Origin of the sequence: Rhizobium sp. CBN3 (assembly GCF_030518245.1) — a bacterium.
In the GTDB taxonomy this organism is placed as follows: Bacteria; Pseudomonadota; Alphaproteobacteria; order Rhizobiales; family Rhizobiaceae; genus Rhizobium; species Rhizobium aethiopicum_A.
Window position 1 is genome coordinate 109,841 of the sequence record NZ_JAULSE010000013.1, and the last position, 57,671, is coordinate 167,511.

The 57,671-nt window shown below is 61.7% G+C and carries 51 protein-coding genes and 1 pseudogene (2 of these 52 running past the window's edge); 32 read left to right on the forward strand and 20 right to left on the reverse strand.

Annotated features, from left to right (window positions below):
• Together QWJ46_RS20265 and QWJ46_RS20270 are read left to right on the forward strand one after the other, a co-directional pair.
• Positions 1-284, forward strand: the 3' portion of a protein-coding gene (locus QWJ46_RS20265) for a hypothetical protein (protein WP_302753266.1). The gene continues 25 nt to the left of window position 1, outside the view; the window shows 284 of its 309 coding nt (coding positions 26-309); its start codon lies off the left edge, out of view; the stop codon is at positions 282-284.
• A 3-nt stretch (positions 285-287) separates the two neighbouring features.
• The gene (locus QWJ46_RS20270; RefSeq protein WP_302753267.1) at positions 288-1,055 is read left to right on the forward strand and encodes a gamma-glutamylcyclotransferase; all 768 of its coding nucleotides are present in this window, start codon (positions 288-290) and stop codon (positions 1,053-1,055) included.
• A gap of 24 nt (positions 1,056-1,079) precedes the next feature.
• Here QWJ46_RS20270 and QWJ46_RS20275 read toward each other — a convergent pair whose 3' ends face one another.
• Genes QWJ46_RS20275 through tauA form a run of 3 tightly spaced genes read right to left on the reverse strand, consistent with a single transcriptional unit; the run spans position 1,080 to position 3,783 of the window.
• Positions 1,080-1,931 (reverse strand): ABC transporter permease subunit, encoded by an 852-nt coding sequence (locus QWJ46_RS20275; protein ID WP_302753269.1) that lies wholly within the window; start codon positions 1,929-1,931, stop codon positions 1,080-1,082.
• Positions 1,928-2,716: a taurine ABC transporter ATP-binding protein gene (locus tag QWJ46_RS20280; protein ID WP_302753271.1), complete on the reverse strand. Its 789-nt coding sequence runs from the start codon at positions 2,714-2,716 to the stop codon at positions 1,928-1,930. Before QWJ46_RS20280 ends, QWJ46_RS20275 begins: the two co-directional genes overlap by 4 nt.
• A gap of 53 nt (positions 2,717-2,769) precedes the next feature.
• Positions 2,770-3,783: a taurine ABC transporter substrate-binding protein gene (tauA, locus tag QWJ46_RS20285; RefSeq protein WP_302753273.1), complete on the reverse strand. Its 1,014-nt coding sequence runs from the start codon at positions 3,781-3,783 to the stop codon at positions 2,770-2,772.
• Between the two features lie 202 nt (positions 3,784-3,985).
• On the opposite strand from tauA, the gene QWJ46_RS20290 reads away from it, so the two are divergent.
• The 14 genes from QWJ46_RS20290 (at position 3,986) to QWJ46_RS20355 (ending at position 18,351) form a co-directional block, all read left to right on the forward strand.
• Positions 3,986-5,356, forward strand: coding sequence for an FAD/NAD(P)-binding protein (locus tag QWJ46_RS20290; protein ID WP_302753275.1), 1,371 nt, complete (start codon positions 3,986-3,988; stop codon positions 5,354-5,356).
• Positions 5,357-5,491: 135 nt separating this feature from the next.
• Positions 5,492-6,187, forward strand: a complete 696-nt coding sequence (locus tag QWJ46_RS20295) for a GntR family transcriptional regulator (RefSeq protein ID WP_302753276.1) — start codon at positions 5,492-5,494, stop codon at positions 6,185-6,187.
• Positions 6,188-6,897: 710 nt separating this feature from the next.
• Positions 6,898-7,500, forward strand: coding sequence for an amino acid synthesis family protein (locus QWJ46_RS20300; protein WP_302753278.1), 603 nt, complete (start codon positions 6,898-6,900; stop codon positions 7,498-7,500).
• Between the two features lie 14 nt (positions 7,501-7,514).
• On the forward strand, positions 7,515-8,360 hold the full coding sequence (locus QWJ46_RS20305) for an alpha/beta fold hydrolase (RefSeq protein ID WP_302753280.1): 846 nt from the start codon (positions 7,515-7,517) through the stop codon (positions 8,358-8,360).
• On the forward strand, positions 8,357-9,292 hold the full coding sequence (locus tag QWJ46_RS20310) for a flavin reductase family protein (protein ID WP_302753282.1): 936 nt from the start codon (positions 8,357-8,359) through the stop codon (positions 9,290-9,292). Before QWJ46_RS20305 ends, QWJ46_RS20310 begins: the two co-directional genes overlap by 4 nt.
• Positions 9,289-10,329 carry an LLM class flavin-dependent oxidoreductase gene (locus QWJ46_RS20315; RefSeq protein WP_302753284.1) on the forward strand — a complete coding sequence of 347 codons (1,041 nt, stop codon included), beginning with the start codon at positions 9,289-9,291 and terminating at the stop codon, positions 10,327-10,329. Before QWJ46_RS20310 ends, QWJ46_RS20315 begins: the two co-directional genes overlap by 4 nt.
• 4 nt (positions 10,330-10,333) lie before the next feature.
• Positions 10,334-11,797 carry an aldehyde dehydrogenase gene (locus QWJ46_RS20320; RefSeq protein WP_302753285.1) on the forward strand — a complete coding sequence of 488 codons (1,464 nt, stop codon included), beginning with the start codon at positions 10,334-10,336 and terminating at the stop codon, positions 11,795-11,797.
• A 5-nt stretch (positions 11,798-11,802) separates the two neighbouring features.
• Positions 11,803-12,126: an NIPSNAP family protein gene (locus QWJ46_RS20325; RefSeq protein ID WP_302753286.1), complete on the forward strand. Its 324-nt coding sequence runs from the start codon at positions 11,803-11,805 to the stop codon at positions 12,124-12,126.
• A gap of 48 nt (positions 12,127-12,174) precedes the next feature.
• Positions 12,175-13,185: an ABC transporter substrate-binding protein gene (locus QWJ46_RS20330; protein ID WP_184458903.1), complete on the forward strand. Its 1,011-nt coding sequence runs from the start codon at positions 12,175-12,177 to the stop codon at positions 13,183-13,185.
• Positions 13,186-13,296: 111 nt separating this feature from the next.
• A complete protein-coding gene (locus QWJ46_RS20335; RefSeq protein WP_302753289.1) occupies positions 13,297-14,169 on the forward strand; it encodes an ABC transporter permease in 873 nt (290 codons plus the stop codon).
• A 1-nt stretch (position 14,170) separates the two neighbouring features.
• Positions 14,171-14,971, forward strand: coding sequence for an ABC transporter permease (locus tag QWJ46_RS20340; RefSeq protein ID WP_302753291.1), 801 nt, complete (start codon positions 14,171-14,173; stop codon positions 14,969-14,971).
• Positions 14,968-16,047, forward strand: a complete 1,080-nt coding sequence (locus tag QWJ46_RS20345) for an ABC transporter ATP-binding protein (RefSeq protein WP_302753292.1) — start codon at positions 14,968-14,970, stop codon at positions 16,045-16,047. Before QWJ46_RS20340 ends, QWJ46_RS20345 begins: the two co-directional genes overlap by 4 nt.
• A 10-nt stretch (positions 16,048-16,057) precedes the next feature.
• Positions 16,058-17,512 (forward strand): NAD-dependent succinate-semialdehyde dehydrogenase, encoded by a 1,455-nt coding sequence (locus QWJ46_RS20350; RefSeq protein ID WP_302753294.1) that lies wholly within the window; start codon positions 16,058-16,060, stop codon positions 17,510-17,512.
• A gap of 8 nt (positions 17,513-17,520) precedes the next feature.
• Positions 17,521-18,351, forward strand: a complete 831-nt coding sequence (locus tag QWJ46_RS20355; RefSeq protein WP_302753296.1) for a phosphate/phosphite/phosphonate ABC transporter substrate-binding protein — start codon at positions 17,521-17,523, stop codon at positions 18,349-18,351.
• Between the two features lie 14 nt (positions 18,352-18,365).
• Here QWJ46_RS20355 and QWJ46_RS20360 read toward each other — a convergent pair whose 3' ends face one another.
• From QWJ46_RS20360 to QWJ46_RS20400, 9 genes are read right to left on the reverse strand one after another with little or no spacing between them, the layout of a single operon-like run.
• Positions 18,366-19,895, reverse strand: a complete 1,530-nt coding sequence (locus QWJ46_RS20360) for an FAD-dependent oxidoreductase (protein WP_302753298.1) — start codon at positions 19,893-19,895, stop codon at positions 18,366-18,368.
• The gene (locus QWJ46_RS20365) at positions 19,892-21,109 is read right to left on the reverse strand and encodes an NAD(P)-dependent oxidoreductase (protein WP_302753300.1); all 1,218 of its coding nucleotides are present in this window, start codon (positions 21,107-21,109) and stop codon (positions 19,892-19,894) included. Before QWJ46_RS20365 ends, QWJ46_RS20360 begins: the two co-directional genes overlap by 4 nt.
• A 9-nt stretch (positions 21,110-21,118) precedes the next feature.
• Complete coding sequence (locus QWJ46_RS20370) at positions 21,119-22,099, reverse strand: GHMP kinase (protein ID WP_302753301.1); 981 nt, start codon at positions 22,097-22,099, stop codon at positions 21,119-21,121.
• Entirely contained in the window at positions 22,096-24,042 is a 1,947-nt protein-coding gene (locus QWJ46_RS20375) for an HAD-IIIA family hydrolase (protein ID WP_302753303.1), read from the reverse strand. The genes QWJ46_RS20370 and QWJ46_RS20375 overlap by 4 nt, the downstream gene beginning before the upstream one ends.
• The gene (locus QWJ46_RS20380) at positions 24,032-24,973 is read right to left on the reverse strand and encodes an NAD-dependent epimerase/dehydratase family protein (protein ID WP_302753305.1); all 942 of its coding nucleotides are present in this window, start codon (positions 24,971-24,973) and stop codon (positions 24,032-24,034) included. The genes QWJ46_RS20375 and QWJ46_RS20380 overlap by 11 nt, the downstream gene beginning before the upstream one ends.
• Before the next feature lie 32 nt (positions 24,974-25,005).
• Entirely contained in the window at positions 25,006-25,965 is a 960-nt protein-coding gene (locus QWJ46_RS20385) for a lysylphosphatidylglycerol synthase transmembrane domain-containing protein (RefSeq protein ID WP_302753307.1), read from the reverse strand.
• Positions 25,962-27,932, reverse strand: coding sequence for a hypothetical protein (locus QWJ46_RS20390; RefSeq protein WP_302753309.1), 1,971 nt, complete (start codon positions 27,930-27,932; stop codon positions 25,962-25,964). The genes QWJ46_RS20385 and QWJ46_RS20390 overlap by 4 nt, the downstream gene beginning before the upstream one ends.
• A gap of 18 nt (positions 27,933-27,950) precedes the next feature.
• Positions 27,951-29,189, reverse strand: coding sequence for a glycosyltransferase family 2 protein (locus tag QWJ46_RS20395; protein WP_302753311.1), 1,239 nt, complete (start codon positions 29,187-29,189; stop codon positions 27,951-27,953).
• A gap of 16 nt (positions 29,190-29,205) precedes the next feature.
• Positions 29,206-29,832 (reverse strand): SIS domain-containing protein, encoded by a 627-nt coding sequence (locus tag QWJ46_RS20400; protein ID WP_302753312.1) that lies wholly within the window; start codon positions 29,830-29,832, stop codon positions 29,206-29,208.
• A gap of 254 nt (positions 29,833-30,086) precedes the next feature.
• On the opposite strand from QWJ46_RS20400, the gene QWJ46_RS20405 reads away from it, so the two are divergent.
• On the forward strand, positions 30,087-30,338 hold the full coding sequence (locus QWJ46_RS20405) for a type II toxin-antitoxin system ParD family antitoxin (RefSeq protein WP_368046098.1): 252 nt from the start codon (positions 30,087-30,089) through the stop codon (positions 30,336-30,338).
• A 2-nt stretch (positions 30,339-30,340) separates the two neighbouring features.
• Positions 30,341-30,691: a type II toxin-antitoxin system RelE/ParE family toxin gene (locus tag QWJ46_RS20410; RefSeq protein ID WP_302753353.1), complete on the forward strand. Its 351-nt coding sequence runs from the start codon at positions 30,341-30,343 to the stop codon at positions 30,689-30,691.
• Positions 30,692-30,747: 56 nt separating this feature from the next.
• On the opposite strand, the gene QWJ46_RS20415 is transcribed toward QWJ46_RS20410, so the two are convergent.
• The 5 genes from QWJ46_RS20415 to QWJ46_RS20435 form a co-directional block, all read right to left on the reverse strand.
• A complete protein-coding gene (locus QWJ46_RS20415) occupies positions 30,748-31,725 on the reverse strand; it encodes an ABC transporter ATP-binding protein (protein ID WP_302753315.1) in 978 nt (325 codons plus the stop codon).
• 4 nt (positions 31,726-31,729) lie between these two features.
• A complete protein-coding gene (locus QWJ46_RS20420; protein ID WP_302753317.1) occupies positions 31,730-32,557 on the reverse strand; it encodes a carbohydrate ABC transporter permease in 828 nt (275 codons plus the stop codon).
• On the reverse strand, positions 32,554-33,432 hold the full coding sequence (locus QWJ46_RS20425; RefSeq protein WP_302753319.1) for a carbohydrate ABC transporter permease: 879 nt from the start codon (positions 33,430-33,432) through the stop codon (positions 32,554-32,556). The genes QWJ46_RS20420 and QWJ46_RS20425 overlap by 4 nt, the downstream gene beginning before the upstream one ends.
• A 65-nt stretch (positions 33,433-33,497) precedes the next feature.
• Positions 33,498-34,781 (reverse strand): ABC transporter substrate-binding protein, encoded by a 1,284-nt coding sequence (locus tag QWJ46_RS20430; protein WP_302753321.1) that lies wholly within the window; start codon positions 34,779-34,781, stop codon positions 33,498-33,500.
• A 37-nt stretch (positions 34,782-34,818) separates the two neighbouring features.
• A complete protein-coding gene (locus tag QWJ46_RS20435) occupies positions 34,819-37,140 on the reverse strand; it encodes an alpha-L-rhamnosidase (protein WP_302753322.1) in 2,322 nt (773 codons plus the stop codon).
• A 142-nt stretch (positions 37,141-37,282) separates the two neighbouring features.
• Between QWJ46_RS20435 and QWJ46_RS20440 the strand changes: the two genes are divergently transcribed.
• On the forward strand, positions 37,283-38,341 hold the full coding sequence (locus tag QWJ46_RS20440) for a LacI family DNA-binding transcriptional regulator (protein ID WP_302753323.1): 1,059 nt from the start codon (positions 37,283-37,285) through the stop codon (positions 38,339-38,341).
• 51 nt (positions 38,342-38,392) lie between these two features.
• On the opposite strand, the gene QWJ46_RS20445 is transcribed toward QWJ46_RS20440, so the two are convergent.
• Entirely contained in the window at positions 38,393-39,304 is a 912-nt protein-coding gene (locus QWJ46_RS20445; RefSeq protein ID WP_184458891.1) for a dihydrodipicolinate synthase family protein, read from the reverse strand.
• 137 nt (positions 39,305-39,441) lie between these two features.
• Between QWJ46_RS20445 and QWJ46_RS20450 the strand changes: the two genes are divergently transcribed.
• A complete protein-coding gene (locus tag QWJ46_RS20450; RefSeq protein WP_302753324.1) occupies positions 39,442-40,146 on the forward strand; it encodes a GntR family transcriptional regulator in 705 nt (234 codons plus the stop codon).
• 50 nt (positions 40,147-40,196) lie between these two features.
• The gene (locus tag QWJ46_RS20455) at positions 40,197-41,354 is read left to right on the forward strand and encodes a Xaa-Pro peptidase family protein (protein ID WP_302753325.1); all 1,158 of its coding nucleotides are present in this window, start codon (positions 40,197-40,199) and stop codon (positions 41,352-41,354) included.
• A 34-nt stretch (positions 41,355-41,388) separates the two neighbouring features.
• Here the strand turns inward: QWJ46_RS20455 and QWJ46_RS20460 are convergent, their stop codons facing one another.
• Both QWJ46_RS20460 and QWJ46_RS20465 read right to left on the reverse strand, forming a co-directional pair.
• Positions 41,389-42,726, reverse strand: a complete 1,338-nt coding sequence (locus QWJ46_RS20460; RefSeq protein ID WP_302753326.1) for an alpha-L-fucosidase — start codon at positions 42,724-42,726, stop codon at positions 41,389-41,391.
• An 83-nt stretch (positions 42,727-42,809) separates the two neighbouring features.
• Positions 42,810-43,817, reverse strand: coding sequence for a LacI family DNA-binding transcriptional regulator (locus tag QWJ46_RS20465; protein ID WP_302753327.1), 1,008 nt, complete (start codon positions 43,815-43,817; stop codon positions 42,810-42,812).
• 188 nt (positions 43,818-44,005) lie between these two features.
• Between QWJ46_RS20465 and QWJ46_RS20470 the strand changes: the two genes are divergently transcribed.
• The 11 genes and pseudogenes from QWJ46_RS20470 to araD all read left to right on the forward strand — a co-directional run.
• Entirely contained in the window at positions 44,006-45,931 is a 1,926-nt protein-coding gene (locus QWJ46_RS20470) for an ABC transporter substrate-binding protein (protein WP_302753328.1), read from the forward strand.
• Positions 45,932-46,024: 93 nt separating this feature from the next.
• Positions 46,025-47,011 (forward strand): ABC transporter permease, encoded by a 987-nt coding sequence (locus QWJ46_RS20475; RefSeq protein WP_302753329.1) that lies wholly within the window; start codon positions 46,025-46,027, stop codon positions 47,009-47,011.
• 12 nt (positions 47,012-47,023) lie between these two features.
• Positions 47,024-48,157, forward strand: a complete 1,134-nt coding sequence (locus QWJ46_RS20480; RefSeq protein WP_302753330.1) for an ABC transporter permease — start codon at positions 47,024-47,026, stop codon at positions 48,155-48,157.
• Positions 48,147-49,199: an ABC transporter ATP-binding protein gene (locus tag QWJ46_RS20485; protein WP_302753331.1), complete on the forward strand. Its 1,053-nt coding sequence runs from the start codon at positions 48,147-48,149 to the stop codon at positions 49,197-49,199. The genes QWJ46_RS20480 and QWJ46_RS20485 overlap by 11 nt, the downstream gene beginning before the upstream one ends.
• Positions 49,196-50,254: an ABC transporter ATP-binding protein gene (locus QWJ46_RS20490; protein ID WP_302753332.1), complete on the forward strand. Its 1,059-nt coding sequence runs from the start codon at positions 49,196-49,198 to the stop codon at positions 50,252-50,254. Before QWJ46_RS20485 ends, QWJ46_RS20490 begins: the two co-directional genes overlap by 4 nt.
• The gene (locus QWJ46_RS20495; protein WP_302753334.1) at positions 50,254-51,087 is read left to right on the forward strand and encodes a 5-deoxy-glucuronate isomerase; all 834 of its coding nucleotides are present in this window, start codon (positions 50,254-50,256) and stop codon (positions 51,085-51,087) included. Before QWJ46_RS20490 ends, QWJ46_RS20495 begins: the two co-directional genes overlap by 1 nt.
• 59 nt (positions 51,088-51,146) lie before the next feature.
• On the forward strand, positions 51,147-53,009 hold the full coding sequence (locus QWJ46_RS20500) for a glycosyl hydrolase (protein WP_302753336.1): 1,863 nt from the start codon (positions 51,147-51,149) through the stop codon (positions 53,007-53,009).
• Positions 53,006-53,838: pseudogene (locus tag QWJ46_RS20505) on the forward strand (sugar phosphate isomerase/epimerase family protein). Before QWJ46_RS20500 ends, QWJ46_RS20505 begins: the two are co-directional and overlap by 4 nt.
• Positions 53,835-54,851: a hydroxyacid dehydrogenase gene (locus tag QWJ46_RS20510; protein WP_302753337.1), complete on the forward strand. Its 1,017-nt coding sequence runs from the start codon at positions 53,835-53,837 to the stop codon at positions 54,849-54,851. Before QWJ46_RS20505 ends, QWJ46_RS20510 begins: the two are co-directional and overlap by 4 nt.
• The gene (locus tag QWJ46_RS20515) at positions 54,848-56,269 is read left to right on the forward strand and encodes a mandelate racemase (protein WP_302753338.1); all 1,422 of its coding nucleotides are present in this window, start codon (positions 54,848-54,850) and stop codon (positions 56,267-56,269) included. Before QWJ46_RS20510 ends, QWJ46_RS20515 begins: the two co-directional genes overlap by 4 nt.
• A gap of 82 nt (positions 56,270-56,351) precedes the next feature.
• On the forward strand, positions 56,352-57,671 hold the 5' portion of the coding sequence (araD, locus tag QWJ46_RS20520) for an L-arabinonate dehydratase (protein ID WP_302753340.1). Its footprint extends 423 nt past the window's final position; only the first 1,320 of its 1,743 coding nucleotides appear in the window; it begins with the start codon at positions 56,352-56,354; its stop codon lies beyond the right edge, outside the window.

Sequence of the window (57,671 nt, forward strand, 5' to 3'; positions counted from 1 at the left end):
TACGCCTGAGCGAAGATCCGAATGCCGATCCGAGAACGCGGCGCCGGCAAACCATGGAGCGGTTGGTGCAGACGCTGCTTGCCATGGCCGACGCCGAAATCGGATCGTCGGATCGGCAGCATCGCCATTCGATCATCCATTTGACGACGATCATCCGGGACATGACCGGAAGGATCGCGGAAGCGGACGATGCGACATTTTCGGCGATCGTGAAGGAAGCCGCGATGCTGATACGCAGCCTGCAGCGACGCCAGGCCGAGGCGGCCAGATTTACGGTGCATTGACACGTGATGGACATCCGCAAACATGCGCAGGCGACGGTGCGGGAAGGCACCGTTTCGTGGCCCGGATCAAGAATGGCTCTGACGGACGAGCTCGTATCGCTGAGCCTTCGTCCGGAGATCGATGTCGGCCCCGAACCCCATCGAAAGCCGCTGACCGCGGCAGAGTTGGAGGTGCTTGCGAAGCGTCTCCTCCATGAGTCCGGCAGCGCGCCGCTTTGGGTTTTCGCCTACGGATCATTGATATGGAAGCCGGATTTTGATGCCGTTGAGGCGCGGCATGGCGCAACGAGAGGGTGGCGTCGCTCCTTCTGCCTCGAGATGACCCGCTGGCGGGGAACGCAGGCTCAGCCGGGTCTGATGATGGCGCTTGATCGAGGCGGTCGTTGTAACGGCATGGTCTTCAGGCTCGCCGACGACGATCGGCTTGGCCAGCTTCGCCGGCTGATCCGCCGCGAGGTCGGCACGATCGAAGACGCTGCGACAGTTCGGTGGATTCCGGTTGTGACCGCACATGGGCTCGTGCGCGCGCTGGTCTTTTGGGCCGGTCCCAAGGGCGAGCGTGTTTCCCGCAAGTTGCCGCTGGAGACGGTGGCGCGGGTGCTGGCGCGCGCCTTCGGACACATGGGCTCCTGCGCCGAATATCTCTATCTGACCGTGAAGCATCTGGAGGAACGCGGCATTCGGGACCGCAATTTATGGCGGCTTCAGCAACTGGTCGCAGCCGAACTCGTCGCCATACACGGGCTGAACGGGCCGGCAGGCAGCCATTGAATATGGCTGCCTGCCGCCATTCGGTCAGAGCTTGCCTTTCCAGGGGACGAGGAATGCCTCGAGGAACCGGATGACGGCCGAGAAGGTGAAGGCGCAGATCGCGATGATGCCGATACCCACGAAGACGACGTCGGTCGCCAGAAACTGCGACGCCGACATGATCATGAAACCGATCCCGCGCGTGGAGGCGATCAGCTCGGCCGCAACCAGCGTGCCCCAGCCGACGCCGAGCGCGATGCGGATGCCGGTGAGGATCTCCGGCAGGGCAGACGGCAGGACGATATCGATGAAAAGCTGCAGCCGGCTCGCGCCGAGAGACCGGGCGGCATTGACGCGCTCGATCGGCAGCGAACGAACACCCGCCTGGGCCGAGAGGCAGATCGGCGCAAACATCGCCAGCACCAGCAGCGTGATCTTCGACGTTTCGCCGATGCCGAGCCAGATGATCATCAGCGGCAGGTAGGAGAGGGGCGGAAGCGGCCAGTAGAATTCGATCGGCGCATCGAACACGCCTTTCGCCCAGCGGTTCAATCCCATGAGCAATCCGAGCGGAATGCCGGCCGAGATGGCGATGAGGGCGGCGACGACGATGCGGAACAGACTTGCAAAGACATGTTCGGACAGCGACGCTCCGGCGTAACCGTCGCGATAGATGGCGCCGATCTGTGTCAGGACTTCATCGGGACGCGGCAGGAACAGGTGCGGGACGACGCCGAGCGCGGATACAGACCACCACAGCAGCAGGATCGCCAGGGCGGTGGCGATGCTGATGGCCACGGTGGATTTCTCGCCGGCGCCGAAGCTTGCCATTTTCACCAGCTTGACCTGACGGTCCTCTCTCTGCGCGCCAATCGGGGCCTGGACGATATCGCTCATGCCGCACTCCTCAAATCTTCGCTGCTGTGGAGAATGGCGCGGATTTCCTCGCGCAGCTCGGCAAATTGCGGCGACGCCTTGATCGAGCGGGCGTCGCCGGATTCGGCAAAGCGGCGGACGAAATCGAGATCGAAGCGCGCAACGACGCGCCCCGGCCGCGGTGACATCACGAGCACCTGCGTCCCCAGGAACAAGGCCTCTTCGATCGAATGCGTGATGAAGAAAACCTTTTTTGCCGTCTTGTTCCAGACGGACACCAGCAGTTCCTGCATCTGCTCGCGTGTCAGGCTGTCGAGCGCGCCGAACGGTTCGTCCATCAGCAGAATGTCGGGATTTGTCGCGAGCGCTCGGGCGATGCCCACACGCTGGCGCATGCCGCCCGACAGTTCATAGGGAAAAGCGCCGGCGAATTCATCGAGGCCGACCAGCCGGAGCAATTCCAGGGCGCGGGCCTGTCGCTCCTTCCGGTTGACGCCGGCGAATTTCAAACCGAGCGCGACATTGTCGGCAACCGTTTTCCACGGCAGCAGCGAGTCCTTCTGAAAAACGACGCCGCGATCGGCGCCCGGCCGTTCAACGGCGCGGCCGTCGAGCGTGATCCGGCCATCGGAAATCGGGAGAAAGCCGGCAATCGCGTTGAGAAGAGTTGATTTGCCGCATCCGGACGCCCCGAGCGCAACCACGAAGCCCCGGTCGGGAATATCGAAGGAGACGCGATCGAGCGCGTGAACGGTGCGTCCGTCGCGGGCTGAGAAGAAAACGCTGGCGTGGTCGACTTTAAGCATGGTGCCGCTCGCAGGTTTGACCCTGGCGCGTACCGCGCCAGGGTCGGGGAGGGTCAGTTGCTGACGCCGGTGAGTGCGTCTGCGGTGACGAAGGCGCCGTAATTTGCCAGCACATCGGAGACCTTGCCCTGTTCCTTCAGGAACGAAGCGGTGTCCTTGAGGATCTTGCCGGCGCCTGCCTTTTCGCCGCCGCCGAGCCAGGCGTCGGATGCCTGCACGTCAGGCGTCAGAAGCGTCAGGTTCTTCAGGGCCGATGCCTGCTGTTCCGGCGTTCCGCCGAGAAGCTTGGAGAGCGACTTTGCATTGTCGCTGTCGGGACCCCAGGCAGCTTTATCAGATGCGAAGGAGGCGTAGTATTTGTTGATGACCGAGGCGAAGCCCTTCAGGAATTGAGGGTTGTCGGCGGCAAATTTCGAGGTCGCAACCCAGGCCGAGAATGTCGGGGCTCCCTTGTCCGCCACATCCTTGGAGGTGACGAGCACCTTTCCGTTCTTCTTCAATTCGGTTAGGGCCGGATCCCAGACGAAACCGCCGTCGATATCGCCGCGGTTATAACTCGCGACGATCTCGGGCTGCGGGATGGCGAAGACCTGAACGTCTTTCTCGGTCAGGCCCAGCGATTTGATCAGCGCCAGGAGCTGATAGTGGTCCGTGGAAACAGGTGCAGCGGCAAGCTTCTTGCCCTTCAAGTCGTTAACGCTTTCGATGCCGGAACCGTTGCGCACGACGAGAGCCTCGTCGATGCCCGAGATGGAGGCGAGGTAGAAGGCCTTGACCTCCAGCCCGCGAGACACCGCAGCCGCAAACGGGCTGGAACCGACATAGCCGACCTGAACATCGCCCGAGGCGATGGCCGCAAAGATCTCAGCGCCCGAATTGAACCTGCGGAAGTCGATCTCATATCCCGTCGTCTTGGCAAATTCGCCATTGGCGATCGCGACCGAAGACGGCAGGGCATCGGTTTGATAGCCGACGACGACCTTTTTATCCGCCGCCTCGGCGACGACAGCCGTTGCAAGAGTGCCGACGCCGACGACGATCGCGGCAATCAAATTTCTGAAATTCATCTTGAGCCCCTTTGTTCAGGGCCACATCCGGCCCTTGATCTCACCCTCAAAAGGGTAATGGTTGAGAATGGGCTAGCGGGAGAAATAACAAACTATATTTATAGACAATAGAGACATTTGTTTTCGTGATTCTACCGCTAACGCGGCCCCGGCGACGGGGTGAGCGGCGGGAGCCAAGGTGTGGACCCTCAGGGAGAATGCATTGATATACGATGTTATCGTGGTCGGTTCCGGTTTTTCGGCGATAGCCGTAACCTGCAATCTCATCGAGCAGCTTCCCGCTTCGGCGACGGTTGCCGTCGTTGGCGACGATCCCGGCTTCGGCCGCGGGACGGCGTACCGGACGGAACTCTATCTCCATCGTCTCAACGTGCCCGCGGGCCGGATGAGCCTGATGCCGCATCAGCCCGACGACTTTGTCGACTGGTTGAAAAATCGCGGACGGAGGCTGCAGGCCGGCGATTTCGCCTCGCGCAGCGATTACGGCCTGTATGTCAGGGATACGCTCGCGCAGCTGCTTCGAAAGCGGGACAGCCGCTGTCGGGTTGATTTCATCCGGGCCAAGGCGGCGGGATGCGTGGAACGTTACAACAGCACCCTGGCCTTTCATCTCGGCAATGGCGACGAGATTGCCGGCAGGAACGTGGTGCTCTGCCTTGGCGTCGGCAACGCCAATCTGCCGATCGATCCGGCTGGCGTGCCGCTGCCGGTGCGTTCGCGGATCGTCGAGAACCCGTGGCGGCTCTCCTGGCTGGGACGCGTCGCATCGTCCGATACGGTCTGCATCCTCGGTTCCGGCCTGACGATGATCGATCAGGTTCTGGCTCTGCGTGCTCACGGCCATAGAGGCAGGATCGACGTGCTTTCGCGCCGCGGGCTTGCGCCGCGCGGGCATGCGAGAAAACCGCCCGCACCTCTGCCGATAGACGTCGAGGCGCTGCCCGGTACAATCAGCGGCATCTTGAAGAGCTTGCGGGAAAAGGCCAGGTCGGTCGACGACTGGCGGAGCGTGATGGACGGTCTGAGGCCCCAAACGCAAGCTCTCTGGCAACGGCTTTCCGGCAAAGAGCGGGCTCGTTTTCTCAGGCATGCGCTTCCCTGGTGGAACATCCACCGACACCGCGTCGCGCCTGACGTGTTCGACAGGTTCGACCAACTTGTCTCGGAGGGAACCGTTCGATTCCACGCCGGCTTCCTGAAATCGCTCGAGGCCGAGGCGGGTAGGCTGGTTGCCGAATACAGGATCAGAGCGACGCGCGATCTCGCCGCAATCAAGGCGGATTGGCTAATCAACTGCACGGGAATGGAGCGCGCCGGGATCAGCCATTCACCGCTTCTGAAGGAAATGAGCCGGTCTCAGCTGATCGCCGCCGATCCTCTCGGCCTCGGCATTCAGGTGGATGCCGCTTCCGAGGTCATAGGGTCATCCCGGATCTCGCCTGTCCGGCTGTTTGCGGTGGGCGCCTTGACGGCGGGACAATTCTGGGAAATTACGGCCGTCCCCGACATTCGGGTGCAAGCCAAGGACGTGGTCGAAGAGATCGTCGCGCAGCGGCCGGCGGCCGAGGCATAGACCGGCTATCCCCAGAGGTCGGTTCGGTGCTTGTTGAATTGCCGGCCGCCGACAGTTACAGTGCGTGGTACGCCATAATACGATTTCGAATTCGGCTGCGACAGCGTGTGAAGCCGGTCAACACTGAGGTGCAGAATGAGCGGCGCTCTGAAGGACGCAGCAATCAGGGTCGAGCGTCCTGCAAAGACATTGCGGGAATTGGCGCTCGACAAGGTCCGCGAAGCCATCGTGAACGGCTATTTTCGTCCAGGAGATCGGCTGGTCGAACGTGATCTCTGCGCCCAGCTCGGCGTCAGCCGGACTGTTGTGCGCGAGGTTCTGAGGCATCTGGAATCGGAAGGGCTCGTCGCCAATCTGCCGAACAAGGGACCGATCGTCGCCCAACTCGACATCGAGGAAGCCAAGCAGATCTACGAGATCCGCGGGGCTCTCGAGGGCATGGCGGCGCGGCTCTGCGCGGAGCACAGCAGCCCCGAGATCGTTGCCGCGCTGGAAGAATCCCTGAACGAAATACGCAACAGCTATCGCGACAACGATATGGCGGGCGTGCTGGCGAACACCTCCTCGTTCTACCAGACGCTATTCACGATGGTCGACAGGCACGTCGCCTGGGGCGTCGTCAACCTTCTCACCGTGCGCATAAACCACTTGCGCTCGATGACGATCAAGACCGAAAGACGCGGCATCGAGGGACCGGCGCAGATGTCGAAGATCGTTGACGCCATCCGCCGCGGCGACGGCGAGGGTGCCCGTCAGGCGGCGATGGATCACGTCGCTGCCGCCAGCGCGATCGCCGAAGCCGTGCTGTCGGCCAAGCAGCCTGCCGAATAGGCGGAGACTGCTGCGGATAGAGAGAGATGTCATCCCGAGCGAGGAGCGGCTCGATCTTTTCCCACTCTCGCTCGATATGGCGTCGATGCACTAACCGTTTCAGCCATGACACAAGGGGAATGAATCGCCGTGCCAGCGATTTGAGAATTATGGTTTGGACATCGTTCTCGTTCCAACCCGCCCATTCTCCTGCCACGGACCGGGGGCCATCTCGTCCTTCAGGATGGATCGGAGCTCCGCAAGGGAGTATCCGGAGATGGGGAGCACCTCGGCGATCCGGCGATAATCCCTTGCCTGCAAGCCGGTGTCGACGAACAGGTCCGACATCGCGTGCCAAACCGGCGACCTTCTCTGGATGTCGAAAATGGCAACGTGCTTCAAAGGTTGCGCGCCCCTTGTGAAGCTGCAAGGCGTGCGAGCAGGTCGGCTTTGACGTTCTCCGGCAAGAATCCAGATTACCGGCTTGACACTCAAGTTTGCTCAATGTGATGGTATGCCATAATAAATAATACATCAGGCTGAATTCCGGGCTGATCGCGAACCTGCGGAGATTGTCTTCAAGTCCGTATTCGTTGGAAGATTCCTATAAGTATCTGTTATTTAAGCGATATTCTTAACGTCTCGCGTAAATCCATATCAATCGCGGGAACGAACTTGACAGCCGTATATTATGGTATACCATAATACGAAACTAAGAAATGAGGTTTTCGATGGCTATTCAAATTCGCAAGACGGGACTGCAGATCGAAACGACGCTGATCGAAGGCGGCAAGGCTGTGGCCGTGCCATTGAAGCTGTTCTCCGCCTACGCTGTCGTGAAAAACCCCTGGGCAGGGCAGGGCTTCGTTGAAGACCTCAAGCCCGAGATTCACGCGGGCGCGCCGGTGCTCGGCGAATTGCTGACCAAGATGATCATCGATGCCGTCGGATCGGGCGATGCTGTCGAAGCTTATGGAAAGTCCGCCGTCGTCGGCCTGGACGGCGAGATCGAACATGCGTCCGCGCTCATCCACACGCTACGCTTCGGCAACTTCTATCGCCAGGCCGTCGGCGCCAAATCCTATCTCGCCTTCTGCAACACACGCGGTCCTGCCAATGCGCCGATCATGATCCCGCTGATGGACAAGAATGACGAAGGCCGCCGCTCGCACTATCTGACCATCCAGACTTCGATTCCAGACGCGCCTGCCGCCGACGAGATTGTCGTGGCTCTCGGTGCTTCGGTCGGCGGACGTCCGCATCACCGCATTGGCGACCGCTACCAGGATCTGAAAGACCTGGGGCAGGACGTTGCCAATCCTGCGGGCGTTTGAGGGAGCGCTCTGAGATGCTGACAGCCGGATCGAGCAAAGACGCCGCTGCAGCAACGAGCGCCGCCGGTGCCTTGCCCCGAAAGAGGACGGCAAGCGGAACGGCCTATCACGAGGCCGGTAGCGGCGAACCACTGGTTCTGATCCATGGCGTCGGCATGCGGCTCGAGGCCTGGGCTCCGCAGATCGCCTTTCTGTCGGCCGGCCATCGCGTCATCGCCGTCGATATGCCGGGACACGGCGCGAGCGCGAAGCTGCCGGCGGGCAGCCGCCTAGAGGAGTTCGTCGCCTGGTTCGGGCGCTTTCTCGACGAGATGGCGATCGAAACAACGAATGTCGCCGGACATTCCATGGGGGCGCTGGTCTCCGGCGGGGCGGCGGCGACCTTCGGCGAACGGATCAGCCGTGTCGCATATCTCAACGGCGTCTACCGGCGCGATCCGGAAGCAAAGGCTGCCGTCCTTGCGCGGGCTGCCGCCATTCCGGCGACGGGCGTCGACAAGGAAGGCCCTCTGGCTCGCTGGTTCGGCGACGACCCGGACAGCCTCGTTGCGCGTGAATTGACACGGGAATGGCTGAACCTCGTCGATCCGGAAGGCTATGCCGTCGCTTACGCCGCCTTCGCCGGAGGCGACGAAACCTACGCCGATCGCTGGAAGGACGTCCGCGGCCCGGCCCTGTTCCTGACGGGATCGGATGATCCCAACTCGACGCCGCTGATGGCAACGCAGATGGCGGCGCTCGCGCCGAAGGGCTGGGCCCGCATCGTCGAAGGTCATCGTCACATGGTGAACCTGACCGCGCCTGACATCGTCAATTCGCTGCTCGTCGAGTGGCTGTCGTTCGGGGAGGATGAACGATGACAATCCAGACAGTCGATCCAAGGGCATTGCGCGACGCATTCGGCGCTTTTCCCACAGGCGTAACCGTCGTCACCGCTTGCGACGGGGAGGGGAACCCGATCGGCTTCACCGCGAATTCCTTCACCTCGGTCTCCCTCAACCCGCCGCTGCTCCTCGTTTGCCTTGCCAAGACCTCGCGCAATTTCGCGACTATGACCGGCGCGCAGCATTTCGCGATCAACGTGCTGTCGGAAACGCAGAAGGACGTGTCGAATACCTTCGCGCGCCCCGTTGAAGACCGATTTGCGGCAGTCGAATGGGCCAAGGGGTCGGCAGGCTGCCCCGTATTCTCGAACGTCGCCGCCTGGTTCGAATGCGCCATGGAAGAGGTCATCGAGGCCGGCGACCACGTCATCCTGATGGGACGCATCGAATCCTTCGACAATAGCGGCCGCAATGGTCTCGGCTATGCGCGTGGCGGCTATTTTACGCCGACGCTCGCAAGCAAGGCGGTTTCGGCGGCGGCCGAAGGCAATATCGAACTTGCGGCGGTCGTCGAACGCCGCGGCGAGGTTCTGCTGCTCGGTGACGAGGTGCTCGCTCTCCCGAGCATCGACGCCCATGACGGCAACCCGACCGAGGCGCTGGAAAAATATCTGGAGGCGCTCACCGGGCTGAAGGTCAGCATCGGCTTTCTCTACTCGGTTTACGAGGGCAAGAGCGATGGCAAGCAGCACATCGTCTACCACGCTGTCGCAGGCGATGGGGAGCCGGCGAGCGGCCGGTTCGTGAAACCCGACGCTCTATCGGGCGCGCAATTCAAGACCAGTTCGACCGCCGATATCGTCAACCGTTTCGCGATGGAAAGCTCGATCGGCAATTTCGGCGTCTATTTCGGCGACGAGACCGGCGGCAAAGTTCATCCCATTCCAGCCAAGGGCGCAAAAGCATGAAGTTCTCCCTCTTCGTCCATATGGAACGGCTCGACGCCAGCCAGAGCCATAAGAGCCTCTACGACGAATTCGTCGCGCTCTGCGAGATCGCCGATAAGGGCGGCATGCATGCGATCTGGACGGGCGAACACCATGGCATGGATTTCACCATCGCACCCAACCCCTTCGTGACCATCGCCGATCTTGCCCGCCGCACGTCACGGGCAAGGCTCGGCACTGGGACGGTGATCGCCCCCTTCTGGCATCCGATCAAGCTTGCCGGCGAAGCTGCCATGACCGACATCATCTGCGACGGCAGGCTCGATATCGGGATTGCGCGCGGCGCCTATTCCTTCGAATATGAACGGCTGCTGCCGGGTCTCGACGCCTGGGGCGCCGGCCAGCGCATGCGCGAGCTCATCCCGGCAGTCAAGGGCATCTGGAAGGGCGACTACGCCCATGACGGGGAGTTCTTCAAGTTTCCCGCGACCACCTCTGCGCCGAAGCCGCTGCAGCAGCCGAACCCGCCCATCTGGGTGGCGGCGCGCGATCCGAATTCGCACGAATTTGCCGTCGCCAACGGCTGCAACGTTCAGGTTACGCCGCTCTGGCAGGGCGACGACGAGGTCCAGTCACTGATGGACCGCTTCAACGATGCCTGCGCCAAGAACCCTGATGTCGAGCGGCCGAAGATCATGCTGCTGCGCCACACCTATGTCGGCTCGTCGGAAGAAGACGTCGCCCGGGCGGCCCATGAGCTCAGCGTTTATTACAACTACTTCTTCGCCTGGTTCAAGAATGAGAAGCCGGTGACCCAAGGCCTGATCGAACGGATCCCGGACGAGCAGATCCGAGCGAACGCCATGCTGTCGGATCAGGTCATGCGCACCAACAATGTCGTCGGCGACGCCGAGACCGTCATCAGCAGGCTCAAGGCCTATGAAGCCCTCGGCTACGACGAATATTCCTTCTGGATCGACACCGGCATGAGTTTCGAGCGCAAGAAGGCGTCGCTCGAACGCTTCATCGCCGAGGTCATGCCGGCATTTCAGGAGTAGGACCATGCGGCGTTTCCAGCATTACATCGACGGCGAATTCTCGGATGGCGAAGCCTCCTATCCGAGCATCGATCCGGCCACCGGCGCGGTCTGGGCTGAAATGCCCGAAGCGCGCGAGGGTGATGTCGATCGGGCCGTGAACGCTGCTGAGAGGGCGCTCTACGAAGGCCCCTGGTCGAAGATGACGGCCACGCAGCGCGGCAAGTTGCTCTATAAACTCGCCGACCTCGTTGCCGCCAACGCGCAGGTCCTTGCCGGATTGGAGACCCGCGACACCGGCAAGATCATCCGCGAAACATCGGCGCAGATCGCCTATGTCGCCGAATATTACCGCTACTATGCCGGCATATCGGACAAGATCGAAGGCTCCTACCTGCCGATCGACAAGCCTGACATGGATGTCTGGCTTCGCCGTGAGCCGATCGGCGTCGTCGCCATGGTCGTGCCATGGAACAGCCAGCTCTTCCTGTCGGCGGTCAAGATCGGCCCGGCGCTCGCGGCTGGCTGCACGATGGTGGTGAAGGCTTCGGAAGACGGGCCGGCGCCGCTTCTCGAATTTGCGCGTCTCGTGCACGAAGCTGGCTTTCCCGCCGGCGTCGTCAACATCATCACCGGTTTCGGCGCCTCCTGCGGTGCGGCGCTCGGCCGTCATCCGAAGGTCGCTCACGTCGCCTTCACCGGCGGTCCCGAGACCGCGAGGCACGTCGTTCGCAATTCGGCCGAAAATCTCGCTTCCACCTCGCTCGAACTCGGCGGTAAGTCGCCCTTCATCGTCTTTGCCGATGCGGACCTCGAAAGTGCCGCCAACGCTCAGGTCGCCGGCATCTTCGCAGCAACGGGTCAAAGCTGCGTTGCCGGATCGCGCCTGATCGTCGAACGCAGCGTCAAGGACAAATTCGTCGCCCTGCTGCGGGAAAAGGCCGAAGTGATCCGGATCGGCGCGCCGCTCGACATGACAACCGAGGTCGGCCCGCTTGCCACCAAGCGCCAGCAGGACAATATCGGTGCGCTCGTTACCAAGTCGATCGAAAGCGGCGCCCGTCTCGTTACCGGCGGACGCAAGATCGATGGTGAAGGCTTTTACTTCCTGCCGACGATCCTCGATTGCGATGATGTCGCTTCGCCCTCGCTGATCGAGGAATTCTTCGGCCCGGTTCTGTCGGTCGTCTCGTTCGACACCGAGGCCGAGGCGCTGCGGCTTGCCAACGACACCCGCTACGGCCTGGCCTCAGGCCTCTTCACCCAGAACCTGACCCGGGCGCACCGGCTGATGAAGGGCATCCGCGCGGGCATCGTCTGGGTCAACACCTACCGCGCCGTATCGCCGATCGCACCCTTCGGCGGCTTCGGCCTGTCCGGCCATGGTAGGGAAGGCGGCATGGCCGCAGCGCTCGACTATACCCGCACCAAGACGATCTGGCTCAGGACGTCGGACGATCCGATCCCCGATCCTTTCGTGATGAGGTAGCGCCGATGTTTTACGAAATCCGCACTTATCGGCTGAAGAACGGCGCGATCCCGCACTACCTCAATGTCGTCGAGGAAGAGGGGATCGAGATCCAGAAGAGCCATCTCGGCACGCTGGTCGGCTACTTCTTTTCGGAGATCGGGACGATCAACGAAATCGTTCACATCTGGGCCTTTGCGAGCCTGGACGACCGGGAGGCGAGACGCCAACGGCTTCTGGCCGATCCCCGCTGGCAGGCCTTCCTGCCCAAGATCCGCGATCTCATCGAGGTGGCGGAAAACAAGATTATGAAGCCAGCAAGCTTTTCTCCCAGGGGCGAGGCGCACTGACGGCATAAGGCATACCCGTAGGACAAACCAGAACAAGGATAAGGGAACATGAAAACAGCATTTGCTTTCGCGGCGGTTGCCGCATTCGTGGCGGTCTCCGCCCCGGCCAGGGCCGACAGCCTGGTCTTCTCGAGCTGGGGAGGAACAACCCAGGATGCGCAGAAGGCTGCATGGGCAAGTCCCTTCACCGAGAAGACGGGCATCACCGTCGTGCAGGACGGGCCGACGGATTACGGCAAGCTCAAGGCGATGGTCGAGGCCGGCGAAGTCAACTGGGATGTCGTCGACGTCGAAGGTGATTACGCCGCTCAGGCCGGCAAGAACGGCCAGCTCGAGAAGCTCGACTTCTCCGTCATCGACAAGTCCAAGCTCGATCCGCGTTTCGTCACCGATTATTCGGTCGGCAGCTTCTACTATTCCTTCGTGATCGGCTGCAATGCCGACGCCGTCAAAGCTTGCCCAAAGACATGGGCCGACCTGTTCGACACGGCGAAGTTTCCGGGAAAACGCACATTCTACAAATGGTCGGCTCCCGGTGTGATCGAGGCGGCGCTGCTTGCCGACGGCGTGCCTGCGGACAAGCTTTATCCGCTCGATCTCGACCGCGCCTTCAAGAAGCTGGATACGATCAAGTCCGATATCATCTGGTGGTCGGGCGGCGCGCAGTCGCAGCAGCTCCTGGCCTCCGCGGAGGCGCCCTTCGGCAGCGTCTGGAACGGCCGCATGACGGCGCTTGCGGCGACCGGCATCAAGGTGGAGACCTCCTGGGAGCAGAACATCACCGCTGCGGATGCGCTCGTCGTGCCGAAGGGCGCGCCGAATGCCGAGGCTGCGATGAAATTCATCGCGCTGGCGACCTCCGCCGAACCGCAGGCTGCCCTTGCAAAGGCCACGGGATATGCGCCGATCAATGTCGAGTCGGCCAAGCTGATGGATCCGGAAACCGCCAAGACCCTGCCGGACCAACAGACGGCAAGCCAGGTCAATGCCGATATGAATTACTGGGCCGACAATCGCGATGCCATCGGCGAGAAGTGGTACGCCTGGCAGGCGAAATAAGCTGGAATGGCATAGCAAAGGGCACGGCGATTGTTCGCCGTGCTCCCGCAGCGTCGGCGCCGGTCATCGGACCTCGCCGCCAGCGGAAACTGACGGGTGGGAAGGACTGTCATGACGACGTATAGCGATGCCTCTGGCGCAATCACGCCTCTGCCGAAGGCGCGCAGGGCAACAGGTTTTGGCGGGGTCGTTCCGGCTCTGGCCTTCGTGGGAATCTTTTTCGTCGTTCCGGTGGTGGTCCTGCTGCTGCGAAGCGTATTGGAACCCGTCCCGGGTCTTGGCAATTATGCGCAACTGATCGGGTCGGCGACCTATCTCAAGATTTTCGCAAATACGTTCATCGTCTCCGGTTTCGTCACGGTGATTTCGCTTTTGATCGGTTTTCCCGTCGCCTGGGCGCTGGCGATCATGCCCGGTCGGCTGACGTCGGTGATCTTTGCGATCCTGCTCTTGTCGATGTGGACCAATCTGCTGGCCCGCACCTATGCCTGGATGGTTCTGTTGCAGCGGACGGGGCTGATTAACAAGATGCTGATGGGAATGGGCCTGATCGACCAGCCGCTCGCGCTCGTCAACAATCTCACAGGCGTCACGATCGGCATGACCTATATCATGCTGCCTTTCATTATCCTGCCGCTCTACGGGGTGATCAAGAAAATCGATCCGTCGACCCTGCAGGCAGCCGCCCTTTGCGGCGCCAACCGCTGGCAGTGCCTGACCCGCGTTCTCTTGCCCCTCGCCATGCCCGGCATGGCGGCCGGCGCCCTCATGGTTTTCGTGATGTCGCTCGGCTATTTCGTTACGCCTTCGCTTCTCGGCGGTACCGCCAACATGATGCTCGCAGAACTGATCGCGCAGTTCGTGCAGTCGCTGGTCAACTGGGGAATGGGCGGTGCGGCGGCGCTGGTGCTCCTCGTGGTGACACTGTCGCTCTATGCCGTGCAGCTGCGGTTCTTCGGCAGCCAGAACCCGGGAGGGCGTTGATATGTTGCTCAATTTCGACCGCCTCGGCTGGTGGAAATATCTCCTCCTGGCGATCACGCTTCTGACTGCAGCCTTCCTGCTGTTGCCGATCGTCTTTATCGCCGCCCTGTCCTTCGGCTCCTCGCAATGGTTGATCTTTCCGCCGCCGGGCTGGACATTTCAGTGGTATAGCGAACTCTTCGCCGATCCGCGCTGGCTGGAATCGGCTTTGACAAGCTTCAAGATCGCGGTCATCGTCACGATCCTGTCGGTGCTGCTCGGGCTGGTGACGTCCTTCGGGCTGGTGCGTGGTTCATTCCTGTTCCGCGATGCGCTGAAGGCGCTGTTCCTCACGCCGATGATCCTTCCGGTCGTGGTTCTCGCTGTTGCTCTCTACGCCTTCTTCTTGAGGATCGGCCTTGGCGGCACCTTGACGGGCTTTGTCATTTCGCACCTCGTGCTGGCGCTACCCTTCTCGATCCTGTCGATATCGAGTGCGCTCGAGGGTTTTGACAAGTCGATCGAGGATGCGGCGGTACTCTGCGGCGCTTCGCCTCTGGAGGCAAAAATCAGGGTCACGCTTCCGGCCATCAGCCACGGGCTGTTTTCGGCGGCCGTCTTCTCGTTCCTGACATCCTGGGACGAGGTGGTGGTGGCGATCTTCATGTCCAGTCCGACCCTGCAGACACTGCCTGTGAAGGTCTGGGCGACGCTGCGGCAGGATCTGACACCCGTCGTCGCAGCAGCCTCGACCCTTCTCATCCTCTTGACGATCATCTTGATGGCACTGGTTGCCGTCGTGCGTAAGGTACTGAAACAATGAACGAACCATTCCTTCAGATCCGCGGCATACGCAAGGAATACGGCCCCGTCGTCGCCGTGCACAACGTCAATCTCGATGTCCGGCGTGGCGAGTTCCTGACCTTTCTCGGACCGTCCGGATCCGGCAAGAGCACGACGCTCTACATCCTGGCGGGCTTCGAAAACCCGACCAAGGGCGACATTACGCTCGAGGGCAAGACCCTGCTCGCCACGCCGTCGCACAAGCGCAACATCGGCATGGTGTTCCAGCGCTACACCCTGTTTCCGCATCTGACGGTGGGTGAGAACATCGCATTTCCGCTGAAAGTCCGGCGCAGGTCGAAGGGCGAGATCGATAGCAAGGTAAAGGAGATGCTGCGTCTCGTCAGGCTCGAAGGTTTCGAGGATCGCAAGCCCGCGCAAATGTCCGGCGGCCAGCAGCAGCGTGTCGCCCTTGCCAGGGCACTTGCCTATGATCCGCCAGTGCTGCTGATGGACGAGCCGCTGTCGGCGCTCGACAAGAAGCTGCGCGAGGAAATCCAGCACGAGATCCGCCGCATCCACCAGCAGACCGAAGTGACGATCCTCTATGTCACGCACGACCAGGAAGAGGCGCTGCGGCTTTCTGACCGCATCGCGGTCTTTTCGAAGGGCGTCATCGACCAGATCGGGACTGGCCCCGAACTTTACGCCAATCCCAAGACCCGCTTCGTCGCCGAATTCATCGGCGATAGCGACTTCATTTCATGCGACCTGGTGTCCTCCTCCGATGGACAGGCCACCATCGCGCTCGGAGGCGGAAGCATCTTCAATCAAATCCCGGTGCATGGCAAAGGCACCTCCGGCGCAAGGGCGGCGCTGATGCTGAGACCGGAGCGCATTCGGCTGTCGCGCGCAAGAGCCGCCGGCGCAGGTCTTGCCGCAACCATCAGCGACATTACCTTTCTCGGCAACAATATCCACGTCTCCACAGAGACGGCGACAGGCGAGGCGCTTTCGGTTCGTTTGCCGTTCGGTCATGAGGCTATTGCCGGGCTCAATCGTGGAGATATAGTCCATCTGGATTTCGATCCCGGCGCCGCTCACGTATTCTGCTGAAAGTTGTTCCATGAAGCTCAATGATCCCTCGCTGTTCCGTCAGGCCTGCCCCATCGCCGATCGCTGGATCGAAGCAGAAGGGCGCCGGGCGGCCATGGTCCGCAATCCGGCGACAGGTGAGGTGCTGGGCGCGGTCCCTGATCTCGGTGCGGCGGAAACGGAAGACGCCATCGCCGCCGCCGTCGTCGCCCAGAAGCTCTGGGCGAAGAAGACCGCCGGCGAACGCGCCGCTGTCCTCAAGGCCTGGCATCGTCTGATGATCGAAAACCGCGACGATTTGGCGATGATCCTGACGATGGAGCAGGGAAAGCCGCTCACTGAGGCCAAAGGGGAAATCACCTATGGTGCGAGTTTCATCGAATGGTTTGCCGAAGAGGCAAGACGCATCAACGGCGAGACCATACCGGGGCATCAGCCGGACAAACGCATCCTCGTCCTGCGCCAGCCGGCCGGCGTCGTGGCGGCGATCACGCCCTGGAATTTCCCGAACGCGATGATCACCCGCAAGATCGGCCCTGCGCTTGCCGCCGGCTGCGCCGTCGTCCTCAAACCGGCGCTGCAGACACCATTCTCCGCAATCGCGATTGCCGTTCTCGCAGAGCGCGCCGGCCTGCCGGCGGGGCTGCTCAACATCGTCACGGGAGATGCCGCCGCAATCGGCGGAGCGCTGACCGCGAGCCGCGACGTCCGTGTCCTGACATTCACCGGCTCCACTCGGACGGGCGAGCTGCTTTACCGGCAATGCGCGCCGACGATCAAGAAACTCGGTCTCGAACTCGGCGGCAATGCCCCCTTCATCGTCTTCGATGATGCCGATCTCGATGCTGCGGTCGAAGGCGCGATCATAGCCAAGTTCCGCAACAACGGCCAGACCTGCGTCTGCGCCAACCGGCTTTACGTCCAGGACGGCGTTTATGAGGCATTTGCCACTAAGCTGGCTGCGGCCGTTTCGGCATTGAAGGTCGGTAACGGTCTGGAACGTGACGTCGTGCTTGGCCCCCTCATCGACGACAACGCCGTCGCAAAGGTCGAAAGCCATATTCAGGACGCCGTTGCAAAGGGTGCCGGCATCGTTTCGGGAGGCAAGCGCCACGCGCTCGGCGGTCACTTCTTCGAACCGACGATCCTGCGCGATGTCGATGCCGGCATGCAGGTCGCGCGCGAGGAAACCTTCGGGCCGCTTGCCCCGCTTTTCCGTTTCCGCGACGAGCAGGATGTCATCGCGCAGGCGAACGATACCGAGTTCGGCTTGGCTTCCTATTTTTACGCGCGTGACCTGTCGCGGGTGTTTCGCGTCGCCGAAGCGCTGGAATATGGGATGGTCGGCGTCAATACCGGTCTCGTCTCGACGGCGGAAGCGCCGTTCGGCGGCGTCAAGATGTCGGGTCTCGGCCGCGAAGGGTCGAGCCACGGTTTGGACGAATATACCGAACTCAAATATGTGTGCCTCGGCGGCATTGCCTGAGCGGGTCGATGCTTGCGCTTCCCGCGGAAAGCACCGGAACGGGGCTCGTCAGCATCGCCATGTATGTCACATCAGAGCCGCTCGCGTATGCGACGGCCGACCTGTGGTCGTTCCTCCGAAACTATCTCTCGAAGGCCGGCCTTCAGGATGTGCCGGAAAAGCTTGACCGGACGGTTGGCTATGACGAGGCCTGGCTGCGGCCGGATCTGCTCCTGTCCCAGACATGCGGTTATCCCTTTGCCACGCGCCTGCGTGGCAGGGTACGCCTGGTGGCGACGCCCATATACGGTCATCCGGGCTGCGACGGCGCGCTGATGCGAAGCTTCATCATAGTCCGCAAGGATTCGGCGCTTCGGTCGCTGGAGGATTTGCGCGGTACCACCGCCGCGATCAACAGCCCCGACAGCAATTCCGGCAGCAATCTGTTTCGCGCCGCCGTCGCTCCGCTTGCCCGGGGCGGCCGCTTCATTGGCCGGATCATCGAAACCGGCAGCCACGGCGGCAGCATTGCCGCCGTGGCTGCAGGCCGGGCAGACAGCGCGGCCATCGATTGCATCACCTATGCCAATATCGGCCGTTTCGACCCCGGCGATCTGAAGCGGGTTCGCATCATCGCCGAAACTCCCAAAGGCCCCGGCCTGCCGTTCATCACTTCGGGCAATGCACCGGACGAAAGGGTCCAGCTCCTGCGAAACGCACTGCGTGCCGCCATCGAGGAGCCGTCGCTGGCCGCCATGCGTGCGGCTCTGGGTCTCGTTGATATTTCGGTGCTTTCCGAAGCCGATTACGAGCCGCTTCTATCATTGGCCGGAGATACGTTGCCACAGCTGAGAGCCTGAAGAGCCGAATGGATTCAGAGTGCCGGCTTTGCGTCTGTTTCGGCAAGTCGATGGGCGATGCGATCGGCATTGGCCATGATCGTCATCGTGATATATTTCGATGACAGATCCGGAATGATCGAGCCGTCGACGATGTGGAGACCGGGATGGAGGTTCAATTCGCCGTCTGCGGAGGTGCCGAACGGACCTGCCGCGCCCATAGGCAAGGTGCCGGCGAAATGCGCGTCGACACCCGGCTCCGCCAGCGATGCGCCCGGCAGCTGAATGAGTCCCAACCGTTTCCATTCACGACGAAGCGCCTTTTTCAAAGCTTCGGCACTGACATCAAAGCCTTCCGCGAAGCCGCCTCGGATGGTCAAACCCTTCCCCATCGTTGCGTCTCGGTGGATATGGCTGCGGCTTTGATCGCCAGGATAATAGATCGTGGCGACGAGGAGGCTTCCGGCGATCGTCTCGAAGGCGGCGCGACCGGCCTTCCGACCGAGCGGCATCCTGTTGATGAAGCTTTGTGCCGGCAAGGAGCCGACTTCATAGATCGCTCCCGTCACATAATCGGAAGTGCCGCCGCCGTAACGCAGAGATAATCCGAGCTGCGCCAGACTGTGCGTCGGCGTCGACGAACGCAGCAACCTCGCGGGGGAGAGCAGAGGAATGGCCAGCGTGGGACTGTTCAGGAGGCGCAGTCCCTGTTCCTCGATCGGAAGATGGTCCGCCAGCAGGGCGGCCGTTCCAAGTACCCCTGCGGCAAGAATGATCCTCGGCGCGAAAAATGACGAGCCATCGGCCGTTCCGACCGTCCAGCCCGCATTGCGTGTCAGCGAGACGGCCCGCTTGTTGTCGAGCAAGCGAAAATGCGGGGATTTCCGCAACAGAAGCAGGTCCTGCCTGCTGTTATAGATGGCGCCGCCCGGACAACCATAGAGACAGTCACCGCGCAGGTCGCATGCCGCCCGTCCTGTCCTCGCCTCGGAAAGTATGGCGTTGACGGCGGGGAAAAGCCGAAACGAGCCGTCCGCCGGCTTCGCGACCTCGTGTCTACGAAGAACATGGGCAGCTGTCGCCCCGAGCGGCAGGACAGGCTCGCCGCCGGCGCTTGTCTTGTAATCAGAATTCCTGCTGAGCCCGATGCGCTCGGATATGCGCTCGTAGGACTTTTGCAGGGCAGCGATGTCTATCGGCCAATCGGCAATGTCCTCGGCATCGAGATAGCTGATTTGCGCGCCCCAGATATTGGAGAGGCCGCCGCGGGCGAGGCTGCCAATGGGCAGGAATCCAGCGCCACCGATGCCGGAATCGCGGCGAAACCGTTCGAGAATCCCGCGCGACACCGGCGTCTGCAGTTTTGGCGAGCTGCCATCGTCCGCACGCATGGATTCGAGATCGCTTCCGAGGATGCGCACACTGCGGCTTTCCTCCTGCGACCCGACGTCATTGCCCGCGTCCAGCATCAGAACGCGGCGGCCGGCCGCTATAAGCGGAAACGCGGCGGAAACACCTGCAGGGCCGCTGCCGATGATGATGAAGTCGGCATCGGGCTCTTTCATCGATATCTCCCGGCCAAAAGGGCGCGGAGCGGAAGGAGCAAGACATCGCTTGATATCGTCAGGATCGCCTTGAAGAAACCGGCCCTTTTGCCCCGCTGCCGTTCCGGCTCGCTCGCGAGATCGGCGAGGTAAAGGGCTCTTGCGAGGCGATGCTGCGTCCGATTGGCGGGTGGTTCAAAGAGCGCCAGCAGACGCGGATGCCTGATCAGCGTCGGGGAGAGACCGAGCGGCGCCAGTCCTTCGCGCCGAAGCCCTTCGCAGAGGCGCTCCACCTGCGCTTCGGTGGGTGGGGAGCCGAGATAGTGCAGCAGCGCCTTGGCCTCGCTTTGCGACGGCTCTCCACTTTTCTGGCCGAGCTCCGCCGAGAGCACCACCAGTGGATCAGCCAAGGTCAATTTCAGCAGCCTGAGACTGTCCCCACTTTCCATAGGGGCGGCTCCCGCAAGCCCCAGGACGCGCTCCGGATCGACCGTCGGGATCAGCGGCAGAAGCTTCGTCATACGACAGGCAAGCAGGGCCGCAGCGAGGGGGATCGGGATGAAATGCAGCTTCCCTTTGCCCTGGCTGAGGCGAAGAATTCGCAGCCAGGCGGCAAAGCTTATCGGCCTCTCCTGGGCGAGCACGAATGTTTGCGGCAGCTGGCTTTCGTCTGTCGCCAGCGCCAACAGGCCCGCGGCGACTTCATCGAGATGAATGGGTTGAACCTTTCGGCTAAGCCCAATCATCGGCAGAAGCGGACTTAAGGCCGATAGTTTCGCCATCAGACCGTACATCGCGGTGCGCGGGCCGCCGTAAACAAGCCCAATTCGCGCGATCCGAACGATCGGCGCCGCGAAGCTGGCCGCCAGATGCTGCTCAATTCTGTACTTGGTGCGGCCGTAAACGTTCAGCGCTTCCTGCCTGGACGAGGTGGAGGAGGCAAAGACGAAGCGTGGTACTCCGGCTACCTTTGCCGCTTCCGCCAATTTTATGGTGCCCGAAATATTGATGTTGTTTTCCTCGGCCGTCTCCGGCCCGGTGGCCCAGGAATGCGCGAGATGAACGACGGCAGCAGCCCCCTTCAGATCGGACGCGGCGGGCTCATCTCCGATGCGCCACTTGGCTCTAGATCGCCGGCCGAGCTCGACCACCTCGAAGCCACGCTCACGCGCCAGCGTTGCAAGTCTCGCACCGATATAGCCGGTTGATCCCGTGATGATGAGACGCGGTGCCATTCACGTCCTCTATTGTGCAAAGGCGATGCGCGCGCCGCTCCAGTCAAAACGAAACTCGATTTCCTTGAGCTTCGATAGCGCTTGCCGGACTTTTGCCTGGCGATCTCTGGGGCAATAGAGAACGAGGAAACCGCCGCCGCCGGCACCTGCGAGCTTGCCGCCGATCGCGCCGGCTGCGCGTGCCGCCTCATAAAACTCGTCAATGGCGCTATTGGTGATCTGCGACGTCAGCGATCGCTTCATCATCCATCCGCGGTGCAGCGCTTCGCCGAAGGCGCCGAGATCCCCGGCCATCAGGATGTCGCGCATTTCGTAGGCCAACTGTACCATGCGCTCGACCGTCCGGAACTTTTCTTCGTTCGTCTCCATGGCCTGCACCTGCGTCGATAGCACAGAGCGCGTGTCGCGCTGGCTTCCGGTGAAAAACAGAAGGATATTGCTCTCGAGCTCAGCCATCTTTTCGGCGCTGAGCACGACGGGCTGCACATTGACGCTGCCGTTGGAATTGAATTCGATGAAATTCAAGCCGCCATGCGCGGCTGCGTACTGGTCCTGTTTGCCGATCGGCTCCTTCAGGATATCGATTTCGAGCCTGCACGCTTCTTCCGCCAACTGATCCTTGGAGGCGAAACGCGACCTGTGGGCGTAGAGCGCGTTGATCAGCGCCACGGAAAAGGAGCTGGATGATCCCAGCCCGGTTCCGGAGGGAATATCGGCGACGGAAGCGACTTCGATGCCCGGCTCGACCCGATGCATGCGCAAGGCCTCGCGCAGCAGCGGATGCGCGATCTCCTCAAGGGTGTCGGCAAGCTCTGTCCGCGTATATTTCAGATGGTATTTGTTTTCGTTGAAATAGTTATGCACGATGACGAAGCTGTACTTGGCTATCGCGCAGGACAAGACCGCTCCGGCTTGCCGGCGGTAATAGGACGCGATGTCCGAGCCGCCGCCGGCGAAGCTAACCCGAAAAGGTGCGGATGAAACGATCAAAGGGTTGTCTCCTCGAGATTGATGACGATATCGGCCGATGTGCGCTGCAGATCGATCCTCGGCCACTCTTCCTGAATTCGCGACTGCCAGAGCCCTTCGGCGGCAACCGGCGTGAGGCCTTTCCAGGCATAGAATGTGTGAAAGCGGTTCAGCAGGGTCTGCTGCGACGCTTCGACGAACACGGCCATATCGACCTGCTGGCGGATCGACGCATGCCCGGCAAAGATGCCATCCAGCAGGATGACCTCGGCATCTCGCGCGTCATAGGTGGTGCCTCTGAACTGGCCACGGCTTGCCGCGTCATAGCCGGGCGCTTCGACCCGTCCGGACCGGCGCAGAGTGCTGACGATTTCGGGATAGAGTTCAACCCTGCTGCGCTCTTCCGCATTCATATCAGGGCTACGATGTTCGACCGGCAGTATCCAGCGGTCGAGTTCCAGCCTCAGCACCCCGCGCCCTGCTTCCGAGAGGATGCGTTGAACGGCATGCGCAAAGGTACTTTTCCCGGAGCGGGAACGGCCGCATATGCTGACGAGCAGCGGACCCGCTGTATCTGAAAGCCGCTCCTCAATCGCTCTGGACAGAGCTTTCCCGATCTCCTCGTAGCCGCATTGAAAGCGAACGGCGTCGTAGACCGTGTCGAAAACAAGATCGGCGCGTGGGATTTCGGTTTCCGCGGCAGGATAGCTCTTCACATCCCGCAGGCCATAACCGGTCCGCACGCCATAGGCCCAGATGCCCGCCTTACGGCCCGCACCAATGTCGCGCAAACTGTCGCCAATGATGACGGATTTCGATTTTTCGATCGGCAGTTCCGCCATCGCCTGGCGGATCATCAGATCCCCCGGTTTGCGGCAAGCGCAATCGATCTTGAGCGCGGTGACTTCGTTTGGAAATCCTTTGTCCGGGTGGTGCGGGCAAAAATAGATTCGGTCCAGAACGCCGCCGTCTTCGGCAAGCTCGGCCTCGAGGCGACCAAGAACATGATCCAGGCCGGTCTCATCAAGCAAGCCTTTGGCGACCTGCGGCCGGTTGGTCACGGCAACCGCAAGGAAGCCGGCCTCACGCGCGAGCCGCACCGCTTCGCCGGCTTGACTGATCAGCTTCACCTGGTCTGGATGTATGACTCCGTGGCCGCCGACATCTTCGTTGAGCACGCCGTCGCAATCGAAAAACACTGCAGGTCTTCGAACCGACAGATGGACGGCATGAACCCGATCATGGCGAATATCCTCGGCGGCGGCGGCGTGTCGGCTCGGAGATCCGGTATCTTTCATATATTCGGGCGTATCATAAATTGCGACCGGTATGGATCGCTCGAGGAGACCGGGGATCACATCATGGATCATGTCGGCCGGCTGCCCCGACTGGAGAGTGTCGAAGAACTGGCCGCAAGCCACGTACAAACCGGCCGGCACGAGATTGCGCCAATCCGCATCGCGCGGCGCCTTGCGGGGCAACAGGCGCTGGAGGTAGCCGTTCTTCTGAACGACGATATCGGATGTGCGGGGATGATCGTTGGGATGGGCGATGATCGTCAGCGCGGCGGGAAACTGCCGGCGATGACGGGCAAGTGCCGACAGGTCGATATCAAAAAGCATATCGCCGTAGACGATAAGGACGTCATCGGCGATCGTGTCCAAAGTCGTTAAGCAACCGGCTGTACCGAGCGGAGACTTCTCAACGAAGATTTCGATCGTAACGCCAAGCTTTTCGGCTTCCGGGCCAAGGGCAGGCTCGAGCTGGTTGCCGAGATGGCCGCCAAGCACGCGCACATGCTGAACGCCTTCGCGGGCGAGGACACGAATTTGCCGGACAATAATCGGCACGCCGGCAAGCGGCAGAAGAGCCTTCGGAATGACATCGCCCGTCATGCTGCGCGCGCGCGTTCCGAGGCCTCCGGCGATAATGATAGCTTCGCGGATAGCGTTCTCAGAACCCATTCGCCAAGATCCGCTCGACGGCGAGTTCAACAGCCTCGGTCGACTTCCGCTTCGGCGTCCAGCCGAGCGCGACAAGCCTGCTTATGTCGTAGCTGAAGCGCGGCACGTCGCCCAGCCAGCCACGGTCTTCGCTGCCATATTCGATGGCGGCGCCGGAAGCGACCTTCGAGACCACGATCTCGGCGATATCCCGGACCGACGTTTCGCCGATGCCGCTGGCATGAAATACCTCATAGGCACCGGGCGCCTTTTCCCAGGCAAGGAGAATCGCGTCCACCAGGTCGCCGACATAGAGATAGGGCTTCGTCTGCATGCCATTCCCGAGCACCTGGAGCCGCCTCGGATCAGCCTTCAACCTGTTGATGAAGTCATAGATGGCTCCATGAGTGGAGCGTTCCCCGACGACATTGGGAAAGCGCAGCACGAGCGTCTTGATGCCGAACGACAGCGCATAGACGGACAAATAGGCTTCGGCGGCAAGCTTGCTGGCGCCATAGAGCGAAATCGGCCGCAGCGGGCCATGATTTTCGTGAATGTTTCCTTCGGCTTCACCGAATACGGCGGAGGTGCTGGCGAAGAAAAGCTTGCTGATTTCATGCTTGCGCATGATGGCGAGCAGCGTCGTCGTCGTCAGCTGGTTCAGCTGGAGGTCGAGCTCGACATTGGCATTGCCGGCGGCAATATCGGAATTGGCGGCGAGATGGAAAACGGCGTCGGGACGGTCCGCGCCAATGAGCCGATCCATGCCTTCCCGATCGAGCATATCCAGCTCATGGAAACGAAAATCCGATCGCTGCAGCAGATGATCGATGTTGCGCATGCGGCCAAGATGAAGGTTGTCGATCGCGGTTACCCGATAACCCGAATCCAAAAGGCGATCGCAGAGATGGCTGCCGATAAAACCGGCCCCTCCTGTTACCAAGGCATGCATGTCGGCAGCTCCATATGATCTGTTAAGGCTCTTCAGAGCGCTTTGATCTTTCCCGAATGAGGACGCGATAGGACGAATACACCACCGGCCAAGCCGACCACAAGCTGCAGCAGGCCGAAAACCACCGACAGCGTCGCGGCGTCCGTGGTGCCGATGCCGAACACGGCAAGTGAAAGGATCATGCCGCCTTCGCGCAGCCCCCATCCTCCAACGGAAATCGGAACCATAGCGATCAACAGGACCGGCGGGAAAGCGGCTGCGGCCTGACCCCAATCGAGCGGGAGACCAAGACCGACAACGAGGATTTCAAGCGAGACGACACTCAATCCGTGAATGACGAGGGTCAACAGGAATATCCCCAGCATTCTTCGGTGGCTGAGAAAAGCTGCCAGCGCCTCGTTCAGCGCGTGCAGCTTTGCCGGAAGAAACCGGACGAAAAAATGCCGGCGCCAGGTGAAGAGCAGGGCCGATGCGATTGTTCCCGCAACCCCGAGAGCCGTGAGTTCGACCAGATAGGGGATTGGGAAGTCGTGTCCATAAAAGCCGCGCATGATGATCAGTCCGAGCAGCGCGACGACGGCCAGCCCGAAAAGAGTGAGGATTCGGTCGATTACAACACCCAGTGTCGCTTCCGTTATCGTCAGGCCATATTTGATGGCGCCGAATATGCGGGCGGCATCGCCTGGAATGGGACTTGGAAGAGCCTGATTGTAAAACAGGCTCTGCATGAAGAGGTTTATGGCGCCGGCCATTTTCAGCCTTTGCCCTATCATTTCCGATAGCAGGCACCACCGCCAGGCCGAAAGCAGGGCCTGAAAGAGAAGCAGGAAGACGCTGACCCAGATGGTCGTCGCCGGTAGGGTGCGGACCGCAGCCCACCCTTCCGCGAAATCGACCTTGCGCGCGGTCCATATGACGAGGCCAAGCGCGACGGCCACCTTCACGGCCGGTATGCCGATACGAAACAATGCGCGTGAGGACGGCGTGGTCACGATTGCCGATCCGCATCAAAGCGATAGAGCTTCCAGCCGAACCGATCCGTCAATATCAGCGAGGAGCGAGGCATCATATGGGCTATGACGCTGTTGGCCATCGCTATTTTGTCTTCTCCGATGCGTTCGGCGAGGAACGCGCTACCGGCATCGGGTGGAACGATGAAGTAAGCTATCTTATTGTCCTTGATGAAAGCACCGATATCCGAACCCGGTGCCGGCAGAACGTAGCGCGGCAGTTGCCAGCCGCCATCGCGGCCGCCGTTGTAAGCCGTGGACAATAAGGTATTGGCCGTATCGAAAGGCTGAAAAACGGTTCGCAGGTCGTGAGCTGCGATATAGCGGTACATGAAATAAGCTTCGCGATGGCTCTCCATATATTGGTCGACGCTTATCATCCCCAGCACGACGTCAATGTCTTTCGCCTTGACCGGGTCGATGTCGCTGCCGCCCATTTGATGCCAATGGGAAATCCAGAGCCCGCCGGCCAGCAAGACTATTATCATCGGGCTGGCGACCATGCCTGCTGGCGAAGAGGCCACTTTTGTCAGTGGAGCCATCCGCGGCAGGACCCGTCGGTCGAGCCATTCATCCAATCTTTCCCGAACCAGGGAGGCGCCGATAAACCCGGTCGAAAAGAAAAGCAGATAGGCTGGCGTCGCCCACCGTATGTGATTGAACATAACGGTGTACCATATCACGAACATAGCAAGGACCATCGCTGCGAGAAAGGCGATGCGCCGGAAAGCCACCGCCAGACCGGCCAGGATCAAAGCGAGGGCGACGAATGCATTTGGCTTATTTTCGAGAAACCAGTCGTAAAGGATAAAGAGGAAGTCGTGCCAACCCTGCAGAGTAGCGAGGTTGGTAACAAAGTGCCGGTTCGCGGGATCGAAGGCCCTGCCCAATTCGAGCATGTAATCCGCCATCCAGGCATCGCTGAGGCCCTGATGGCCGAACATGAAGGGATAGATCGGATTGCCGAGGACAATCAGGTTTTTCGCATACCAGTAGCCGGCGACCGCGAGGAATGCGCAAAGGCATGACAGAAGGAGCGGCAGGGATATCCTTCCCTTGAGCAGCATCGGTATCAATACCAGCCCTATGAGGCCGACCATTTGCAGTTCCGTATATTTCCCTCCGACCGCTCCTCCCAATACGAGCGCACAATGAAAGAGCTCCGCCGGCCGCCGGGTCTCCAGATAACGCCACAGGAAAAGCACGGCTGCGACCGAGAAACACGACCGGGCAAGATCCGTCATCGGTTCGCCGACACTCCCCCTGAAGAAGGGGATGCTGAGGATCAGCGCTGCCACCAGGAAAAAACCGCATGCTCGCCAACGACTGGCGCAACTTGAAAGCAGGAACAGAAATCCGAAGAAAATTGCGATGTTCATGGCGGCCGCGCCGGTCCAGTGACCGCTGACCATCATGACGAGCGCAAACAGCAGATTGAAGAAGAGGGGAATATTGCCGTAGAAGGGATGATCGATCTGCGGCGACACAAAGCCGGCATGATCGATGATGCTGTTGGCGAGAGGGATATGGAAAACCCACACGTCGGCAACGGCTGGCGGAAAGAGCGACAGCACGCTCCACACATAGCAAAGCATGATGCATGTGAAGGCCGCAAGCGCCGGAATGGGATTTCCGTTTTTCGATTCAATTGCGATTTTACGAAGCAGCGAAGCCAGATCGCAAAGAACGGCAACGAGATCGCGCCGGCGCCAGATCAACGAGATAACTACTATGGGAAGAATGATTTCCCATCTCAATCCATGAAATGCGCCAAAAATGGTGGCCGCGCCGCCGGCAATCGCCAGAGCCGGTAGGATACCGCTGAACAGAAAATCGGTGCCGTCTCGAAAGGGCTGATCGCAACGTCGGTTGAGCCGGACAACGATGCCCCTGTCGATCACGAGGCCCCATAATATTATGGAAAGAACCGTGCACCAGCCTACGATCATGATAGCCCTTTCGTGGCTTTATCCCGCGAGAGGCGGCGCAGGCTTCTTGACTGGCAGCATGACCCCGAGTGCTCGTATCATGAGCCCTGATATGAAGATTTGGAACGCCGTGATGATGAGCCACAGCCCGAAGACGGCCCAGTTGGTCTCGATGCCGATCTCGGGCAGCACGTAGCCGTTCCCGACATAGGAATCGAAGAGCGGAACCGCCAGCAAAACGCCTGTCAGAACGGCGATAACTGATCCCCATATCGTTGCATTGTAAGGAAGGCGCCGCTCGAGGCGAGGCTGCACATGTCCCGAATAGTCAAAAATCACCCGACCGATCGCTGCCGAAATCAGCATTGATTGACCAAGGACGGCCAGAGCCATCGCAAACAGCATGGCATTCGACGAGAACCGCACGCCTGCTATCGACATAGGTCCGGCGAGCAGCGGCAACATTATGATCAAGCCGAGGGCCAGCAGCAGGAAGCCCGGCCAAATCAAAAAGAAATCGAACCCGTAGACAAACATCGCCTGCAGATTGCGCCAGCCGGCGCGCCAGGGCTCCATCCAGCCTCGGCGCTTCATGTGGCTCAGCCGTCCTTCCGGATCCTTCAGGAAGTGAATCGGCACCTCGGTCGTCGCAAGCTCCATATGGACTGATTTCAGCACCATTTCCGAAGCGTATTCCCAGCCTTGCGAGCGGAGATCCATGCGAAGCAGCGCATCGACACTGATGCCCCGCATGCCGCAATGGATGTCGGAAAAGCGGCTGCCGAACATCCGATTGAGAATCCACGTCGTCAGCGGCGTTCCGAAATAACGATGCAGCGGCGGCATCGCATTGTCTTCGATCGAGCCCTTGAATCGCGAGCCCATGACAAATTCGGATCCCTTCCGGAATGCCTCGATGAAGGGCGCTATCTGGCGAAAATCATAGGTGCAGTCCGCATCGCCCATGATGATGAACTTGCCGCGGACGAAGGGAATGGCATCGATGTAAGCTCTGCCCAAGCCGCGCTTCGGCGTCCGCAATACGCGCGCGCCCCGCTCACGGGCGATTTCCGGCGTGCGATCGGTCGAACTGTCGACGATGAGGATTTCTACCGCCGCACCACTTGCCGCGATGCCTTGACGGCACCAGTCGACGAAGGTTCCGATCGTCAATTCCTCGTTGAGCGAGGGGACGAGGATGGTGACTTCCGGGTCGGTGACGTCGTCGTCCGGCGTAAGGAGCGACAGTTCCGGATCGTGGATGTGGGGGAAATTCATGCGCGTGATAAGGCTCTTAGGAAAGGACGGGCGGGACGAGGCCGCAGGAAAAATCCAATATGGCGTGGCAGATCGCGAGATGGGCAATCTCCACATAGCCATATTGATCGGAAGCGACGTAGAAGTTCAGATCGCCGAGCGCACGCAACGGGTTGCCCGGAGCGAAGCCGCTCAAGGTGATAACGGCGCCGCCTTTTTCGCGGGCAGTGCGGACGGCCTTGGTGATGCTTTCCGATCTGCCTGAACTGCTGATCGCGACCAGCAGATCCCCTTCATTCGCATGCATTTCGATCTGCTTTGCGAAGACGTTCTCATAGCCGAGGTCGTTCGAGAGGCATGTCAGCGTCGCGCCGTCGTTCATCGCCATGGCGCGGAGTCCGCCATTTTTGGAATAGTCCGTCGCCATATGGCTGGCAATCGCGGCGCTGCCGCCGTTACCGATGAAGATGATCTTCCGGCCGGCGTCATGGGTAGCACGGGCGAGTTGCATAGCCTCACTCATCGCAGTTGCATAATCGAGGCTTTCGTCACCTCGCCGCGACGCGGCTGCATTCACGAGAACATGGCGGAGAAATGTAAAATAGCGATCGAGATCGCCGGCCGTCACGCCGAGGTCCGAGGATATGGTCTGGTTATGTGACATGCTGGTTCAACCCTACGCCTTGGAAATTGGGGCGTCCTTAAAGACTAAATGATACAAAGGCAAGTTGCGCCCGGCATCCCTTCGGATGGTTGTTAACGAGTGTCACGGCTTTGCAACTGAGGGTCTTCCGTCAAGCATCCGGCCCCGACGTGAGGGTTGCTGCTCGCCTTAGCGCTGCTACGGAGGCGCGCGTGATGAATATTGACAAAATGTGCTACGCTACCCATCATAAAACGAAACTAAAGGATATGCCGATGGCATCGGGCAGCATTCATGTGAAGGTCAGTGGGCAGTTGCAGGATCATATCCAGCAGCAGGTCGGCGATGACGGCCTTTATGAAAACGCCAGCGAGTATATCCGCGCTCTCATTCGCCGCGACTTGCAGACTCGTAATGAAGCCTGGGACATGCTGCAGAGGGAGCTCGCGCCGGCGATGCGGGCCGACGACAGCGAATTCGTCGCGGTTTCGGCTGAAGACGTCATCCGCCGTAACAAGCGTCGATAAGTCTGGTGGCCTATCGATTTTATCCGCGCGCCGATGCCGCGCAGGACAAGATCTGGCGTGATATGGTCGAGGCGTGGGGCGAGAAGCAGGCGGAGGCCTATTTTCTCGGACTGCACGCCTATTTGCAGCGTTTGTGCGAGGATCGGTCGATCTGGCGGCAGCTTCCGCAGCGTCTGGCGGTTCCGGCAGACATCAAGCGGTCAGCCTATTTCGGCCGTTATGAGCATCACTATGTGTTCTTTCGCGCGCTTAAGAACGGCGATCTTGGTGTCATGAGCATTCTTCACGAACGAATGAGTCTGCCGGTCCGGCTCAAAGAGGACCTGGTGGCTCTCTCAAACAAACAGCCGTGAGGGGCGGGACTTTCGGTCAGTAGGATTGCTCCTCGAGGTGGGGCTTTAACCCGGTCTCAGAACCGGTGTTCCGCTCCCTCCACCGGATTTGCCCAGACCGTCATGCCTGATGCAAACGGCGTCTCGCCTTCGGCGCGCACGACCATTTCGCCGAGTTCGGGGACATCGAGATAGAGGATCGCGTCGGCGCCGAGCCGTTCCACGTGTCGGATTCTGCCTTGCCACTGGCCGGTGCCTTCCGAAAGCCTGACATGTTCCGGGCGGATGCCGTAGGTCGTGCAGTTCATTCGCCGTGCCGTCTCGCCGCCATAGAGGTTCATCTTCGGGCTGCCGATGAAGCCGGCGACGAAGGGTGTGGCGGGATTGCGGTAGAGCTCCATCGGGCTGCCGATCTGCTCGACGGCGCCACCGTTCAAAACGACGATCTTGTCGGCCATCGTCATCGCCTCGACCTGGTCGTGGGTGACATAGATCATCGTCGAGTTCAGACGGGCGTGGAGTTCCGAGATCTCCAGGCGCATCTGTGCCCGCAGCGAAGCATCGAGATTGGAGAGCGGCTCGTCGAACAGGAACACCCTGGGATCGCGCACGATCGCCCGGCCGATGGCGACGCGCTGCCGCTGGCCGCCGGAAAGCGCTTTCGGCTTTCTCTGCAGCAGATGAGTGAGCTGCAGCGTTTCGGCCGCCGCCGCGACCTTCTCGGCGATTTCAGCCTTCGGGCGGCGGGCGAGCGAAAGCCCGAAGCCGATATTCTCGGCAACCGTCATATGCGGATAGAGCGCATAGCTCTGGAACACCATGGCGATGCCCCGCTCGGAAGGTTCCGCATAGGTCACGTCCTTGCCGCCGATGGTCAGCCTGCCCGAGGTCGTCTCTTCCAGGCCGGCGATGATGCGCAGCAGCGTCGACTTCCCACATCCCGACGGGCCGACGAAGACGACGAACTCGCCGGAGGCAACCTCCAGATCGACGCCCTTGATGACCTCGAGAGCGCCAAAGCTCTTGCGAACCTGTTTGAGAGCGAGCTCAGCCATTCTGCTACCCTTTGACTCCGCCTGCTGTCATGCCTGCGACGATCTGGCGGTTGAAGAAGATGAAGACGATCAGCGGCGGGATCGTTACGAGGAGGATGTTCATGAAGAGCAGATTATACTGGCTCGAATACATGCTCTGGAAATTATAGAGCGTCAGCTGCACCGTCACATTCTCCTTGCCCGGCAGGTAGTAGAGCGGATTGGTGAAATCGTTGAAGATCGCGATCGACTGGACGACGATATTGGTCACGGTCACCGGCTTCAGTAGCGGCAGGACCACCCTGAAGAAGATCTGCCGGGGCTTGGCGCCGTCGATCAGCGCCGCCTCGTCGAGATCGCGCGGGATGGTCGAGATGAACGACCGATAGAGCAGGACCGAAAAGGAGAGATTATAGGCCACCTGGATCAGGATCATCCCGGTCATGGTCTTGAAGAGGCCGATATCCTGCAAAAGGCCGATGGTGGGCACAACGGCCGGCGGCATCATCAGACCCATGAACAGCGCAGCGAAAGCCACGCGGTTCCACGCCGTCTTACGGCGCTGCATCACATATCCGACCATCGCCGACAGCAGGATCAGGATCGTGACGGAAACGACCGTAATCAGAGTCGAATTGAAATAGGCGAGCACGAGCTGATAGTCGCGCGCCTTGAAGACGGCGACGAGATTGTCCCAGAACAGCCAATGCTCAGGAGGTTCGAAATCGAGGCGGGAGGCCTCCGATTTGGATTTCACCGCCTGCAGAGCGACGAAAACGAAAGGCATGACGAAGATCACGGCCGCGACGGCAAGGGCTATCGCGCCCGTCACATAGGGGCGGACGCTTCTCATTCCTCGACCTCGCGCCGGTTAAACCACAGGGTGAAGGGCAGGATGATCACGGCGATCAGTGCGAACAGAATGACGTTTCCGGCCGTCGACAGCCCATAGAAACCAGCCTGGTACTGCTTGTAGATGACCGAGGCGATCACATCGGAAGAGAAACCGGGTCCGCCGCGGGTCATGGCCCATATGAGATCGAAGGAACGGAGCCCGCCGATCAGCGACAATGTCACGACGATGACGGTGGCCGGGCGCACGAGCGGCAGGGTGATCCGAAAGAATTGCTGGAGCCGCGTGGCGCCGTCGATCCTGGCGGCCTCATAATAGTCGGGACTGATCGCGGCAAGACCGGCGATGAAGATCAGGGTGGCAAGGCCGACACCCTTCCAGACGTCGACGAGGGCCACCGAAAAAAGCGCGAGCGCCGGATTGGTCAGCCATCCCGGCCCAGGAATGCCGAGCGTCTCGAGCGTAACATTGATGATGCCCTTGGTCGGATGCATCATGACCGTGAAGGTGATGCCGATGCCGATGGTCGAGACCAGCACGGGAAAGAAGACCAGCGTGCGCAGGAAGCCGCGGGCGAAGATATTGCTGGTGAGCAGCACGGCCAGCAGCAGTCCGCAGACCGTTTTCAGGCCTGAGGTCGTCACCGCGTAGATCAGCGTGTTGATCAGCCCCTTGACCAAGAACGGTTCGGAAAAGAACTGCTGGAAATTTTCGAGCCCGATGAATTGGGCCGTCGAGAGATCCCAGCGCGTCAGGCTGTACCAGAGAGACGATATAGTCGGAAAAAGGAACAGCACACCGTAAATGATGGCGGCGGGAATGAAAAACCACAGCGGGTAGGGCGATTTGCGCGAGTGCGGGCGTGTCTCGGTCATGACTACCTCTTCGATCGGGGAAACCTCGCCCCGTCAGGAGCGAGGTTAGCTGGCCCGAACGACCACTACCAGTTGGGCAGGCCGAGCTGCTTAGCCTGTTTGCGCACATCCTCGTCATAGAGCTTCGCTGCCTCGGCGGGCTGGCGAATGCCGGAACCGACTTCGACGGTGATCTGCTCGAGAGCCGGGCCCTTCACCGGCGATACGAATTCCAATGCCGGGGTCGTCTTTCCCTTGGCGTCGAAATAGGGGAGCATGTCCTTTACGGCGGGCGGTACGTCGGCAGGCAGATCGCAGCCGTTGATCAGCGGAGGCCCTTGCACGGTGTTCGTTTCCACCATGATCTTGCAGCCTTCGACGCTGCCGGCGAAATCCACGAATTTCTTCGCTTCCTCTGCGTGCTGGCTGGTCAGGGGAATATAGAGGGCGGGCGGCATCCAGACGGTCAGGCCGTTCGTCGCCGCATCGTCGCTCGGTTGCGCGAAGAAACCGACATCTGCAAGATTCTCGGGATAATTCTGCTTGATGGCGCCGATGGCGAAGCTCAGCATCGGATAATGCGCCGCTTCGCCGGTCGCCACCATTCTCAGGCCGTCGTCATAACTTGCCGCGCCGAAATCCTCGTTCATCAGGCCGGCGTCGTGAACGTCCTTCAGCCGTTCGAAGCCTTTTGTGGCGGCGGGCGTCTCTGCATATTTCGCCTTGTTGGCGGTATAGTCGGCGGCGAAGTTCGGCACGGCGGCATGCAGATTGTAATAGTCGGCCAGAACGAACAGCTGCGAGGTCCAGGTATCGCGATAGGTCTGCGCCACGGCGACCTTGCCCGAAGCCTTGACCTTGGCATTGTTGGCCATGAAATCCGCCCATGTCTTCGGAACGGTGAGGCCGAGATCCTGATAGATCTTCCTGTTGTAGAGGATGCCACCCGCCATCGCCGTGCCGAAAGGAACGCCGTAGAGTTTGCCGCCGGCGCTGACCACCGATTTGAAGCCTTCATCCACCTTCGCCTGCGAGGCAAGACCGCTCAGATCGACAAGCGTCTGCGCCGGCTTCAGCGCCTGCAAGAGCGAACCGGAATTATAGAGGAACACATCGGACATCTCGCCCGTTGCCAGGCGCGTCTTGATGATGTTGTCACCCTCGCCGCCGCCTGCCCGCGGCTCGATTTCGATCGTCACGTCGGGCGCCTTGGCCTGGTAGGCCGCAACCAGTGCTTCGGCTGCCGCGACCGTGTCGGGGTTGTTGTCGATCAGGAAAGACAGCGTGGTTTCTGCATGCGACGGGCTGGCCGCGGCCAAGGCCAGAAGCGCGGATGCGCCGGCAAGAATGAGCTTTATCCGATGTGTCATGACGTTCCTCCTCTGAACGGTGTGACCTGTATGCTCCTCAGTAATCGGGTAGGGAAAAGACCAGCTGATGCGTGCCCGGGGGAAGAACCGCCTCCTCAATGACAGGCTCCCCATTGAGTGACGCATTCCGGTGCCGCCGGCCGGGCCGGAAGCGGCCGACGCACCCCTCCGGAAGCGTCAGCACATAGGTGACCTCGCTGCCGGTGCAGTGCCAGCCGGCCTCGATGCGCCCCTGGCTGATATCGTGATAGGCCGAAACCGGCGAAAGCGACGGGATCGGTGCCGGGTCGACGATCACTTCGGCAAAACCCGGCGCGGCCGGGCTCGGCGAAACGCCGGCGACACATTCGAACAGCCATTGGCAGACCGCGCCATAGGCATAGTGGTTATAGCTGTTCATGTCGGGTTCGTAGATGGTGCCGTCGGGCGCCATCGAATCCCAGCGCTCCCAGATCGTCGTTGCCCCCTTCGAGACCTGGTAGAGCCAGCCCGGCACATCCTCCTGCAGGAAGACTTTTTCGGCGAGATCGTCCATGCCGAGTTTCGTCAGGGCCGGCAAAAGGGCCGGCGTGCCAATGAAGCCGGTGCCGATCTTGTAGTCGGCATCGACGACCACCTGCCTGAAATGTCGCCGGGCGGCCTCATGATGCTCACCCGGTATCAGGTCATACAGGAAGGCCAGCGCATAGGATGTCTGGTCGTTATGGGCGAGCCGCCCGGCCGGCGTGATGAACTCGTTGGCGAAAGCCAACCTGATCTTGTCAGCGCGGCCTTTCATCTGTTCTTCAAGCGCTTGCTCGCCGAGTACGCCTGCGATCTTCGCGAGAAGATCCGTCGAGATGAAGTGGTAGAGGGTCGCTGCACAATCGTCGGCAATGGTCGGGCGCGGCTTTCTGTTGTCGCCGACCGGCTGCAGCCAGTCGCCGAAGGTGAAGCCGCGGGCGCCCCAATGCGAGGGCGGATGGACGATCGGGCCATCCGAGATGGACCAGACGAAATCGACCCAGCGCACCATCGAGCCCAGGCACTCCGAAAGAACCGACCGGTCGCCGTAATGGGTGTAGAGAACCCAGGGGATCACGACAATCGCGTCACCCCAGCCGGTCGAGCCGGCATAGCCCGGGAAATTGCCGGGGTGCAGACGCGTCGGGTCGGGCGAGAAATGCGAGACGGCGCCGTCCTCGCGCTGGTCGGCCATCACATCGCGCAGATATTTCCTGAGGAAGAACTGGCTGTCGCTCAGCCAGCAGGCCGTCGCGGCAAAGACTTGGGCATCACCCGTCCAGCCAAGCCGTTCGTCGCGTTGCGGGCAATCTGTGGGCACTTCGATGAAATTGGCGCGCTGCGACCAAATGGTATTCTCAACCAGGCGATTGACGAGAGGGTTGCCCGAGGTGAAGCCGCCGGCCGGTTCCGGCACCGACGAGATCGGGATCGAGGCGATGTCAAGAATCTCTGCATCGCCCTTGATCGTCACCCTGGCATAACGGAAGCCGTGGAAGGTGAAATGCGGCGCATAGGTCTCGTCGCCGTCTCCGCTGAGCGTATAGAGGGTGTGCGCGGCGGCCGCGCGATAGTTGCGATTGTCGAAGTGGCGTTCCGGCCCAAGGACTTCCGAGTGCTCGACCCGCACTTCGGTGCCGTCGACGCCACGGACCGTATATCTGACGTAACCGCCGACATTCTGGCCGAAATCATAGATCGTCCTGCCTTCATGATCGGTCCAGCTTTCGATAGGGGTGAGCGGCCGCAGCTCCCGCACCGCTGCCGTCTCATGCGCGACGAGCAGCCCCGTGTCGAACGGCAATTGCGCGGTCCCGTGAGTTTCGGCGACGTTTTCCAGGCGTGCGTCGTAAATCTCACCGAAATAGATCCCCGACTTCTGGATCGGCAGAAGGCCGCTTTGCCAGGTCGTATCGGTGGAAAGAATGGTGCCGCCGGGGCCGACCAGATCCGCAATGGCCCCAATCCTGTCGCCCCAGCAGTTGGGAATAGCCTGGGCGCCCCACATGATCGGCGAGCGGTACCATCCGTCGGCGAGCCAGATTTCTATCCGGTTGAAGCCTGATTTCAGCAATCTCGAGATGTCGTATCGCTGATAGGCAATGCGGTCGTCGTAATTCGTCCAGCCGGGCGTCAGCACATCGTTGCCGACGCGGGCGCCGTTGATGAAGCAGCGATAGAGGCCGAGCGCCGAGATGAAGAGTTCGATCGGAAGGCCGGTGCCGTCATGATCGAAGGTCTTGGAGACGAAGCTTGCGGCCGTTCCCTGGCCGCGGTCCGACAGCGGTGCGATCATCTCTCCGGACCAGGCGCGCGAAACGAGATTGCCGTCGATGGCTGCCGGCTGAAAGTTCATCAAGTCCTCCCGACGAGTTGTAGAACGTTCTCCATATAACGTTCTACATTTTTTTCGGAAGCGCAATAGAAATTTCGTCGCCAGTCTGCCATGGTGGTTCTGCGAGCAATTGTGACGGCGCGCAGAGTAGCCCAGAGATTTCATGTCGATCGAAGAGAAAAAAAGACTGCAACGAAATGATCGCGTGACGATCCGGACGGTGGCGACGCATGCGGGCGTATCGGTCGCCGCGGTCTCCAAGGTGATGCGAAACGCCTACGGTGTCAGTGAAGCGCTGCGGGCGAGAGTGACCGACGCTATTGAAGTGCTTGGATATCGCCCCTCACGGGCGGCGCGCGGGTTGCGGGGCCGCAGTTTCACCATCGGCGTGCTTTTGATCGACATTCGCAATCCCTTCCTTCCCGAGGTGATTGCCGGCGTGAACGGCGTGCTGGCGCCTTCGCATTACCAGGCGATGATCGGTGTCAGCGATGCGCGCGTGCAGCTGGAGACATCGCTGATCGAGTCGATGATCGACTACAAGATGGATGGTCTGATCCTGGTTGCGCCGCGCCTGCCCTCTGACATCATCGCAAAATTCGCGGCTCAGATACCGATCGTCGCGGTCGGTTATCACGATGCCGGCGCCACGGCCTTCGATACGGTCAATGCCGACGACCAGCGCGGAGCCGAGATCGCGGTGGAAGCGTTGCTTGCCTGCGGCTATCGCGACGTCGAAATGCTGAGCCTCGGCGAGCGTGAGGGGCATCAGGTCTCCGTCGTGCGCCAGCGCGAGATCGGCTTCCGCCGGGCGATCCAGCGTGCCGGACTGGGATCGTCTGCGCCGATCACTAAAATTCCGATCGCCCCGCCAAAGCGGGAGGAAACGATGCGAAAGTTCCTGTCGAGGAAGAACAGGCCGCGCGCCGTGTTCTGCTGGAGCGATCTCGACGCCATCACCCTTTTGAGCCTGGCGATGGAAATGGGCGTGCGTGTGCCCGAAGATCTTGCCGTCGTCGGATATGACAATTCGTCGACCGCAGCGCTCGGCCTCGTCAATCTCGCAAGCATCGATCAGTCGGGAAGGGAGCTCGGTCAGGTCGCCACCCGGACGTTGATTTCGAGAATAGAGGGCCGCACCGGCGCCGAGCATATTTTTCAGATGCCGTCGCTGGTCAGCCGCAACAGCCTGACCCGATCCGGCAAGGCTCCGGTCACTTAAAGCGAGGGATGGAAGGTCCGGCAGCCCGTGTGCGCTGCCGGCCTCGTAATCTCAGGCGGCCTTGCCGAGCTTCGAGGGACGCGTCGCGGCAGCCTTCTCGACCATGGCGGTGACTTCGGTGCGCCGTGCCCCTGAAAGCGGCAGGCGCGGCATGCGGACGCGTTCGGAGCCGCGGCCCATGATCTGCTCGGCGAGCTTGATCGATTGCACGAGGTCATGCTCGGCATCGAGATGCAGCAGCGGCATGAACCAGCGGTAGATCCTGCGGGCCTCTTCCCAGTCGCCGCGTTCGGCGGCGGCAACGAGCTGCACGGATTCCTCAGGAAAGGCACTGGTCAGGCCCGAGACCCAGCCCTTGGCGCCGAGCATAAGGCCCTCGAGTGCGACGTCGTCGAGGCCGGCAAAGATATCGAAACGGTCGCCGAATTCGTTGATAAGATCGGTGAAGCGGCGCGGATCCGGGGCGCTTTCCTTCACCGCCTTGATGTTCGGCACGTCGGCAAGCACCTTCAACACATCGGCGCCGATGTTGACGCGGTAGGCGGGCGGATTGTTGTAGAGCATGATCGGCAGCGAGGTCGCTTCGGCGACGGTGCGGAAATGTGCGATCAGCTCTTCCGGCTTCGGCACATAGACCATGGCCGGCAGCAGCATCAGCCCGTCGGCACCGAGTTTTTCGGCGTCACGGGCATAGGCGACGGCACGGCGCGTATCGAATTCGGAGACGCCCGTCACGACGGGAACGCGGCCGTTGACGACCTCGACGGCGGCTTTGAGGATCGTGCGCTTCTCGTCGGGGTCGAGTGAGTTGTTCTCACCACATGTGCCCATAACGATTAGCCCGTTGACGCCGTCGTTGACAAGCGCGTCCTGAACACGCTGGGTTGCGGAGAGATCCACGGACAGATCTTCGTTGAATTGCGTCGTTACGGCGGGAAATACGCCCTTCCATCCTGTTGTCATCGATCGAAACTCCGTTAAAGTCGGTCCGTTATATACAAACTGTCGACAAGACTCAATCGCCATGATTTGTAAATTCGTGGGGCGTTGCCGAAATCGGCCAAAACGCACTACAAGGCTCTCATCAAGGGGAGGGACGCATGCAGAACGATGCGGAAAATGTGCGGGTGCGCGGTTCCGGCACGCAGAGCATCTATGCCGCGCTACGCCGGGAGATCCTGTCGATGGCGCTGGAGCCAGCCAGTCCGCTCGACGAGGTGCGGCTGTCGGAGCGTTTCGGCATGTCGAGGACACCTATTCGCGAGGCGCTGTTGCGGCTTGCCGCCGATGGGCTGGTCACGACCCTGCCGAACCGGAACACGATCGTTGCGCCGATCGATTTCGCCAACCTGCCCACCTATTTCGAAGCGCTGACGCTGATGTACCGGGTGACGACTCGCGGGGCCGCCGGGCGGCGGAACGACGCGATCATGGAGACCATCCGCCGGCACCAGAAGGACTTCGCCGGCGCGGTTGCTAAGCGCGACGCCTATGCGATGATCGAGGCCAACCGCGAATTCCACGTGGCGATCGCCGAGCTTGCCGGCAACGCCTATTACACGGCGTTCTTCGCCAAACTGCTCGACGAAGGCCGGCGCATCCTTCGCTTGTATTATTCGACCTTCGACGACCGGCTGCCCCGTCAATATGTCGACGAGCATGAGGAAATCATCGCCGCCATCGAGGCCGGCGACGCCGAGCGCGCTGATCGGCTGGCAATCGCCCACGCCGGCCAGATCGTCCGCCAGATCCAGGACTATCTCGCCCGCGACCTTGACCGGCCGGTGGCGATCGGCCTGTCCTGAAGCACCGGTCGCGGCGAGGACAGCAGAAACGGTAAGAACAGGAAAACGACATGTCGTGGCAGCATCCCATACCCCGCATCACTGCAGACGAACGGCAAGTTCGCCTCACCAGGCTTAGAGAAGCGATCGACGCCGAAGGACTGGCCGGTATGCTTCTCGGCCCGACTGAAAGTCTGCGTTATTTCACCGGCCTCGTCTGGCATCCGAGCGAAAGGTTCCTTGGCGCGCTCGTCACGCGCACGGCCGTTTTCTATATCGTTCCCGGTTTCGAGCGCAGTCGCGTCGAAACCCTGCCGCATCTGCCGGGAGAGATCCTGGTCTGGGAAGAGGAGGAAAACAGTGCCGCGCTTATCGCCCGGCTAGTCGGCCAGAGCGTAGTCGGCCAGAGCGGCCGGCTTGCCCTTGATGACGGCCTGCCGCTTTTCTTCTATCACGCCTTGGCGGCGGCGATGGGCGCCGAAAGGCTCGCCGATGGCGGCCGGCTGATCCGCGGCCTGCGCCGCATCAAGTCGGCGGCCGAGATTGCGCTCATTCAATATGCGATGAACCTGACGCTCGACGTCCACAGACAGGTGCACGCGCTGTTGAAGCCCGGCATCAGCTCATCGGAGGTGGTCGATTTCATCGATCGGCAGCATCGCCAAGCCGGCGCCGACGACGGCTCGACATTCGCAATCGTCTCCTTCGGCGCGGCGACCTCGCTTCCGCATGGCGCCGACGGCAAGCAGATTCTTGGCGACGACGACGTCATTCTCGTCGATACCGGCTGCCGGATCGACGGCTATCATTCCGATATCACCAGGACCTATATGCTCGGCGGCGGCAACGGCGCCTTTGAACGTGCCTGGTGGATCGAACGCGAGGCGCAGCAGGCCGTATTCGATGCCGCCCGGATCGGCGCCGCCTGCTCGATCCTCGACGATGCGGCCCGCAAGGTGCTCGCCAAACATTCGCTTGGCCCCGACTATTGCCTGCCGGGATTGCCGCATCGCGCCGGCCACGGACTCGGGCTGGAAATCCATGAAGAGCCCTATATTGTTCGCGGCAACGACACGCCGCTTGCCGCCGGCATGTGTTTTTCCAACGAACCGATGATTGTCTTTCCCGACAAATTCGGGATCCGGCAGGAGGACCATATCCATATGACCGCCGAGGGACCGCGCTGGTTCACCGCGCCGGCAGCCGGGCCGACCGAGCCGTTCTCCTGAGCGGGCGCCGTCCGCCCACTCAGGCAGCTGCACCTCATTTTTGGATGCCGGCAGCGCTTCCGGACTTGAGCTTGACCTCGATGACCGGGACGGCGACCTTGGGGCGGCGCACCGGCAGGACGAAGGTCAGTTCGTCCTCGGCGACGGGGAATTGCGTGTTCGCCCATAAGGTATTGGCCGACGGGCGCAGCCAGGTCACCTCGCTGGCGTCATGCAGGAATTGCGCATATTCGACTTTGCCCGCCAGCGCATCGAAATGCAGATGCTTATAGGGCCAGTTGAACAGGTGGATGTAGAGGCGATCGCCGTTCTGGGTGAGGCGGCAATCGGGCGGCGCGGTGAAGTCGGACTGGGTGCAGCCGACGATGCTGCGCTCGTGCAGCGCCATCCACTCCTCATAGGCTGAAAGCGCCGATATGGCGCGATGGTCGAGCGTGCCGCGGGCCGTCGGCCCGACATTCATCAGCAGATTGCCGCCGATGGCAACGGTGCCGACCAGCATCTGGACCAGTTGTTCGGTGCTCTTCCAGGTATCCTCGTCACGGTGATAGCCCCACGAGCCGCTGAGCGTCTGGCAGGCTTCCCAGACGACCCGCCCGCCGTCGCGTTTCGGCCAGGCACGCGGCATATATTGCTCCGGCGTGACGATGTCGGGCTGCAGGCCGGCGAGATCGAGCCGGTTGTTGATGATGATATCGGGGGCAAGCTCGCGCACCAGCCGCACGAGCTTCTCGCTTTCCCAATCCTGATGGCCCTTTCCGACCAGCTCTCCGAGCTTCCATTGGGGATAGCTGAAGTCGAACCACATGATGTCGATCTGCCCGAACCCGGTCAGCAGTTCGCGCACCTGCTCGCGCATGAAGGCGGCATAGCGCCTGATGTCGCGGCCTTCATTGATTTTCATGGCATCGGGATGATTGCGCTGCGGGTGGCGCGGATCGACCGTGAAGTCGGGATGATGCCAGTCGATCAGTGAATAGTAGAAGCCGATCCTCAGGCCCTCGGCGCGGAAGGCGTCGACGAAGGGGCCCAGCAGATCCTTTCCATAAGGCGTGTTGGTCACTTTGAAGTCGGTGGCTCTAGTGTCCCAGAGGCAGAAGCCTTCATGATGCTTGGTGGTCAGCACGACATATTTCATGCCAGCGGCCTTGGCGCGTCTCGCCCATTCCCTGGGATCGTAAAGATCGGGATCGAAGTGATCGAAATATTTCTGGTAGTCGGCGTCATCAAGTTCTTCGCGGCTCTTGACCCATTCATGGCGCGCCGGCAGGGCATAGAGCCCCCAATGCACGAACATGCCGAACCGGTCGTGGACGAACCAGGCCTTCTTCTCCTCGGGCAAGGCCAGCGACTGCAGATTGTCGGCATCCATGGATATTCCTCCTGTTCCATTTCAGAATTGGCGCACGACACCAGAAACCGCTCGCCGATTTTGGGGTGGCGCCCTGGCGGCCCTCAGGTCGTTTCGCGGACGATGAGTTCGGGAACGATGACGATGCCATGCTGACGGTTCTTGGTGGCGATGCGGCTGAGCAGCAGGCGCACGGCTTCCTCCCCCATTTCCCGTTTCTGCACCCGCAAGGTGGTTAGCGCCGGCGACAGCAATTCGGCCGCCGGGATGTCGTCGAAACCGATGAGCGCGATCTGCTCGGGGATCGAAATGCCGGCCGCCCGGCAGGCCTTCATGGCGCCGATCGCATTGAGGTCGTTGTAGCAGACGAGGGCATCGATATCGGGCGTTTCCGCCAGCAATTGCGCGGCCGCGGTTTGCCCGCTCGCGGCTGTCGGATCGCAATAGACGATGCCGTGCGCCTTCAGCCCATGGACGGCGAGCGTCTTGCGGATGCCGATGAGGCGGCTCTTGCCGCCGAAGGAGCTGCGCGGCCCTGCGATGATCGCAATCCTGCGGCGACCGCGCTCGACCAGATGATCGATGGCGCGTGACGCTCCGGTTTCGTAGTCCGTGACGATCGTTCCCGCCACTTCGGGCGGCGCTTCGCGGTTGATGAGCACCGCAGCGCGATGGTGCGCGAGCGCCTTGTGCAGGGCGGCATCCGGCAGGCGCGCGCTGCAGACGATGATGCCGTCGACCCGATGGCGCAGCAGCGCCTCGATGAGTTCGCCTTCGCGTTTGCTGTTCTCGACGACGTTGGACAGAAGCAGGTTGTAGCCGGCGGCACTCGCCGCGTCCTCGGCTCCTCTGATGACCTCCGGGAAGAACGGGTTGGTGATGTCGGGGACGAGAAGGCCGATGGTCCTCGAGCGGTCGGAACGCAACCCGCGTGCGAAGGGATTGGGTCGGTAGTTGAGTTCGTTCGCCGCCAGAAGAATGCGCTGCGTGGTCTCGGCGCTGGCGCCGCCCTGATCGTTGAGCACGCGCGAAACCGTCATTGGCGATACGCCTGCGGCGCGGGCGACATCGGCAATGGTTATCTTGGCTTCCGGCTCTTTGGTGCGGCTCAACGGGACGGTCTCTCGAACGGCAGAAATTGGGATAACGATAACTAACACAATTTGTAAGAAAGCCAAGGCTGCTCAGCCTTGGCACGCGTATTTAAGAATTTCTTTGACAAATTGGAACGGTAACGTTAACGTTCGAGATGGAGGAAATACGTTAACGATAACCTAAACGAGATCATTGGGAGGAGAGAATGCAACACGTCAGAATTCTACGACGGCGGGTCGTCTCGACCGTTGCCGCTGCTATTCTCATTGGTTCCGGTTGGGCGGGTGCTGCCTTCGGTTTTCAGGAAGCGCCGGAACTCAAGGCGCTCGTCGATGCCGGCAAGCTGCCGCCGGTCGAACAGCGGCTGCCGAAGGAGCCGCTGGTGCTCACCCCACTTGAATCGGTCGGCACCTATGGCGGCACCTGGCGCACGGCCACTTTCGGCGGCGGCGACAGCGAGATCGAGCGTTCGATCGGCTATACGAGACTGGTGCGCTGGAATCCGGAATGGACCGAGGTGATCCCCGACATCGCCAAGAGCGTCGAGGTCAACGACAATGCCACCGAATATACCTTCACCCTGCGCGAAGGCACGCGCTGGTCGGACGGCGAACCTTTCACCGCCGACGATCTGGTCTGGTGGAACGAAAACGTGCTGCGCAACACCAAGATCACGCCCGCCGCACCCGACTGGCTGACCGCTGGCGGAGAGACCGTCAAGGTCGAAAAGCTCGCCGACGACAAGGTCGTCTTCAAGTTCGCTGCGCCGAACGGCCTGTTCCTGATGAACATGGCGACCGTGCGCGGCTCCGACATCCTCGCGGCCGCACCGGCGCACTACCTCAAGCAGTTCCACAAGGATTTCAATCCAACCGGGATCGATGCCCTGGTGAAGGCTGCCGGCGCGACCGACTGGGTCCAGCTCTTCAACAACAAGATCGGCTTTCCCGGCCGTTGGCGCGATCTCGGCCGGCCGACGCTGGATGCCTGGGTGCTGACGGCGCCCTATAACGGCACCACCCAGGTCGTCGCCGAACGCAATCCCTATTATGCCAAGGTGGATACCGCAGGAAACCAGCTGCCTTACTTCGATCGCATCACCATCGACGTGATGCAGGATACGCAGGCGATCATCCTGAAGGCGATCAGCGGCGAAATCGACATGCAGAACCGCTTCATCGAGACAACGGACGCCCGCACGGTGATCGTGCAGAACCAGCAGAAGGGTGGCTACGGTCTGTTCATCGCCCGGCCGGCCTGGTCGAACGCCCTGCTGATCACGCTCAACCAGACCCATAAGAATCCGGCCTTGCGCGCCGTCTTCTCCAACAAGGATTTCCGCATCGGTCTCAGCTACGCCATCAACCGCGAGGAGCTCAACCAGCTGATCTATGCCGGACAGGCCAAGCCCTATCAGGCCGCACCCCGTGAGGGAACGGCGCTCTATGACGAGAAGATGGCGACGCAGTATTTGGAATATAATGTCGACCTCGCCAATCAGTATCTCGACAAGGCGGGCATCACCAAACGTGACGCGGAAGGCTATCGCCTCGGTCAGGACGGCAAGCGGATCACCTTTGCGATCGACGCGCTGACCGGAAGCCCGATCCAGGTCGACGCGCTTGAGATGATCCAGCGCTACTGGCGGGCCGTCGGTATCGACATGCAGCCCCGTCCGGCCGAGCGGTCACTGATCTTCTCGCGCTTGCAGAACAACGACAATGACGGCCTGGGATGGGTCGGCGGCGGTGGCTACGACTTCCTCGGCCTGCTCGATCCCAAATGGTATTTCCCGCACGAATATGAATCGAGCTTCGCGACGGCCTGGGGCCTCTATTACCAGAACCCCAAGGATCCGAACGCTGAGGAGCCGAGCCCGGCCGCCAAGAAGCAGATGGATCTCTATCGGCAGGTGCAGGAAGCCCCGACGCTCGAAAAGCAGCTTGAAGCCATGAAGGAACTGCTGGCGATCACCCGTGACGAGTTCTACGTCATCGGCACCAACCTGGAGCCGGACCGCGTCGGCATCGTCAAGACCAATATGCACAACGTCCCCAAGGTCATTCCCAGCACCTCGTTCTACATGACGCCGGGACCGGCAAAGCCCGAGACCTTCTACTACCAGCAGTAAAGCAAATGGGAATGGCGCCGCGGCGCCATTCTGCCACCAGCCCCGCCCCATCATCCAGACCGATCGGCGATCGCCGGTCGAAGGAGCTTGAACATGGCCGGCTTCATCATCAGACGTCTGCTTTACATGATCCCGATGATGTTCGCGATCTCGGTCGTGACCTTCATCATCATCCAATTGCCGCCGGGCGACTTCCTGACCGCGATGACCGCCCGTCTGGCTTCGCAGAACGAAACGATCGATCCCGGCGTCATCGCCGGCCTGCGAGAGCGCTACGGCCTCGATCAGCCCTGGGCGGTGCAATACTGGAAATGGATCAGCGGCATCCTCCTGCGCGGCGATTTCGGCCAGTCTCTCGATTGGAACAAGCCGGTCAGCGAGCTGATCTGGGCTCGTATGGGGCTGACCATGGTGGTTTCGGTCACCACGCTGCTCTTCGTCTGGGCGGTGGCCTTTCCGATCGGCATCTATTCGGCCGTGCGGCAATATTCGGTGGGGGACTATGTCGCCACCTTTTTCGGCTTCCTCGGCCTTGCCATCCCGAACTTCCTGCTGGCGCTGGTGCTGATGTTCGTCTCGGCGCAATATTTCGGCCAGAGCGTCGGCGGGCTGTTTTCGCCCACCTATATCAATGCCGCCTGGAGCTGGGCCAAGCTCGGCGATCTCATGTCGCATATGTGGATCCCGGTCGTCGTCCTCGGCACTGGCGCCACGGCGGCGCTGATCCGCATCATGCGCGCCAATCTCCTCGATGAACTGAACAAGCCCTATGTCGACATGGCGCGGGCCCGGGGTCTCAGTGAAATCCGGCTGCTGCTCAAATATCCGGTGCGGGTAGCGCTTAATCCTTTCGTCTCCACGGTCGGCTGGGTGCTGCCGCACCTCGTCTCGGGTTCGGTGGTGGTCTCGATCGTCCTCAGCCTGCCAATTACAGGGCCGCTCCTGCTCAATGCGCTGTTTGCGCAGGACATGTATCTGGCGGGCACCTTTATCCTGCTGATGAGCATGCTGACGCTGATCGGAACGCTGATTTCGGACCTGCTGCTCGCCTGGCTCGATCCGCGCATCCGCAACGGCTGAAGGACGACAGACATGACCGATCAAGCCCTCGCGCTATCGCCTGAACGAACTCGCAATTCGGACGCCGTTGCCGGCCAGTGGAAACTCATTTGGCGGCGCTTCTGCCGCCATCGGCTGGCGCTCGCGGCAGGCGTCGTGATCTTCCTGATCTACCTGGTCGCGCTGTTTGCCGAGGTTCTCGCTCCGGTTTCCTCGCAGACCTACGATTCCCGCTACACCTATGCGCCGCCCCAGCAGCTGAGATTCGCCGGCTACGACGCGGCAGGCAGATTCCACCCCCTCTACGTCAACGGCTATTCGATGAAGGTCGACCCGATCGCGCTCAGCCGCACCTATGTGCCCGATCCGGCCGTCGTCATCCCCGTGGGCTTCTTCGTCAAAGGCGAACCTTACCGGCTCTGGGGGCTGTTCGATTTCGACCGGCACCTGATCGGGCCGGTCGAGGCAGGCAAGCCATTCTATCTGTTCGGCGCCGACCGGCTCGGCCGCGACGTCTTCAGCCGGACGGTGCACGGCACCCGGATTTCGATGTCCGTCGGCCTGATCGGGGTGGCGATCAGCCTGATCCTCGGTATCATCCTCGGCGGCATTTCCGGGCTCTATGGCGGCTGGGTCGATGATGTGATCCAGCGCTGTATCGAACTCATCAACTCCATTCCGACCATCCCGCTGTGGATGGGGCTTGCGGCCGCCGTTCCGATCAGCGCCGATCCGATCCTGGTCTATCTCTGGATTACGGTCATCCTGTCGCTGATCGGCTGGACCGATCTGGCGCGGGTGGTGCGCGGCCGCTTCCTGTCGCTGAAGACAGAAGACTTCGTCATCGCCGCCCATCTCGATGGCTGCTCCAGGATGCGCATCATCTGGCGGCACATGGTGCCGTCCTTCATGAGCCACATCATCGCCTCAGTGACGCTCGCCATCCCGACGATGATTCTTGCCGAAACCGCGCTTTCCTTCCTCGGCATCGGGCTGCGTCCGCCTGTCGTGAGCTGGGGCGTGCTGCTGCAGGAAGCGCAGAACATTCTCGCCGTCTCGAGCGCTCCCTGGCTGTTTCTTCCCGGCATCGCGGTGATCGTCACCGTGCTCGCCCTCAATTTCCTCGGTGATGGATTACGCGATGCTGCAGATCCCTATGAATACTGATCGTAATTTCGCGGCCGCCGGCGGCCGCCACGCCGAGCGTGACTCGCTGATCGAGGTCGACGATCTCCGGACCCACTTCTTCGGCGGGGCGGGTACGGTGAGGGCGGTCGACGGCGTGTCCTTTGGCATTCCACGCGGCAAGACGGTCTGCGTCGTCGGCGAATCCGGCTCGGGCAAGAGCATCACCGGCCGCTCGATCCTCAACCAGGTTCCGCGCGGCGGGCGGATCGTCTCGGGCGCGATCCGCTACCGGCCCGATCCGGCGGCACCGGCCATCGATCTGGCGGCGCTTGATCCGCGCGGCCGCGACATGCGGGCGATCCGCGGCGCCCAGATCGGCCTGATCAGCCAGGAGCCGATGGCAGCGCTTTCGCCCGTCCATACGATCGGCAACCAGATGGTCGAGGTGATCCGCCTGCATCTGAAGATGGGCCGCAAGGAAGCGCGTGAACATGCGATCGAAACCTTGGCGCTGGTCGGCATCCCCCGGCCGGCCGAGCGGATGGAAAGTTATGCCTTCCAGTTTTCCGGTGGCATGCGTCAGCGCGTCTGCATCGCGCTCGCGCTCGCCTGCCGTCCGAAACTGCTGATAGCCGACGAGCCGACCACGGCGCTCGATGTGACCACCCAAGCCAATATCCTCGATCTGCTCGCCTCGCTGCAGGCCGAATTCGGGCTCTCGGTGCTGTTCGTCACCCATGATCTCGGCGTTGTCGCCGAAATCGCCGACGAAGTCGTCGTCATGTATCTCGGCCGGGTCATCGAGGCAGGCGATGTCGATACGATCTTCCACGCGCCTGTTCATCCCTACACCAAGGCGCTGCTGCAATCGGTGCCGCGCATGCATGGCCAGCCGACGAAACGGCTCGCGACTATCGACGGCATGGTGCCCTCGCGTTTCCACAGGCCCGAGGGCTGCAGCTTTCATCCCCGGTGCAAGCAGGCGAGGGCGGGTCTCTGCGACCGGGAGGATCCCCAATCCGTCCTCATCGGCGAAGGGCACGTCGCGAGCTGTCTGCTTTATAAGGGGGGACTGTCATGACCGGTTCCGCGACACCACGCAGCCCGCTGCTCGAGCTCAATGATCTCAGAATGCATTTCCCCATTCGCAAGGGCGCGTTTCGGCACGTGGTCGGGCACGTCAGGGCGGTCGACGGCGTTTCGCTTCGTGTCGAGGACGGCGAGACGCTCGGCATCGTCGGCGAATCCGGTTGCGGCAAATCCACGCTTGCCCGCACCGTCCTGCGAATCTATCGGCCGACAAGCGGAGAAATCCGCTATCGCGACCGCAGCGGCGGCACTGTGGATCTCGCCGGGCTGTCGGGCCCGGCGCTCAAGGAAATCCACCGCGATCTGCGCATGGTGTTCCAGGATCCGCAATCCTCGCTCAACCCGCGCCTTCCCGTCATCGACATCATCGGCGAGGTGCTTGGTGTCAACGGCATCGTCAAGGGCCGAGAACTCGAGCACCGGGTCGCCGATCTCATGCAGAGCGTCGGCCTGCGGCCCGAATATATGCGCCGCTATCCCCATGCTTTTTCCGGCGGCGAACGCCAGCGCATCGGCATTGCCCGGGCGCTGGCATCCAATCCGCGCCTTGTCATTGCCGACGAGGCCGTCTCGGCGCTCGATGTCAGCGTGCAGGCGCAAACCATCAACCTGTTGCAGGACCTGCAGGAACAGTTCGGCCTGACCTATCTCTTCGTCGCCCACGACCTTTCGGTCGTCCGGCATATCTCGGACAACATCGCCGTCATGTATGTCGGCCGTGTCGTCGAAAAGGCGCCGACGGAGCAGATTTTTTCCCGGCCGCGCCATCCCTATACCGAGGCACTGCTTTCGGCCGTGCCGATCGCCGATCCGAGGCTGCGCCGTCATGGCAGGCGCATCCGGCTGGCGGGCGAGGTCGCCGACCCCGCTCATCCGCCTCCCGGCTGCGCATTCCATCCGCGTTGCCGCTACGCCACCGAGCTTTGCAGGCAGGAGGTGCCGGCCCTGCGCAGCGTGACCGCCGATGGGCACGCAGTCGCCTGCCACTACGCCGAATCCTTGACCCTCAATCCCTTTGCCGACCGTACCGTTCCGGAGTTCAATTGATGCCCGAATTCATTCCACGCTCCGAGCAGCGTCCCATTGTGGGTACCTCCTCCAGGACGCTCGATCTCATCTATTTCGACCTCGTCACGCTTCCGGCCGATGGCTGGGACGCGCGGCGGCTGCCCTTGCACGAAAGCCTCTACGTCGTGCTGTCGGGGCAGGTGGATATCGAAGTGGATGGTATCAGCTTCGAAGCCGTGGGCCGGCGAGCCGATATCTGGGGAGGCGACGCGGACTCGGTTTATGCGCCCGTCGACGCCATTGTCCGGATATCGGCCCGTGGCGGCCCCGCGGAAATCGCCATTGCCGGCGGCATCTGCGATACCCGCTACGCTCCGTTTCGGGTGACGCCCGACGAGGTCGACGCAGTCAATGTCGGCTCGCCGGATACGCATAGCCAGCGGCGGATCGTCCACCTGCTCGGGCAACGCCAGAACGGCCGCTGCGGCAATCTCTTGGTGAGCGAACTCTATGCCGGCGAGGGTTGCTGGTCGGGCTATCCTCCCCACAAGCACGATACCGAAGACGGCGATGCCGAGACCCTGCATGAGGAGCTCTATCACTACCGCTTCCTGCCGGAGACCGGCTTCGGCAGTCAGATCAGCTATGACGAAAATGGCCCGGTCAAGATCCTCATGACCCGTAACGGCGACACCTTCCTGCTCGACCGGGGCTACCATCCGACAGTCACCTCGCCTGGGCATCGCGGCTATATCTTCACCATCCTTGTCGGCAAGCATCGCCGGGGTCTGATCCAGCGCTTCGATCCCGCCCATCAGCATCTGACCAAAACCATCCCCGGCATCGATGCGATGCGGGACAAGTTCAAATAGTCCGGCTGCTTCGTGCGCCCCCCGGCGCACTCCAACTTCCGCCCATGGAGAAATCAGCAATGCGTGACCGTACGCGAATAAACGTCGATGCCAGCCAAGCGGTCCGTCCGTTCAACCGGTTCTGGCGCGGCACCGGCTTTTCGCCGGCCGAACTGCTGCTCGAACCCGAAATGCGCCAGATGCTCGCCTATATCGGCGGCTTGCCGAACGAAGGCATCCGGTACCTGCGCGTGCACTATCTCTACAATCTGCTGCGCTCGACCGGCGGCGCCGGCTACGACTGGTCGCTGCTCGACCGCGCGCTCGACTCAATGATCGAACACCGGCTGAAGCCGTTCTTCGAGCTGATGGGCAATCCCTCGGGCCTGTTCACCGATTATGAGGACATGGACCAGGTCAGGCGCTGGCGCGATCTCGTGACGGCGACGGCCGACCGCTATGGCGCGCGTTACGGCATGGACGAGTTGCGCAGCTGGTATTTCGAAACGACGAACGAGGCCGATTCCGGCTGGTGGACCTACGGGATCAAAGGCTACACCAATTATTACGATGCCTGCGTCGCCGGGCTCGATGCCGTCGATCCCAGCCTCCCCATGGGCGGGCCAGGGACTGCCCGGACGCTTTCGCCGATCTTTCGCGCCTTGATGGCGCATTGCGACAGCGGCACGAGCTGTCTGACCGGCAAGGGGCCGCGCCTCGACTACATCTCGATCCACGAAAAGGGCGTCAACGGCAGCAAGGAAGACCTGACCCCGAAAACCCACGCGATCGTCGACCGCACGCTTCTCGTCGTCGACTATCTCAAGGAGCATCATCCGCGGCTTGCGGGCCTGCCGATCGTCAACGACGAATGCGATCCGCAGCTCGGCTGGAGCGATCATCACAGCTGGCACGGCAAGGCCTACTACGCCGGGATCATCGCCCGCATCATCGAACAGCACGACCGGCGCATCATCGCCCCGAAAGCGGCTGATCTCACCTTCCTCAGCAACGACCATGCCTTTATCGGCGGCTGGAGTCAGCGCACGATTTTTGCCTATTTCGGTTCGCGCAATTTCACCAAGGCGCAATGGGAGCACAAGACCGATCTGAACAGGCTGGTTAGCGATGTCGACCAGGCGCCACCCTTCGAGCTCGTCAAGAAGCCCGGCCTGACATCGATGGAGCTGCTGGCAACGCTCGGCGACACCGTCTGCAAGGTGACGGCCGAGCCGCCGCTGACGCCCGACCAGGATGGCCTGGCGATCCTGCCGACACGGCTGCCGGGGGGCGGTGTTTCCATCAGCCTCATCCATAGCGTCGACGCCATCAACCGTTCGGGGCGGACCGCCGTCCGCCTCGAAGTGAGCGGGCTGGTTCCCGGCCGCCATGCCCTGTGCCTGCTGCGCATCGACGAGGAATTCACCAATCCGATGGAGGTCTGGGAGGCCCAGCGCGACGAGAGCAACCCTCGTGGGCTCTTTGAACCGGTCGGCGCACCGCCTGAGCCAACCGAAGCGCAATTTGCCGAACTGCGTCGTGCGCAGGAACCCGCCTTGCTGCATCCGGTCAGCACAATCGAGTGCGACGAAGGCCGGATCAGCGTCGATCTGGATCTACCCTTGCCGTCGTTGACACAGGTGCTGGTCGTTCCCGACCCCGGCAGACCCCCGGCCGCGCCCACAGGCCTCGTCGTCGAACGTTATCTTGGTCTCGGCGGCCGGGAGGAGCGCATGCTGTTTTGGGCCGCCGGCGATGCGAGCCCAGCCATCTTTTATGATGTCCTGGTCAGCAGGGATGGCGAGACATTCGAGAAAGCCAGTCCCGTGCCGCTGATCTCGACGGCATTCCTGCACATGTCGCCGCCGGAGGGCGCGCAATACGCGGTCTGCGCCCGCGATGCATTCGGCCACCGCAGCGAGCTTTGCCTTTCCAGCCGATGAGCAGGGACATCGCCTATTTCACCAAGACCATGGAGGGCCTGCGGCTCGAGACGGCGGCGGAGATCACGGCGGGCCTGGGGTTCGAGTGTGCCGACCTTCTCGTTCGCGACGGCCACGCCGTTTCCCCTGACCGGCCGGAGGAGGTCGTCAAGGCCGCGAAGCTCTTTGCCGCAGCCGGTCTGCGCATGCCGATGGCGACGATCGATTCCACGCGGCCCGACGATGCCGCGTCCCGGCTTCTGTTCCATTGCCGCGAGGCCGGTATCGGCCAGGTCCGGCTCGGTTTCTGGCGCTATGATCCGGCGCGGCGCTGGACAGTCCAGGTCGATGAAGCGCGGCGTGACCTCGACGGTTTCGAGCAGCTTGCCGAACGGATCGGCATGAAACTGATCATCCAGCTTCACGGCGGGACGCTGCACAGCTCGGGCGCGCTGGCGCTGCAATTGCTGACCGGGCGCGACCCCGCCAGGATCGGCGCCTATCCCGATCCGGCCAATCAGATCGTTCGCGAGGGGAGCGAGGACTGGCGTCTGACCCTCGACATTCTCGATCCGTGGGTCTGTTGCATCGGCGTCAAGAATGGCGGCTGGTTTCCCGGTGTCCATGGCGCCGACGGCCAGCGCGCATGGCATTCGGATTGGTGCGGGCTCGACGAGGGCATGGGCCCTGGAACGAGATCATCCCCCATCTGGTCACCACCGGGTTTGCCGGCGTGCTCTCGGTCCATTCCCAATACCGGGTTCCCCGGCAACAGGCGCTCGACAAGGTCCGCGCCGATCTTGCCTATCTCAGGCGGCTGGTCGCCGCAGCGAAAGAAGTAGAACCATGAACGAACAGACTTCCGTCATTGCCGTCCTTTTGACCGAAAAGACCCGCCGCATGATGCTGGACGATGCGGCCACCGCTGAGTTGAACGCTCTCGGCGAGGTGCGCTGGCCGACCGGCGCCGTGATCGACGCCGCCGATGCCGACCGGCTGCTGCAAGGCGCCACCGCCTGCCTGACCGGCTGGGGAACGCCGCCCTTCGATGCCGCCACGCGCCAGCGCCATCCGCAACTTGCCCTCGTCGCGCATTCGGCCGGCAGCATCCGCACGCTCGTTCCTGCCCGTCTGTTCGATGAGGGCCTTCGCGTCAGCCATGCTGCCTCGAAAATTGCCGCCTCGGTTGCCGAATTCGTCGTCGCCGAAGCGTTGCTTTCCATGCGCGGCATTCACCGGCTGCATGCTCAATTGCGTGGCGGCGGCGAATGGCTCGACGTTCGTGCAGCAGTGCCGCAGAGATTGCTTGGCGCTCGCACGGTCGGCATCGTCGGCGCCGGATATGTCGGACGGGCGGTCATGCGCCTGCTTGTTCCGTTCGGCTGTCGCGTGCTGGTCGTTGATCCCTATTTGGACGAGAGGGAGGCCGCAGCACTTGGCGTTGTCAGTGTCGCGCTGGAGGATGCGCTGGTTCAAAGCGAGGTGATTTCCTTGCATGCGCCCGTCCTGCCCGAAACGCGCCGCATGATCGGTGCCCGCGAACTGGCGCTGCTGCGTCCCGGCGCGCTCTTCATCAATACGGCCCGTGCCGAGCTGGTCGACGAGACTGCATTGCTCGCCGAAATCCGGTCCGGCCGCATCGAAGCGGCGCTTGATGTCTTTGACAATGAGCCGCTGCCGCCTGACAGCCCCTTCCGCGACCCTGCGCTCGCCAACCTCACCATTTCGCCTCATACTGCCGGTCACACCGAAGAGGCACATTTTGCCCAGGGGCAGGCCATGGTGGACGAAATCGGCCGGCTTCTTCGCCGGGAACCGCTCCGCCACGAGGTGACCCGCGCCATGCTCGAGCGGATGGCATGACCATGGACAGAAGCATTGGAGGGCCTGTGGAGGCGCCGCGTGTCAGAATCGTCGAGATCGACGCCTTCGAACGCGATATCCGGCTGCGCCTGCCGTTTCGCTTCGGTGCGGCTACCCTTGAGCAGGCGCCGCAGGCCTTTCTCAGGGTTCGTATCGAGGACGAGCAAGGGAAAACCGCCATCGGCGCCGCCGCCGAGATGATGGTGCCGAAATGGTTCGACAAGAATCCGGCCCTGACGCCGGCGCAAAATGTAGATCAACTGCGTGGCTCGATCCGCCTTGCCGGCGCTGCGTCGCTCGAAGCGTCGGCGCCGGCAACATTGTTTGCCGCTGCCCGGCTGAACGAGTTGGAGACGGTGCGGCGCCTGCCCGGAAATCCGTTGGCGGCCGGCTTCGGTCCTTCGCTTGTCGCCCGCGCCGCGCTCGATGCCTATTGCCGCCTCGCGGGCACTTCCTTCTTCGATGCGGTGCGCCGCAATCTCATCGGCATCGCCGGGCCGATGCTGCCGGGGGATATCGATGCGGATGCGGCACCGGCGACGCTTGCCGGCCTCCGCCCGGCCGGTTCGATCGCAGCCCGGCACACGATCGGACTTCTCGATCCGATCACCGAGGGCGATGTCGCCCACCCCCTCGACGACGGCCTGCCGGAAAGCCTCGAGGCGGTGATAACGCGTTACGGCAACCGCTGGTTCAAGATCAAGTTGTCCGGCGCGATCGATGCCGATATCGACCGCCTAGCCCGGATCGCCGCCGTGCTGGACCGCTTGCCCGACTACCGGGTGACGGTCGACGGCAACGAACAGTTCGGCGCCGCCGAGCAGCTTGGCGCCTTGCTGGCGCGGATCGATGAAACCCCGCGGTTGAAGAGGTTGCGGGCGACCATCGCCTTTGTCGAGCAGCCGTTCTCGCGCGAGATCACCATGGAGACGCCGCTGGGAGATCTGGCGGCGCAATTGCCCTTTCTGATCGACGAGAGCGATGATGGCGACGATGCCTTCGCCCGCGCCCGGCGGCTCGGCTACACCGGCGTCTCCTCCAAGACCTGCAAGGGCATTTACCGCTCGCTCATGAAGGCGATCCGCATCAGGACGGGAGGTGTGCCGGGACTGTTCCTCTCCGGCGAGGACCTCACCTGTCAGGCCGGACTTGCGGTACAGCAGGATCTGGCGCTGGTCTCACTGCTCGGCCTCTCCCATGTCGAGCGCAACGGTCATCACTATGTAGCCGGCATGCAGGGTGCGCCTCAGGCAGAGAAAGCGCGCTTTGCCGCGGCCCACCCAGATCTCTACCAGCAAGGCGCCGACGGGCCGATCCTGTCGGTCCGTGGCGGCCGGATCGACATCGGCTCGCTGACGGCGATCGGTTACGCGAGCGGCGCCTTGCCTGATTTCGAAGCGATGGAGCGGCTCTCTTGACATCCATGGACGTTCAGACGGGAGCCTGTATCTTGCTGGCCTCGTACACTTCAAGCTATGTCAATATTGGAGGCAGGTCGGCATGTCGTTGAAAACCGTCAAGACATCGGGGGAGCTGCGGTCGGCGCGCTGGTTCGCATCCGAGGACTTGCGCGGCTTCGGCCATCGCTCGCGCCTGATGCAGATGGGCTACGATGCCGGCGACTGGGCCGGCAAGCCGTTGATCGGCATTCTGTCCACGTGGTCGGACCTCAATCCCTGCCATGCCCATTTCAAGCATCGCGTCGAAGACGTGAAGCGTGGCGTGCTGCAGGCTGGCGGCTTTCCGGTGGAGATGCCGGCGCTGGCGCTGTCGGAAAATTTCATGAAACCGACGACCATGCTCTACCGCAACCTCCTGGCAATGGAGACCGAAGAGCAGATCCGCGCCCATCCCGTCGATGGCGTGGTGCTGATGGGAGGATGCGACAAGACCACGCCTGGCCTCATCATGGGCGCGCTCAGCGCCGGCGTGCCGATGATCTACCTGCCGGCCGGGCCGATGCTGCGGGGCAATTATGCGGGCCAGCAGCTCGGGTCCGGTTCGGACGCCTGGAAATACTGGGACGAGCGGCGCGCCGGAACGATATCGGACAGAGAATGGGCCGGCATCGAAGCCGGTATCGCCCGCTCCTACGGCCATTGCATGACGATGGGCACTGCTTCGACGATGACGGCGATTGCCGATGCGATGGGGCTGACGCTGACGGGAGCCTCATCCATTCCCGCGCCCGATGCCAACCATATCCGCATGTCGGCTCATTCAGGCCGGCGGATCGTCGAGATGGTCTGGGAAGATCTGACGCCGGATAGGATCGTGACGCCTGCGGCCGTTCGCAATGCCGCGACGGTCGCCATGGCGACCGGCTGTTCCACCAATGCCGTCATCCATCTCCTCGCCATGGCGCGCAGGGGAGGGGTCGCGCTGACGCTCGACGATCTCGACGCGCTTGGCCGCGTCACTCCGGTCGTCGCCAATGTCCGTCCGTCCGGAAAGATCTATCTGATGGAGGATTTCTACTATGCCGGCGGACTTCTGGCGCTGATGTCGCAGATCCGCGAGCGGCTCGATCTCGACGCATTGACGGTTTCGGGGGAAACGCTGGGCGCGGCGCTGGCCGACGCCAAGATCTATAATGACGATGTGATCCGGCCGCTTTCCAATCCGATCTATCCGGAGGGCTCGCTTGCCGTGCTCAAGGGCAATCTGGCGCCCGATGGTGCGGTGATCAAACCCGCGGCATGCGACCCGCGCTTCCATGTCCATCAAGGCCCGGCTCTGGTCTTCGACAGTTACCCCGACATGAAGGCGGCGGTCGAGGACGAGACGCTCGATGTGACGCCTGATCATGTGATGGTGTTG

Coding starts and splice junctions, on each gene's coding strand:
- QWJ46_RS20435 (WP_302753322.1), bottom strand. CDS start 37,140: ATGAACTTTCAGCCGGCAGCCATCGACGGCAATCTCGTTTCGCGCGCC.
- QWJ46_RS20300 (WP_302753278.1), top strand. CDS start 6,898: ATGGCTATTCAAATTCGCAAGACGGGACTGCAGATCGAAACGACGCTG.
- QWJ46_RS20280 (WP_302753271.1), bottom strand. CDS start 2,716: ATGCTTAAAGTCGACCACGCCAGCGTTTTCTTCTCAGCCCGCGACGGA.
- tauA (WP_302753273.1), bottom strand. CDS start 3,783: ATGAATTTCAGAAATTTGATTGCCGCGATCGTCGTCGGCGTCGGCACT.
- QWJ46_RS20405 (WP_368046098.1), top strand. CDS start 30,087: ATGGCATCGGGCAGCATTCATGTGAAGGTCAGTGGGCAGTTGCAGGAT.
- QWJ46_RS20295 (WP_302753276.1), top strand. CDS start 5,492: ATGAGCGGCGCTCTGAAGGACGCAGCAATCAGGGTCGAGCGTCCTGCA.
- QWJ46_RS20480 (WP_302753330.1), top strand. CDS start 47,024: ATGACCGATCAAGCCCTCGCGCTATCGCCTGAACGAACTCGCAATTCG.
- QWJ46_RS20495 (WP_302753334.1), top strand. CDS start 50,254: ATGCCCGAATTCATTCCACGCTCCGAGCAGCGTCCCATTGTGGGTACC.
- QWJ46_RS20490 (WP_302753332.1), top strand. CDS start 49,196: ATGACCGGTTCCGCGACACCACGCAGCCCGCTGCTCGAGCTCAATGAT.
- QWJ46_RS20340 (WP_302753291.1), top strand. CDS start 14,171: ATGTTGCTCAATTTCGACCGCCTCGGCTGGTGGAAATATCTCCTCCTG.
- QWJ46_RS20460 (WP_302753326.1), bottom strand. CDS start 42,726: ATGGATGCCGACAATCTGCAGTCGCTGGCCTTGCCCGAGGAGAAGAAG.
- QWJ46_RS20310 (WP_302753282.1), top strand. CDS start 8,357: ATGACAATCCAGACAGTCGATCCAAGGGCATTGCGCGACGCATTCGGC.
- QWJ46_RS20445 (WP_184458891.1), bottom strand. CDS start 39,304: ATGACAACAGGATGGAAGGGCGTATTTCCCGCCGTAACGACGCAATTC.
- QWJ46_RS20345 (WP_302753292.1), top strand. CDS start 14,968: ATGAACGAACCATTCCTTCAGATCCGCGGCATACGCAAGGAATACGGC.
- QWJ46_RS20315 (WP_302753284.1), top strand. CDS start 9,289: ATGAAGTTCTCCCTCTTCGTCCATATGGAACGGCTCGACGCCAGCCAG.
- QWJ46_RS20350 (WP_302753294.1), top strand. CDS start 16,058: ATGAAGCTCAATGATCCCTCGCTGTTCCGTCAGGCCTGCCCCATCGCC.
- QWJ46_RS20320 (WP_302753285.1), top strand. CDS start 10,334: ATGCGGCGTTTCCAGCATTACATCGACGGCGAATTCTCGGATGGCGAA.
- QWJ46_RS20325 (WP_302753286.1), top strand. CDS start 11,803: ATGTTTTACGAAATCCGCACTTATCGGCTGAAGAACGGCGCGATCCCG.
- QWJ46_RS20450 (WP_302753324.1), top strand. CDS start 39,442: ATGCAGAACGATGCGGAAAATGTGCGGGTGCGCGGTTCCGGCACGCAG.
- QWJ46_RS20355 (WP_302753296.1), top strand. CDS start 17,521: ATGCTTGCGCTTCCCGCGGAAAGCACCGGAACGGGGCTCGTCAGCATC.
- QWJ46_RS20380 (WP_302753305.1), bottom strand. CDS start 24,973: ATGCATGCCTTGGTAACAGGAGGGGCCGGTTTTATCGGCAGCCATCTC.
- QWJ46_RS20400 (WP_302753312.1), bottom strand. CDS start 29,832: ATGTCACATAACCAGACCATATCCTCGGACCTCGGCGTGACGGCCGGC.
- QWJ46_RS20430 (WP_302753321.1), bottom strand. CDS start 34,781: ATGACACATCGGATAAAGCTCATTCTTGCCGGCGCATCCGCGCTTCTG.
- QWJ46_RS20470 (WP_302753328.1), top strand. CDS start 44,006: ATGCAACACGTCAGAATTCTACGACGGCGGGTCGTCTCGACCGTTGCC.
- QWJ46_RS20275 (WP_302753269.1), bottom strand. CDS start 1,931: ATGAGCGATATCGTCCAGGCCCCGATTGGCGCGCAGAGAGAGGACCGT.
- QWJ46_RS20375 (WP_302753303.1), bottom strand. CDS start 24,042: ATGGGTTCTGAGAACGCTATCCGCGAAGCTATCATTATCGCCGGAGGC.
- QWJ46_RS20485 (WP_302753331.1), top strand. CDS start 48,147: ATGAATACTGATCGTAATTTCGCGGCCGCCGGCGGCCGCCACGCCGAG.
- QWJ46_RS20510 (WP_302753337.1), top strand. CDS start 53,835: ATGAACGAACAGACTTCCGTCATTGCCGTCCTTTTGACCGAAAAGACC.
- QWJ46_RS20440 (WP_302753323.1), top strand. CDS start 37,283: ATGTCGATCGAAGAGAAAAAAAGACTGCAACGAAATGATCGCGTGACG.
- QWJ46_RS20415 (WP_302753315.1), bottom strand. CDS start 31,725: ATGGCTGAGCTCGCTCTCAAACAGGTTCGCAAGAGCTTTGGCGCTCTC.
- QWJ46_RS20420 (WP_302753317.1), bottom strand. CDS start 32,557: ATGAGAAGCGTCCGCCCCTATGTGACGGGCGCGATAGCCCTTGCCGTC.
- QWJ46_RS20500 (WP_302753336.1), top strand. CDS start 51,147: ATGCGTGACCGTACGCGAATAAACGTCGATGCCAGCCAAGCGGTCCGT.
- QWJ46_RS20335 (WP_302753289.1), top strand. CDS start 13,297: ATGACGACGTATAGCGATGCCTCTGGCGCAATCACGCCTCTGCCGAAG.
- QWJ46_RS20365 (WP_302753300.1), bottom strand. CDS start 21,109: ATGGCACCGCGTCTCATCATCACGGGATCAACCGGCTATATCGGTGCG.
- QWJ46_RS20305 (WP_302753280.1), top strand. CDS start 7,515: ATGCTGACAGCCGGATCGAGCAAAGACGCCGCTGCAGCAACGAGCGCC.
- QWJ46_RS20330 (WP_184458903.1), top strand. CDS start 12,175: ATGAAAACAGCATTTGCTTTCGCGGCGGTTGCCGCATTCGTGGCGGTC.
- QWJ46_RS20395 (WP_302753311.1), bottom strand. CDS start 29,189: ATGAATTTCCCCCACATCCACGATCCGGAACTGTCGCTCCTTACGCCG.
- QWJ46_RS20390 (WP_302753309.1), bottom strand. CDS start 27,932: ATGATCGTAGGCTGGTGCACGGTTCTTTCCATAATATTATGGGGCCTC.
- QWJ46_RS20425 (WP_302753319.1), bottom strand. CDS start 33,432: ATGACCGAGACACGCCCGCACTCGCGCAAATCGCCCTACCCGCTGTGG.
- QWJ46_RS20475 (WP_302753329.1), top strand. CDS start 46,025: ATGGCCGGCTTCATCATCAGACGTCTGCTTTACATGATCCCGATGATG.
- QWJ46_RS20515 (WP_302753338.1), top strand. CDS start 54,848: ATGACCATGGACAGAAGCATTGGAGGGCCTGTGGAGGCGCCGCGTGTC.
- QWJ46_RS20360 (WP_302753298.1), bottom strand. CDS start 19,895: ATGAAAGAGCCCGATGCCGACTTCATCATCATCGGCAGCGGCCCTGCA.
- QWJ46_RS20455 (WP_302753325.1), top strand. CDS start 40,197: ATGTCGTGGCAGCATCCCATACCCCGCATCACTGCAGACGAACGGCAA.